The organism is Bacillus sp. RHFS10 (assembly GCF_016757475.1).
GTDB lineage: Bacteria > Bacillota > Bacilli > Bacillales > Bacillaceae > Bacillus > Bacillus subtilis_G.
This window is the reverse complement of the sequence record NZ_JAESPO010000001.1, coordinates 1322210-1379880: the sequence shown is the minus strand read 5'-3', so window position 1 is coordinate 1379880 and position 57671 is coordinate 1322210. Positions and strand designations below refer to the sequence as shown.

Genomic DNA, 57671 nt, shown 5'->3' with positions numbered 1-57671 from the left:
TGGCGATTTATTATTCCAATACTACTTGTCTGTCAGCGGGTGACGTGGAAAAAACATTTACGCTTCAAAGTATATCGAAAGTGCTCTCGCTTGCTTTGGTATTAATGGAATACGGTAAGGAGAAGGTCTTCAGCTATGTCGGACAGGAGCCGACTGGTGATCCGTTTAATTCAATTATCAAGCTTGAAACAGTGAATCCGAGCAAGCCGTTAAACCCTATGATCAATGCCGGGGCATTGGTAGTGACCAGCTTGATTAAAGGGAAAACGGTAAAAGAGAGACTTGATTATTTACTTTCTTTTATCAGAAAGCTGACAAACAACCAACAGATTACATACTGCCGGGAAGTGGCTGAATCCGAATACAGCACGTCGATGATTAATCGGGCAATGTGTTATTATATGAAACAGTACAGGATTTTTGAAGATGATGTAGAAGCGGTAATGGATTTATACACGAAGCAATGTGCGATTGAAATGAACAGTCTGGACTTGGCGAAAATCGGATCTGTATTTGCGCTGAACGGCAGACACCCCGAGACTGGGGAGCAAGTTATCTCAAAAGATGTTGCGAGAATTTGCAAAACATTTATGGTGACGTGCGGAATGTACAATGCAAGCGGCGAATTTGCAATTAAGGTCGGAATTCCTGCGAAAAGCGGCGTATCCGGAGGGATTATGGGCATTTCGCCATACGATTTCGGGATTGGTATTTTTGGCCCGGCATTGGACGAAAAAGGGAACAGCATTGCGGGTGTGAAGCTTTTGGAAATCATGTCTGAAATGTACAAACTGAGTATTTTTTAATTTATGTCATCTGCTTAAATCCTCTTGCATTTTCTGCTGATACCCTTTATGATAAATAGAAGAATTAGGTACTCGCCTGGGGAACGGAGGGATACTTTTGGCTTCAGAGATGATAGTTGACCATCGGCAAAAAGCTTTTGAGCTCTTAAAAGTTGACGCTGAGAAGATTTTGAAGCTGATCCGAGTACAAATGGATAACTTAACGATGCCTCAATGTCCTCTATATGAAGAGGTATTAGATACTCAAATGTTCGGGCTTTCGAGGGAAATCGATTTTGCTGTCCGCCTGGGATTGGTTGATGAAAAAGACGGTAAAGACCTTTTATACACATTGGAGCGCGAATTGTCTGCTTTGCATGACGCGTTTACAGGTAAATAAATGATAAAACTCAAACTTGTTAACAGTTTGGGTTTTTTTATAACCGCACATTTTCTCCTACCTTCTCGGAGACGGTCTTTTTTTACACATTCCTTGCGAATCGTATAGAGATTCTTCATCTCGTTTGATAAATTGTAGTAAAATAAAAAAGATCAATACATAAAAACCATAGATAATGGAAGTTGGAAGCAGGGAAGAGGATGTTATGTTAAAAAAAATGCTGAAATCTTATGATTACTCACTGATATTCGCAATTGTTTTATTATGCGGATTCGGTTTAGTGATGGTATACAGTTCAAGTATGATTACGGCTGTTTCTCGTTATAACGTAAGCAGTAATTTTTTCTTCATGAGGCAGCTGTTTGCTTTATTTGCGGGTGGCGCTCTTTTTATTCTCATGGCTTTGTTTCCTTACAAAGCACTGGCTCACCAAAAGTTTCAGAAGGGAATGCTGCTTGTTTCTGTTTTTGCGCTCATTTCGCTGTTCGTATTCGGACATGTTGCCGGAAACGCGCAAAGCTGGTTTAAAATTGGCGGACTGAGCATGCAGCCGGGCGAATTTGTCAAGCTAGTGGTCATATTGTACCTTGCAGCCGTATACGCCAAAAAACAAAGCTATATTGATCATCTGTTAACGGGAGTTGCGCCTCCGGTGGTGATGACAATCATTCTTTGCGGTTTGATCGCTATGCAGCCTGACTTCGGAACTGCGGCGATTATCGGATTAATTGCGGCTTGCATGATTTTGTGTTCCGGTTTCAGCGGGAAGACTCTGGCAAGGCTTATTTTACTGGGGGGGATTGTTTTACTCTTGGTCAGTCCGATTATTTATTTAAACAAGGATAAAATCCTGTCAGAAAAGCGTTTAGATCGTTTTGAGAGCCTTGAAGATCCGTTTAAATATGCGGATTCATCCGGCCTGCAAGTGATTAATTCCTATTATGCAATCGGATCAGGCGGTATTTTCGGTATGGGACTAGGTGAAAGTATTCAAAAATACGGTTATCTTCCTGAATCGCATACTGACTTTATTATGGCTGTCATTGCCGAAGAACTTGGTATTTTTGGGGTATTGTTTGTGATTATTCTATTGGGGTTTATCGTCATAAAAGGCTTTTATATAGCCAGAAAGTGCGAGGACCCGTTTGGAAGTCTTCTAGCGATCGGTATTTCAAGCATGATCGCCATCCAATCGTTTGTTAACCTTGGCGGTGTCAGCGGATTAATTCCCATTACAGGAGTTACGCTGCCGTTTATCAGTTACGGGGGGTCTTCTTTAGTGCTGCTGCTGGCGAGTATGGGAATATTAGCCAATATCAGTATGTTTGTGAAATATTCAGAGAATAAGAAAAAGAAAGAGCCCGTGGCGTCAAAGGGAATGAAGAAGAAACAGCTTGAAAAAACTGTTTATCTGTAAAAAACAAGTGTGTACATGGGAAGGATATTCCTTTATGATAGATTATATTCCATTTCGGGTAAGGGGGAAAAAGTTTGTCACAGCAATCTATACAAAAAGTGTTAGTAGCAAACAGGGGAGAAATTGCAATCCGTATATTCCGTGCTTGTACAGAATTAAATATTCGTACAGTTGCGGTCTATTCAAAAGAAGATTCCGGTTCCTATCATCGTTATAAAGCAGATGAAGCGTACCTGGTTGGCGAAGGAAAAAAACCGATTGATGCTTACCTGGATATTGAGGGTATCATTGATATTGCGAAAAGAAACAAAGTGGATGCAATCCATCCGGGATACGGTTTCTTATCTGAGAATATACATTTCGCCAAACGCTGTGAAGAAGAAGGCATTGTGTTCATCGGTCCTACTTCTGAACATTTAAATATGTTTGGTGATAAGGTGAAAGCGCGTGAACAGGCAGAAAAAGCCGGAATTCCTGTAATCCCGGGAAGCGATGGTCCTGCAGAAACGCTTGAAGCCGTCGAACAATTCGGACAAACGCACGGTTATCCGATGATTATTAAAGCTTCTCTTGGCGGCGGCGGACGCGGCATGAGAATTGTCAGAAGTGAAAGTGAAGTAAAAGAAGCATATGATCGTGCAAAATCAGAGGCAAAAGCAGCCTTTGGCAATGACGAAGTATATGTAGAGAAACTGATTGAAAACCCTAAGCACATTGAAGTTCAAGTCATTGGAGACAAGCAGGGCAACGTGGTTCATCTTTTTGAAAGGGATTGTTCTGTTCAAAGACGCCATCAAAAAGTAATCGAAGTAGCGCCGAGTGTCTCGCTGTCACCTGAGTTGAGAGATCAAATTTGCGAAGCGGCAGTTGCGCTTGCCAAAAATGTGGATTATATAAACGCCGGCACGGTTGAGTTCCTTGTCGCGAACAACGAGTTCTATTTCATTGAAGTAAACCCGCGCGTTCAAGTTGAACATACAATTACAGAAATGATTACCGGTGTCGATATTGTCCAAACACAGATCCTTGTTGCCCAGGGGCACAGTCTTCACAGCAAAAAAGTAAATATTCCACAGCAAAAGGACATTTCTACAATCGGTTATGCAATTCAGTCACGGGTAACGACTGAAGATCCGCAGAATGATTTCATGCCCGATACAGGAAAAATTATGGCTTACCGCTCTGGCGGCGGCTTTGGTGTCCGGCTAGACACCGGCAACAGCTTCCAAGGCGCCGTAATTACCCCGTATTACGATTCACTTCTCGTTAAGCTTTCAACTTGGGCTTTAACATTTGAACAGGCGGCGGCCAAAATGGTCCGAAACCTTCAGGAGTTTAGAATCAGGGGTATTAAAACAAATATTCCGTTCCTTGAGAACGTTGCAAAACATGATAAATTCCTGACAGGACAATATGATACGTCCTTCATTGATACAACACCTGAGCTATTTATTTTCCCTAAACAGAAAGACCGCGGCACGAAAATGCTCACGTACATCGGCAATGTGACAGTGAACGGGTTCCCTGGAATCGGGAAAAAAGAAAAACCGGCGTTTGACAAGCCAATACACGTAAAAGCGGACGCTGATCTGGAGCCTGCAAGAGGAACAAAGCAAATCCTTGATGAAAAAGGTGCAGAAGGTCTTGCAAAATGGGTGAAGGAACAGAAATCTGTCCTTTTAACTGATACAACATTCAGGGATGCACACCAATCCTTATTGGCAACGAGATTCAGATCACATGATTTGAAAAAAATCGCGAATCCGACGGCTGCTTTATGGCCTGAGCTATTCAGCATGGAAATGTGGGGAGGCGCGACCTTCGATGTAGCCTACCGATTCCTGAAAGAAGATCCGTGGAAGCGTCTGGAGGACCTTCGAAAGGAAGTGCCGAATACCTTATTCCAGATGCTGCTTCGTTCATCAAACGCAGTCGGCTATACGAATTATCCGGACAATGTGATTAAAGAATTTGTGAAGCAATCCGCTCAATCCGGTATTGATGTGTTCCGTATATTCGATAGCTTAAACTGGGTAAAAGGGATGACATTAGCTATTGATGCGGTTCGTGATACCGGCAAAGTGGCAGAAGCCGCGATTTGTTACACGGGAGATATCCTTGATAAGAACCGTACGAAATATGATCTTGCTTATTATACGTCGATGGCGAAGGAGCTTGAGGCGGCCGGAGCCCATATTCTCGGAATTAAAGATATGGCGGGGCTGTTAAAACCGCAGGCTGCATATGAACTCGTTTCTGCATTGAAGGAGACGATCAATATTCCGGTTCACCTGCATACGCATGATACGAGCGGAAACGGTATTTATATGTATGCGAAAGCCGTTGAAGCAGGCGTTGATATCATAGACGTGGCGGTCAGCTCAATGGCGGGTTTAACGTCTCAGCCTAGTGCGAGTGGATTTTATCATGCGATGGAAGGCAACGCCCGTCGCCCGGAAATGAATGTCCAAGGTGTTGAAATGCTGTCCCAATATTGGGAGTCAGTGCGTAAATACTATAGCGAATTTGAAAGCGGAATGAAGTCGCCGCATACTGAAATATATGAACACGAAATGCCTGGAGGCCAATACAGCAACCTGCAGCAGCAGGCGAAGGGAGTAGGCCTGGGTGACCGCTGGAATGAAGTCAAAGAAATGTACAGACGCGTCAACGATATGTTCGGCGATGTCGTGAAGGTCACGCCTTCCTCAAAAGTCGTCGGAGATATGGCGCTCTACATGGTACAAAACAACTTGACTGAAAAGGACGTGTACGAAAAAGGCGAATCATTGGATTTCCCTGATTCAGTTGTTGAGCTATTCAAAGGAAATATCGGCCAGCCTCATGGCGGATTCCCGCAAAAACTCCAAAAACTGATCTTAAAAGGGCAGGAGCCAATTACGGTCAGACCTGGAGAACTGCTTGAGCCGGTATCATTTGAAGCGATCAAACAGGAATTTAAAGAGCAGCATAACTTGGAGATTTCAGATCAAGATGCTATTGCGTATGCCCTTTATCCTAAAGTCTTCTCTGATTATGTGAAAACGGCAGAAAGCTATGGAGACATTTCGGTATTAGATACACCGACATTCTTCTATGGCATGACATTGGGTGAAGAAATAGAAGTGGAAATTGAGCGCGGAAAAACGCTGATCGTTAAGCTGATTTCAATCGGCGAGCCTCAGCCTGATGCCACTCGCGTCCTTTATTTCGAACTGAACGGGCAGCCGCGTGAAGTTGTCATTAAAGATGAAAGCATTAAGTCTTCCGTTCAGGAAAAGCTGAAAGCGGACCGGACAAACCCAACCCACATCGCAGCCTCCATGCCTGGAACGGTTATTAAGGTATTGACTGAGGCAGGTGCAAAAGTCAATAAAGGTGATCACTTAATGATTAATGAAGCGATGAAAATGGAAACAACGGTTCAGGCGCCTTTCTCAGGAACAATCAAGCAGGTTCATGTGAAAAATGGCGAGCCGATCCAAACGGGAGATCTGCTTATCGAAATTGAAAAAGCATAATAAACCGGAGTGTATATCATTTGATATACACTCTTGTTTTTTAGAAAAAAGCGGAGTGAAACAAATGAAAGTTGTCATTGTGTGGTTTAGAAGAGATTTAAGGCTTGAAGACAATACAGCACTGTCAAAAGCTATTTCCTATTCAAAACAAAAACAGGCTGGTCTGCTTCCGATCTTTCAGATCGATCCTCACTTTGTAGATATGAAGTATGATATGAGTCACGAATATTTTTTTAAGACACTCTCTGTTTTTACAAATGAAGCGCGACAAAAGGGACTCTATCTGCACATCTTTTATCTTGAAGCGATACATATGTTTCGCAGGCTGATGGATGCATATGAAATTGATGCGGTTTTTTATAATCAGGATGACGCAGGATACGGAGCGCAGAGGGATCATGAAGTATCAGCGTTTTTAAGAAAAAACGGGATTTATCCTTCGCCGTGGACAGATGCACATATTCACGGTGCGGACGACATCGTGAAACAAGATGGCAGTATGTATAAGGTGTTTACGCCATATTTTAGATCATGGTCAAGGGCTGAAAAGCCGAAAATGATGGAGATCGATCCTCATTTTTTATGTTCAACGCAGATGATTAGAAATCAGTCGTTATCTAATCAGGGCGAACGGGTGCTGGAACATCTTGTGCAGTCCAGCAAAAGACACTGGGTGCATGTTGATGCCTCCATTGCAAAAGAGGCTCTCTTCCGATTTATAGATGAAAAGCTGTCAATGTACCATAAAAATAGAGACATTCCTTTTGCAAATAGCACCAGCAAGCTGTCCCGGTTTCTAAAAACCGGCGTCTTGTCACCGCGTATGGTATATTATGCAGTACTGCAGCATGAGTCGCCGCAAGGAGCGAAGGACGTTTTTATCAAGGAGCTGGCTTGGCGCGACTTTTACAACATGGTATACGCCGCTCATCCGCACATGGCTGAGACGGAAATTGATGAGAGGTTCCGCAACATCAGCTGGAATCATGATCACAAGCTGTTTCAAGCGTGGTGTGAAGGGCGCACTGGTTTTCCGATCGTTGATGCGGGGATGAGGCAGCTTAACAAAGAAGGCTGGATGCATAACCGGCTTCGCATGATCACTGCTTCTTTTCTCGTTAAGGACTTTTTAATCGATTGGCGTCTCGGGGAAGCATATTTTGCTGATAAATTAATTGATTACGATCCTGCATCTAACATTGGCGGGTGGCAGTGGGCTGCTTCTGTCGGGACGGATGCTGTACCGTACTTCAGGATATTTAATCCTGTCATCCAATCTAAGAAGTTTGATCCGGATGGGCTGTTTATTAAGAGATACATTCCCGAATTGAAACATATTCCGGATGAATTTCTTCACGTCCCATGGAAAATGACGCCCCAAATTGAAGGGAGTTCATCCTGCATCATCGGCGAGGATTATCCGAATCCGCTCATTGATCATCAAGTTCAGCGGAGGCTGGCCATTGAAACATATGAAACGGCAAAAAATATGACATAAAAAAGACCAAAGCACTGGAAGCTTTGGTCTAAAATCTTTATGATTGTCTGGATTCATAACGGAACCGTGCAATCAATAATATGAAGTAGCATAGAACGCCAAACAGGCAGGCAATAAAGAACGAGTGGGCAAGAGCAAAGCCCAGAGCCAGTTCAGTATACACGATCATAATACCGGACAGTGCCTGTAATGTAATAAAAATAAGACATGAGATCCAGCCCCAAAAGATCTGCTTTTGATCTTTATAGGAAGTAATAGCATGAACAGCGGCCACAATAATCCATACAAACAAGAGCAATGCTGCTGTTCTGTGGCCCATTTGCACCCATTCAGGGAATTGAGTCGGAAGTCCATTGTTCAGCGGACTGCATAGCGGCACATCAGGACATGCCAGACTTGATTCTGTATGCCTTACATATGCGCCTGTATACACAACGATATAGGTATATATTAATATTCCTATCATGTGAAATTGCATTTTTTTGCCGATTTTAAGCGGTTTAACCAGTTTTCTAACTGATTTGTCAGCTTCAAATATAAGCAACGTCAAAATAAGCACTGAAGCGAAAGATATCAATGAGATGCCGAAGTGAAGCGCCATAATCAGCGCGTTTGAACCGAATACGACAGCCAATGCGCCAAGCAGTGCCTGTAGAAATAAAAAGATAATAGACATGATCGCGAGAAACGTTGTTTCACGGAAAATCGGCGTGATTTTTCTCCATGACCAAAACGCAAGGCTTAACACAAGGATAATAGAAATCCCGCTTGCGAATCTGTGGCTCCATTCAATAATTGAAGCCGGGTTCAATTCAGGGAAAAAACGGCCGTGACACAGCGGCCACTGTCTGCCGCATCCTTGGCCGGAACCTGTTTTTGTAACGAGGGCTCCCCCGATTAAAACAATAAGCATGACAAATGTTGTCAGAACACCGAGAGCTTTTAATGCTTTATTCATTTAATATTCACCTTCTTAACATACTGCTGCGATTTTATATACGTTCCAAGTGTAAGCGAATATGTGTTTTGAGGCAATTCTTAGAGCCTTTTGTTCACAAAAATATAATAGAATGGCGGCTTCCGAAAAATGTACACTTGATTATTCATGCCGGGTCTGATAGAAATAAGGTAAACGCACTGCCAATTTCGCAATTGCCTTTATCTTTGGTAAAATTCATAAAAAGTTCACAAATAAATTCCTGTTTGTCGTTTAATATTTAATAGGATGTTTTTTTACAAGATGTTATCTTGTATGATAGAGTTGCAGGTTTTTTATTGTCCTGCGTTAGGTTTGTAAGGGAGGTTTACGTTATGGCTAACTCCAGAATCATAAATGATACAGCTATAGACGGACAAATTGAAGAAACAACGGCATGGAAAGATTTTCTGTCCCTTATTAAAATAGGGATCGTCAATTCCAATCTCATCACGACTTTTACTGGAATGTGGCTTGCACTGCATATTTCCGGTTTGAGTTTTTTAGGCAATATAAACACCGTTCTTCTTACATTAATCGGGTCATCTTTGATTATTGCGGGCTCTTGCGCGATCAATAACTGGTATGACCGGGATATCGATCATCTGATGGAGCGCACGAAAGTAAGACCGACGGTTACGGGTAAAATTCAGCCGAATCAGGCGTTATGGTCCGGAATTTTGCTGGTTGCTTTAGGATTGATCATGCTGCTGATGACAACTGTCATGGCTGCTGTTATCGGTTTTATCGGAGTCTTTACGTATGTTGTATTGTACACAATGTGGACGAAACGCCGCTATACGATTAACACAGTAGTAGGAAGTGTTTCCGGCGCTGTTCCGCCACTTATTGGATGGACGGCAGTGGAAGGGCATATCGGTGTCGTGGCATGGGTATTATTCATGATTTTATTTATTTGGCAGATCCCTCATTTTTTAGCATTGGCTATTAAGAAAACTGAGGATTACAGAGCTGCAAATATTCCGATGCTTCCTGTCGTATACGGATTTGAAGTGACAAAAAGACAAATTATTGTGTGGGTTGCGTGCCTGATGCCACTTCCGTTTTTCCTTGGAAGCTTGGGCCTGCCGATTGTCATTCTCGGCTTGCTGTTAAATATCGGCTGGCTGATTCTCGGCTTGATGGGCCTCCGCACCAAAAATATCATGAAGTGGGCAACGCAGATGTTCATTTACTCGCTCAATTACATGACAATCTATTTCGTTGCCATGGTTGTCTTGACTCTTTTTTAAAAAATAGATACATTGCTTGTTTTATCGCTTCAAAATAATCGATGACAACTAGTAAATGCCGCCTTGACCTTTTGTTTAATCAGGCGGCTTTACTTTTATACATAGATGGCATTTTGAGTCAAAAAACTCATATTTTAAGAGAAGTGGAAATGTAAGTGCTTTATTGGTGATAGGCTGGATTGCGACGAATTTCGATCTGCTCTCCGCCTTTGTATTGACCAGAAAAGGGGTTGGGTGAAATGGTAAAGCATTGGCGTCTTATTTCATTATTAGCCTTAGTGCCGCTTCTATTAAGCGGATGTGGAAAACCTTTTTTATCCACGCTCAAGCCTGCTGGCGAGGTGGCTGATAAACAGTATGACCTGACAGTGCTCAGTACATTGATTATGGTGGTTGTTGTTGCAGTAGTATCTGTTATCTTCTTTTATGTGATTGTGAGATTCAGAAGATCACGGGTCGGTGAGAATACGATACCGAAACAGGTAGAGGGGAACAAATTTTTAGAAATCACATGGACCGTGATCCCGATTTTGCTGCTCATTATTCTTGTGATCCCTGTCGTACTATATACGCTAGAGCTAGCAGATACATCACCAATGGATAAGAAAAGCCGCAAAGCTGAGGATGCTCTTGTAGTCAATGTCCGGGCAAATTTATATTGGTGGGAGTTTGAATACCCTGATTACGGGATTATCACAAGTCAGGAGCTGATTGTGCCGACAGACCAGCGTGTGTATTTTAATTTAAAAGCCTCAGATGTAAAACATTCCTTCTGGATTCCTTCAGTTGGAGGAAAACTTGATACGAATACGGATAATGAAAATAAGTTTTTCCTGACATTTGATTCAAAACGAAGCAAAGAGGCAGGAGATATGTTTTTTGGAAAGTGTGCAGAGCTTTGCGGCCCTTCACACGCGCTGATGGATTTTAAGGTAAAGACGATGTCTGCAAAAGAATTTCAGGGCTGGACAAAAGAAATGAAAAACTATAAGTCTACAGCAGAGAGTGATTTGGCTAAGCAGGGCGAAGAACTCTTTAAAGAGAAGAACTGCATGAGCTGCCATGCGGTCGAGCCGAATGATAAGCGGGCAGAAGCAGCAAGAACGGCCCCCAACTTAGCGACCTTCGGTGAAAGGGCAAAAGTGGCAGGGGTGAAAGACGCTAACGAAGAAAATGTGAAGGATTGGCTGAAGGATCCTGAGAGCATAAAACCGGGGAACAAAATGACTGGAACATATCCGAAGCTCTCAGACAGTGAAACAGATGCGCTTTATGAATACTTAAAAGGCTTAAAAACGGAAAGCAAGTAGGAAAGAAAGGGAGATATTAGGGGAGGTCGCATATGTTGAACACGCTTACAGAAAAGCGGGCGCGCGGATCTATACTTTGGGATTATTTGACGACGGTGGACCATAAAAAAATCGCGGTTCTTTACTTAATCGCCGGGGGATTCTTCTTTCTTGTCGGCGGAATTGAAGCGATGTTTATCAGAATTCAGCTTGCAAAGCCGGAAAATGCTTTTCTCAGTGCTCAAGCGTACAATGAAGTCATGACAATGCACGGGACGACGATGATCTTTCTGGCTGCGATGCCGCTTTTATTTGCCTTGATGAATGCGGTCGTGCCTTTGCAGATTGGGGCTCGTGACGTTTCGTTTCCATTTTTAAACTCACTCGGTTTTTGGCTCTTCTTTTTCGGGGGCATCTTCTTAAATCTAAGCTGGTTTTTGGGCGGAGCGCCAGATGCGGGCTGGACGTCATATGCCTCACTTTCGCTTCATTCTGAAGGGCACGGCATAGACTTTTTCGTCCTCGGACTGCAAATATCGGGGCTCGGGACGCTGATAGCCGGGATTAACTTTTTGGCCACGATTATTAACATGAGGGCGCCCGGCATGACGTACATGAGGCTGCCTTTGTTTACATGGACGACATTTGTGGCTTCGGCATTGATTTTGTTTGCATTTCCGCCGCTTACAGCCGGATTGGCTCTGATGATGCTGGATCGGCTGTTCGGCACCAATTTTTTTAATCCAGAGCTTGGCGGGAATACGGTCATTTGGGAGCATTTGTTTTGGATCTTTGGCCACCCGGAGGTTTATATCTTGATTTTGCCTGCATTCGGTATTTTTTCAGAGGTCATTCCTGTGTTCGCCAGAAAGCGTTTGTTTGGGTATTCATCAATGGTTTTTGCCATCGTGCTCATTGGCTTTCTAGGTTTTATGGTTTGGGTCCATCACATGTTTACGACAGGTCTCGGACCGATTGCAAATGCGATTTTTGCGGTTGCCACAATGGCTATCGCGATTCCGACCGGGATTAAAATTTTCAACTGGCTTTTGACGATTTGGGGAGGAAATGTAAAGTATACGACCGCTATGCTGTATGCCGTCTCATTTATACCGTCCTTTGTGCTCGGCGGTGTAACTGGAGTCATGCTGGCAGCGGCTGCTGCTGATTATCAGTTCCATGATACGTATTTTGTGGTGGCGCATTTCCACTACGTCATTATTGGCGGTGTGGTATTCGGCCTTTTAGCGGGTGTGCATTTCTGGTGGCCGAAAATGTTCGGTAAAATTCTGCATGAGACGATGGGGAAAATTTCATTTGTATTGTTTTTTATCGGCTTTCACCTTACGTTTTTCATTCAGCATTTTGTCGGTTTAATGGGTATGCCGCGCCGGGTTTATACGTTCTTACCAGGCCAGGGTCTTGAAACCGGCAACTTGATCAGTACAATCGGGGCGTTTTTTATGGCGGCAGCAGTTATTCTTCTGTTGGTCAATGTCATTTGGACATCAGTAAAAGGCGAATATGTCGGAGCCGATCCATGGCAGGACGGACGTACACTTGAGTGGACTGTTTCTTCCCCGCCGCCTGAGTATAATTTTAAACAGCTTCCTTTTGTCAGAGGGCTTGATCCGTTTTGGATTGAGAAGCAGGCAGGACACAGCTCAATGACGCCGGCTGAACCGGTTGATGATATTCATATGCCGAACGGCTCAATCCTGCCGCTCATTATTTCTTTCGGCCTCTTTGTCGCAGCGTTCGGACTGATGTACAGAACCGATCACGCTTGGGGCCTGCCGGTGATTTTTATCGGACTCGGTATCACATTTATTACGATGCTGCTTCGCTCAGTCATTGATGATCACGGCTATCATATTCATAAAGAAGAACTGCCGAACGATGATAAAGGGGTGAAGGCATAATGCAAATCGAAGAAAAATTCACCGCAGAAACCTTTCCAGCTTCTCCCGAAAAAGCAACACTGGACGGGAAAAATAAATTTTTAGGCTTTTGGCTTTTCCTTGGAGGAGAGACAGTTCTGTTCGCGTCTCTCTTCGCCACGTTTCTCGCACTCCGGAATTCAAACGCCGGTGACCCGCCTACGACGGAAATGTTTGATGTGACGCTTGTGTTTATCGCCACAATGCTTTTATTAACAAGCAGTTTAACGAGTGTGTACGCGATGTACCACATGAAGAACTTTTCCTTCGGTAAAATGCAGCTTTGGCTGGGAATTACGATCTTATTGGGGGCGGGATTTTTAGGACTGGAAATCTATGAGTTTAAGCATTACACCCATGAGTTTGGCTTTACCATCACAAGCTCTGCACTCGGTTCCGCGTTTTACACGCTTGTCGGTACACACGGCGCTCACGTGGCATTTGGGCTTATGTGGATCAGCACGCTGATGATACGCAATGCCAAAAGGGGACTGAACCTGTATACGGCGCCTAAGTTTTATGTTGCCAGTCTGTATTGGCACTTTATTGATGTCGTGTGGGTCTTCATCTTTACCGTTGTATATTTAATGGGGATGGTGGGATAAACATGGTCGGTAAAAAAAGCAGGGGGCATATCAACAGCGGCCTTGAATTTAAGAAAAAGAAGCATGCTCAGGAGATGAAATATCAGGTTCTGTCTTTTGGCTTAATGATAGGACTAACGATTGTTGCCTTTCTGACTGTGGCAACGGACGGTGTCGCCAGCTGGTTTACGATTCCTTTCATTATTCTGCTTGCTGCAATTCAAGTCATCTTCCAACTGTATTATTTCATGCATATGAATCAAAAAGGGCATGAGGCGCCGGCACTGTTTTTGTATTCAGGCATGTTTGTCGCGTTTATTACGGTGCTTGCGTTTGTCACAATTATATGGTGGTAATGTGAACAGCCGCCGGAGGTGAAGTAATGAGTCAGTTAGATGTGTTTGGGTTTCGCGCGATGTGGAGCCCTTATCTTTTTTGTATCCTGTTGGGTATTACGGTGCTTTATCTCTATTTTTACTGGCGAATGTTTTCAAAGCCAGAACGGATAACAGGTAAAGAGATGGTGTGCTTTCTATCGGCGATGCTGTTTTTATATGCAGCAGAGGGGAGTCCGGTAGATCTGCTCGGCCATATTATGTTCAGCGCTCATATGGTGCAAATGGCTGTCCTGTATTTGGTCGTCCCGCCGCTATTGATTGCGGGAATTCCTGCATGGCTTTGGGAAAAAATTATTTTCAAGCCCGCCATTAAACCGGTTTTTTCATTCTTTTCGACACCTTTAATTGCTTTGCTTTTGTTTAACGGCATTTTTTCGTTATATCATGTTCCGCTTATATTTGATACTGTCAAAACGGATCCGTTTTATCATACATTAATGACTTGGCTCATCTTTGTACTGGCGTTTTTGATGTGGTGGCCGCTTGTTCATAAGGTAGAGCGTCTCCCGCAGCTCAGCGGCTTGATGAAGCTAGGATATATTATGGCGGACGGTATGCTGCTCACGCCTGCTTGCGCGCTGATCATGTTCAGCGGCGCGCCGTTATACGCGACCTATACAGACCCGTCTGCGTGGGCTGAGGCAATGAAGCTTTGTGTGCCTGCGGATATGATGGGGCAGGTCCCATTAACAGGACCGGAGATGTTCAATACACTCCCTTTGTTGGAGGATCAGCAACTCGGAGCAGTCATGATGAAAATCATTCAGGAAATTGTGTACGGCACTTTTTTGGCGCTTGTTTTTTTTCAATGGGTGAAGAAAGAAAGAGAAAAGGACGGGCAGGAGGAACCGCCGTATATTCACCAGACGATATCATAAAAGGTACAGCTGAAGGTGCTGTACCTTTTCAGCGTGTCGACAAACCCACGCATTCGTTGTCAAGTCTGCGCGTTGGCGCTCACGAATGAAAACATTCGCTCCGCTCCAATGCTCTCCTTTTCTAGACTTCAAGGGTTTTCACGCTGAAAAGATGACAAAATGCTAAAATCAAAACCGTTTTGCATTTTGTCAACCAATCTGAAAGGAACAGCAGAAGATGCTGTTCCTTTTCATTACATTTGAACTGTTTTTAACATGTCGGATATGTCCTGAATCAGTGCCTTGCTTTTTGTTACAACCTGTACGGGAAACTCTTCCGTTTCTCCATATTCTACTCCGTGCGGGTAGTAATGCTTGCCTAAGAGAGGGGGCATTAATTGAATCACGGCGCGGCCGCTTCCAACATCGCCCTCAGCCGCAATGCCTGGTATCCGCAGGTAAAACGTACCCTCAATCGTCGAAAACTTTCTGTCATAGGTGACTCTTTCGTAATCCCATTGACCCGCTCTTATGAGACCTTTGCTTTCCATCAAGTCGTCTAGCCAGCTGAGCTCAGCCTTTACTCCTTCAAGCCCGCTTTCAGTAAACTTCAACACTGACCCCTCCTTATAAAAATTACCTTTCCTGACAATCATAGTATGAAAGCGTTAAACTTTCAATGAATCTTCTTCTTTTGAAAGTATGCAAAAAATAAATTTTGACGAAAATAGCACTAGACTAAAGGAGGGCTATACAGATGACAAAAATAAAAGATCTGATGACAGCCGACTTGCAATATTGCACGGTATTAGATAATGTATATGAAGCTGCAGTAAAGATGAAGGACGCCAATATAGGTGCGGTTCCGGTAGTAGATGAGGATGGAGAAACCCTTGTTGGCATCGTGACCGACCGGGATCTCGTGTTAAGAGGAATCGCTATAAAAAAACCGAATTCGCAAAAAATCACTGACGCGATGACCGAAAAACCTGTCAGTGTGGAGGAAGATGCTTCAGTCGATGAGGTTCTTCATTTGATGGCATCACATCAGCTCAGAAGGATACCCGTTACAAAAAACAAAAAGCTGACTGGAATCGTCACGCTTGGTGATCTTTCTTTATCTGAGCAAACGAATGAACGTGCCGGCAGCGCCTTATCGGATATTTCCGAGGGTGATGACAGAGAAGAAGGCTTTTTTCATTAACACATAAATCTTTGACATGTTAAATAGGCTGTATTGTAATGAGATGTAAGGCAAGACACGTGATCGCACGGGGGTGATAGATTGAAAAATATATTGAGAGCACTGGTTATCCTCTTGATTATTTGCGGAACTTATGTTCTGTTTATTCAATACGGATCTGTTCCTGAAAAAAAATCCAATGACAGCGAGCCTCAAGTGTCTAACGAGGAAGCGCAAAGCGGCAAACGAATACATATGCCGACTTCAGGGTTATTGTCCTTTATGGGCAAGTCCGCCGATGATGTAACAAAAAAGCTTGGGAAACCTGAACGCATTGACCCTTCCGCATATGATTACGATTGGTGGGTTTACAATCAAGGAAAGGACCAATATATCCAAATCGGAGTATTAAATAATAAAGTGGTCACATTATTTGCAGCTGGGAATGATATTAACGCAAAGCCTTTCAAAATTGGCGAATCAACCGGAGAAGTATTCAAGACGACCCAGGTGGCGCCGTTTGTGAATGTAGAGTATAAAGGAAATTCTTATCGATTTGAGTTTTCTGAAGAGGATATCAATACCAGACCGACTGTAAAGGTAGGAAAGATGTATGTCCAGCTGTATATGGACAAATTTGAGGGGAAGCTATCCAGCATCAGGGCGTTTGATGCGCAAACCTTTGTAAAGCAAAGACCTTATGAGGTTGTTTACCGCGGTGAATTAATGAAATCAAAAGATGTTTCAGATGATAAGTGGGAAAAGATCCAAACGACGAGCGAAAAGCAAATATTTGATTTGACGAATGTCATACGTGTCAAGTATGGACTTGCGAAGCTTGAGTGGGACCAGCCGACGGCGGAAGTAGCTTTTGGACATAGCGAGGATATGAAGGACAATAACTATTTCTCCCATGTTTCTAAAAAATACGGGACGCTGAAAGACCGCTTAGAAGAAGGGGATGTTGACTTTCAGCAAGCGGGAGAAAACATCGCATACAATTATGTGGACGGCCCGGCCGCTGTAGAAGGCTGGCTTAATAGTGAAGGCCATCGAAAAGCGCTTTTAAATTCAGATTATACGCATCTAGGTGTCGGAGTAGACCGGAAATATTACACCCAAAATTTTATTAAGCGATGGTAATGAAAAGCCGCGAACGGTTGGTTCCGCGGTTTTTTCATTTCCACATAATCGGCTGGTCTGGATGTGATGGTACAGAGGAGGCCGATACTCTTCCTGCGTTCGATCACCTTTATTGTGTTGGGGCAAATCTAGAAACATTCCATCCTGATAGCAGCCATCTGTGCGATATTTAAAAAACGGAGCAGAACGGCGGTATTCTGACTCTCAAATTGCTTTGCGCTCCCTGTGATAATAAATGAAGATATTGGTGTGAATATAGGCGAACACAATGCCTCACAAAACGATACATTGTAGTAGGTATCATTTTCGGAGGGGGTGAGGATTGTGGCGAACCAACACGCCAATCATTCAATCAATGACTTTAAACAATTCGTCAAAAAGCATCCCAAGCTGATAAAAGAAGTGCGTAAAGAACAAAGAAGCTGGCAGGACGTCTATGAGAATTGGGTCCTCTTCGGGGAGAGCGACCCGATTTGGGATCCGTATCGGGAACCGGAAGAAGGTGCGAATGCTGTGCCAGAAACGGCGGAAAAAAATGATTTTGTCTCTAAAATGGTAACAGCGGTGAAAAAAATGGATGTCAATCAAATGAACGAACAAATCAATAAAATGAGCCAGTCAATTTCATCATTGCAAAGTCTTCTTCATACATTTTCCGGGAGCGGCCAAAAGCAATCTCAGCCAGGCTCTGGACAGCATCCTTTTTCTTTTCGAAAGGATTAAAAAAGGGGAGCTTATATGCGCAAAGAGGTTCAGGAATTTATTTCAGCAAATGAAGAACGGAAACGATTCATCAGAGAACAGCCGATATGGTACCGCAGGCTTTCGAGAAAACCGGATGATCTGTCCTCCTTTCAGCTTGAGATGATGAACTTTTATGAAAAAACCATACCGCACCGGGTGAACCAGTTTACGAACGGGATTCAAATGGCGCAAATGATGATGCAAATGTTTCAAGCGATGCGGACAAAAGATTGAAAGGCCCGAAAGAGGGTCTTTTTTCATGCTGTAAATGCAGGGAGATTGTTTTCAGGCTTCGGCTAAGGATTTTCCAATTGGCTGGTTTCATGGTAAACTAACAACTGGAGGTGCGTGTTATGTATGCGACGATGGAATCCGTGCGGCTTCAAAGTGAAGCTCAGCAGCTTGCCGAGATGATTCTGCAGTCGGAGACGGCTGAGAACTACCGCAATTGTTACAAGCGTCTCCAGGAAGATGAAGAGGCAGAGCGGATTATTCGTTCTTTTATCCAAATAAAAGAGCAGTATGAGGATGTACAGCGTTTTGGCAAATATCATCCTGACTATAGAGAAATATCCCGGAAAATGAGGGAGATCAAGCGGGAGCTGGATCTGAACGATAAGGTGGCTGACTTCAAGAGAGCTGAAAATGAGCTCCAGTCTATTCTTGATGAGGTTAGCGTCGAGATTGGAACAGCTGTTTCAGAGCATGTTAAAGTTCCGACTGGGAACCCTTATTTTGATGGTTTGTCTTCGTGCGGAGGCGGCTGCGGTTCGGGCGGAGGCTGCGGATGCAAAGTGTCCTGACGAGACTGGCCGTCTCGTCTTTTACATATAAGAGAAATCAGGCAGGTGATTGTATTGGAGAATAGGCGCCAGGGTATGGTTGTGTATCTGCATTCCCTAAAACAAAGCAAAATGCTGAGGAAGTTCGGAAATGTGCACTATGTATCAAAACGCTTAAAATATGTCGTGCTGTATTGCGATATGAATCAAATTGAAAAAACAATGGACAAGATCGCTTCTTACTCGTTTGTGAAAAAAGTGGAGCCTTCTTATAAACCGTTTTTAAAATTGGAATTCGAGTCAAAGCTTGATAAAGCAAAAGAATACGATTATAAAATCGGCATATAGCTCTATAAAAAAATCCCCGCAGGCTTCTGCGGGGTCCTTCTATTCCTTAACAAGTTAAGGAGAAGGCAAAGGGAGAGGAGAAACCGGAGGAAGAACTTATGGGGAAACGTAAGTCTTCTCCGCGGTTGGCAACAACATCCTCTAGATGCTGTTGTTTATAGTATGGACAAGGATCAGTCTGGCTATACACCTGTTTAAACAAGATTACGTTCATTGTTTGCAAGAATGCTTTATGTTAAGATAGGATTGATTTTTTTCTATGTACATAGCGGCGTCCGGCCGAACAAAAAAACAAAATAGCTTTTAGAAAAAGTGGTGTGGAATATGAGAGTAATTTCTGGATCAAAAAAAGGCCGTTCACTAAAGGCCGTGCCGGGAACATCAACAAGACCGACAACCGACAAAGTGAAGGAATCCATTTTCAATATGATCGGCCCTTATTTTGACGGGGGCAGGGGACTGGACTTATTCGCGGGGAGCGGAGGACTTGGAATCGAAGCGCTTTCACGCGGGTTTGAGCATTGTATATTCGTTGACCGTGATTTTAAAGCGATTCAAACGGTAAAATCAAATTTAAAAACGCTGGAGCTTACAAAACATGCACAGGTATACCGCAATGATGCGGAACGGGCTTTGCACGCTGCTGCAAAAAGAGAAACTGCCTTTCGCGGCATTTTTCTTGATCCGCCGTATAAGGAACAAAAGCTGAGAGCGCTTTTAACGATGATTGACGAATATCAAATGCTGGAAGAAGACGGATTTATCGTTACTGAGCATGACAGAGAGGTCGAGCTTCCCGAAGCTGTAGGAGATCTTGTGATGGCAAGAAAAGAAACCTATGGACTTACAGGTGTAGCGATTTATAAAAAGAGGGGGTAGTGTTGTGGCGAGTATAGCTGTCTGTCCCGGCAGTTTTGATCCGGTGACCTACGGGCATCTGGACATCATCAGACGCGGGGCGCATATTTTTGAACAAGTGTATGTGTGTGTGTTGAATAATTCTTCAAAAAAACCTTTGTTCAGTGTAGAAGAACGGTGTGAGCTTTTGAGAGAAGTGACAAAAGATATCCCGAACATTACAGTTGAAACTTCGCAAGGGCTATTAATTGATTATGCAAAAAGAAAAAATGCGAAAGCGATTTTAAGAGGCTTAAGAGCGGTGTCTGATTTTGAATACGAGATGCAGGGGACATCTGTAAACCGTGTACTTGATGAATCCATTGAAACGTTTTTTATGATGACAAACAATCAATATTCGTTTTTAAGTTCAAGCATTGTCAAAGAAGTGGCAAGATACAATGGCACTGTATCAGAGTTTGTGCCGCCGGAAGTAGAGCTGGCGCTTCAGCAAAAATTCAGACAAGGATGAGGGGGTTTGACTCATCCTTTTTTTGTGCCGTTTGTCAGTCTGTAAGAACAAATGATAATGTACGTAAACAGTGCGCATAATGTGACAGCAGGTCCAACCTGCACGAGCTGATTCCAGCTGTTTATAAGTGCTGTTGGCATTTCGCCGCTATGAAGAGATTTGAAAACATACTGATATGGATCATTCCATGCCGTGTATAGAGGTTTCCATAAAAGCATGACGAAGACGGCGGCATAAACGCCCTGCAGCAAACGCGCGATAAAGAATGGTTTAAATCTGATATCGGTTTCCGATAAAATACCTGCCACTTGAGCTTGAACAGAAAAACCGCTAAACCCGAGAATAAAGCTGACGATAATGGCTTGTTGCAGAAGAGTAACGTCTGTTTCGCTGACAAGCTTGCTTCCCAGCGTGATTTCAAACATTCCTGATAATAGAGGGATGTCCAATTGAGCTGGAAGCTGAAACAAGGTCAGCGCACCTTTTGTGAATACAGACAGAATATCAGTCAGCTGCACCACGGATAACAGCCTGTTAAAGACAGAAAACAAAATAATAAACCCGCCCACCATGAGAAGCGTTTGAACAGAAGATGTCACGGCGTCGCCTAAAATTTTGCCCAGAGGCCGTTTTTCCGCAAGTCTGGCGGTATGCAGAGCGTGTAAAGCATCTTTGATCGAAGGAAAAGGAATCGTTTTCTTATTTCTGAGATGCTGCTCTTCTTTGCGTCCATAGGAACGCATCGTTAAACCGACAGCCAGATTCCCTAAATAGTGTGCGGTAGCCAATAATATGCCCAATGACGCGTTTTGAAAGAAACCGACGGCAACAGCGCCAAAAATAAAGAGCGGATTTGAAGAATTGGTAAACGACGCAAGCCGTTCTGCTTCTACTCTTGAAATCTGTTTTTCCTGCCGCAGACGGGCAGTGAGTTTTGCTCCCGCTGGGTTTCCTGATGCCATTCCCATAGCAAGAACGAAGCCGCCGACACCCGGCACGCGAAAGATCGGCCGCATAAAAGGCTCAAGCAAAACACCGACAAACCGCACAATGCCAAAACCGATTAAGAGTTCAGACAGAATAAAAAATGGCAGCAATGACGGAAACACAACCTCCCACCACATAGAAAGCCCGGTTTTAGAGGCTTCGAATGAGGCCTGCGGATGTGAGATGACAGTCGCTGTTAAAAATAGAAAAAACGAAGCAATTAAAAGTGTATGAATCTTCGACAAGTTCATTCTTACCTCCCCGATGCTAAAAATGCCCAATCACATGTATATCATGATAAAATATGTATGACACGAAACGGCCAAGCAGTACCTGTCCTTTTGAATCTTTGTACTAATATACGAGCATAGGGGTTCAGTTTAGACCATAGAATTCGGTATACAGGGAATTCAGGCAGGAGGTTAACGCTTTGGTTAAACCTAAAATCGGGTTAGCGTTAGGATCGGGAGGGGCCAGGGGGCTCGCTCATCTCGGTGTGCTCTCCAGTTTACATAAGCATCAAATTGAAGTGGATATGATTGCGGGGAGCAGCATGGGCGCTTTGGTAGGCAGTTTCTATGCCGCCGGCCACGATGTGGCAACGATGGAGAAAGTCGCTAAAGTCTTTAAACGGCGGCTTTATGCTGATTATACGGTTCCGAGGCTCGGTTTTTTAAAAGGTGATCGCGTCAGGCAGCTTGTGCATGCTTATACATTCGGAAAACCGATCGAAGAGCTTCAAATCCCGCTGGGCATTGTAGCGTGTGATTTACAGACAGGAGAAAAGATTGTGTTCCGCAAGGGCTCGGTGTCAGATGCGGTGCGGGCGAGCATCAGCATACCAGGTATCTTTATTCCGCAGAAGCTGGACGGACGGCTTCTTGTAGACGGCGCGGTCGTCGACCGAATCCCGGTTTCTGTTGTCAAAGACATGGGGGCTGATATTATCATCGCTTCGGATGTCTCCAGGGTTCGAAAAACCGAAACGGCGGCGCATATTTTTGATGTGATTATGCAAAGTATGGATATACTGCAAAATGAATTGGTGCGACATCAAACGATTGCCGCGGATATCATGATTCGCCCTTCTCTTGAAACATACAGCTCCAGCTCGTTTGCTAATATTGAAGCAATGATATCGGCAGGCGAGGAAGCGACAGACCGAATGATCAGCAAGATAAAAAAAGAAATAGAGAATTGGGAGGGCTCATAATTTGCTTCGTAAAAAACATTTTAGCTGGATGCTTGTCATCCTCATTCTGATTGCCGTTTTATCATTTATAAAACTTCCATACTATATTACAAAACCGGGAGAAGCGACAGAGCTTGCTTCACTGATAAAAGTGGAGGGAGGCTACCCGGAAACAGGAAGTCTGTCCTTAATGACTGTCAAAGTGGGACCGGCTAATCCGTTTACATATGTGTGGGCGAAGGTTCACTCTTATTATGAAATAGTTCCTGATGAAAGCATCAAGGAAGAAGGCGAATCAGATGAGGAGTATATGAAAAGGCAGCTCCAAATGATGAAAAGCTCGCAAGAAAACGCCGTCATAGCGGCCTATCAAAAGGCAGGAAAAAAAGTCAGTTATTCCTTTAACGGCATATACGCTAGCTCAGTTGTAGAAAACATGCCCGCAAAAGGGAAAATAGAAGTCGGTGATAAAATTATTAAGGCAGACGGCAAAAACTATCAGTCTGCTGAAAAGCTGATTGATTATATCAGCAGCAAAAAAGCGGGAGATAAAGTCCGGTTAAAAATTGAAAGAGAAGAAAAAGAAAAGATGATCACCCTTACATTAAAACAATTTCCCGATGAGCCGGAACGGGCAGGCATCGGAGTTTCGCTCTATACGGACAGGAACGTGAAAGTGGAGCCCGATATTGATTTTGAAATCGAAAATATCGGCGGCCCGTCAGCAGGGTTAATGATGTCTCTGGAAATCTATAATCAGCTGACAAAACCAGACGAAACAAAAGGCTACGAGATTGCGGGAACCGGTACCATTGATGTTGACGGAAAAGTAGGTCCGATCGGCGGCATCGATCAGAAAGTCGTCGCCGCGGACAAAGCTGGAAAAGACATTTTCTTCGCCCCAAATCAAAACGGCGCCAGCAATTCCGATTATAAAAACGCAGTGAAAACAGCAAAAGATATTGATTCAGATATGAAGATTGTGCCTATTGATACGATGCAAGACGCGATTGATTATTTGAATAAGCTGAAAGCGAAAAGCACCTGATACTCAAGTGCTTTCAGTGTGTCGATAAACCCCCGCATTCGTTGTCAGGGCTGCGAGTCGGTGCTCAATACGGAGTGGAACGGCCAGACGTCCTGCCTACATCCTGTGAAATCTGCTCCGATGCTCGGCCTTCCTGGACTTCAACAATTTGAAGCACCTGAACTCAGGTGCTTTTTATATATTTAAAAAGCGTTGTTCATCCTCGTCATATCGAATGGGAGTACGTCCATATTCCTGCAGGGCAAATTCAGTTCTCAGCGGTTCTTCTATCGGCAGACTGTAGATTCTGCTTGCTTTTATGTCCAGATCGAGTGCGGGATGGGAGAAAGAGGACAGTTTGCTGACAAGCGGAACGGACATCGCTTTTTTCTTTTCTGATAAATAAGACTGTCCTTTTTTCGTCATGCCGAGAAGCCTAATATAAGGCACCTCTTCGTCGGCAAGCAGCTTATGCATCTCCTGTTTGTTCGTTCTGGTTAAAATGTGCGTGTTCATCCGCTGGAGCCTTGTCCACGTATAACGTTTTGTTTTCAGAAGCTCCATAAATTCCTGGTAGGAGCTGGCTTTTCTGATCGAACGAAGAATTCTGTGTTCTAAGCCTTCCTCCACCTCGTATACGTGCTGTAATTCCTGTGCTGTGACAGTCGACAGGCTGTATTTTAAGTAAGAAAAATAGCTTTCAGGTGTATGCCACAATCCGAAAGATTTTCGGTAATGTGCTAATTCACTTGCGGATGTACCAGGAAGAAAACGAAGGCAGGCTTCAAGATTCTGTTCAAACATCGCTTTTCTGATACTTGTGGCGCTTGCGATATGGTTTTCGCCTTCAGGAAGGTCGGCATCATGATAGTCCGAGGAAATGCGCGCTGTGGTATAAGGTTTCGTTGGATATCCCCCGGAAAGAATGGAAGTCACATAATGATATCCCAGAATGTTGTTTGGCTTTGATAAATCAAGCGCATTTTCTGTATGTAAAATGGATCTGAAGGCGATAGCTGCCGCGGCTGGGTAGCTGGCCCCCTTTTTAAGTTCTTCTTTGATACACTGATCAAATGTATGCTTATGCTCATCAATAAGCTTTGCTGTTTCTATAAACGGCTTAATATCACCATTTTCACTCCCGAAAAAAAGCGCCTCGCATCCAAGTTTGTTCAGGATGGAAACACTGCCGCGTGCGAAAATCTCCGCTTTTTGCACCGCATAAAGATAAGGCAGTTCAATGACAAGATCGACTCCGCTTTGCAGCGCCATTTTTGTTCGGGCCCATTTTGACACTACAGCCGGTTCTCCGCGCTGTAAAAAATGTCCGCTCATTACAGCAACAGCCGTGTCACATCCGGTTTGCCGCTTTGCTGTTTGGGCATGATAAAGGTGACCGTTATGAAAGGGATTATATTCAACCACCAATCCGACAGCTTTCATATTTTTTCCGCCTTTCTTGCTATGTTTAAAAACGTATGGTACATTTGCAAATGGAAACTCTTACGTCTTATTTTTATTCTAAGTGTATGCATCGCATATACCGCTGTCAATGATACTTGAGTGGCAGCATTATGCTGTAAAGAAAAAATATTGACAAAAACAATCTTAAAAGCTATAATCATGTTTGTTGCTTTCATGAGGTGATACAAATGAAATGGACGATTTATCAGCTGCATCAAATGCCAAACCAAAGTTTTGAGTTTGATGAAACAGTTGAGTTAAATGAGCTGACAAAGCTGAATTCTGACATCCGCCGCATTTCTCCCGTTCGGGTGAAGGGCAGAGCGGATATTAAATCGAAACAGGTTTCGTTTGATTTTGCGATTTCAGGCGAAATGATTTTGCCATGCTCAAGAACACTCGTTGATGTTGCGTATCCATTTGAAATTTCAACAAAAGAACTGTTTATATTTCATCAGACGGATGATATAGAAGATGATGACGTTCACATTGCTGAGGACGATACTATCGACTTAACTCCGATCGTGAAAGAAGAAATTCTTTTAGAAATCCCTATGCAAATCTTTTGTGAATCTGAACAAGAAAAAGGAGCTGCTCCTCAAGAAGGAAAGGACTGGCAAGTCATTTCAGAGGAAGACAAGAAGAATCAAGTCGATCCGAGACTTGCAGCCCTCGAAAAGCTCTTAAAACAAGATGATGAATCTTAACTCTTTAAGGAGGTGGGAATAATGGCTGTACCTTTTAGAAGAACTTCTAAAATGAAGAAAAGATTGCGCCGTACACATTTCAAACTTAATGTACCTGGTATGACAGAATGTCCGTCATGCGGAGAGATGAAATTGTCTCACCGTGTATGCAAAGCATGCGGATCATACAACGGCAAAGACATAAATGTAAAAAGTAACTAATAAGAAAAGCGCAGGGTGAAAGCCCTGCGCTTTTTCTTTTTCTCTTCCTGTCAGCTTGCGGAAAATTTGTAAGTGCAAATAGTCTATCTAATCTATTACCGGCATATGTATGAGATAAATAAGCTGACATGGAGGGAGATTAAATTTGACCATTACAAGACAAGATGCTTGGACTCAGGATGAGGATTTGCTGCTGGCAGAAGTGGTGCTTCGCCATATTCGAGAGGGAGGAACACAGCTATCAGCCTTTGAGGAGGTTGGAAGAGCGCTGACCAGAACCGCAGCAGCCTGTGGGTTCAGGTGGAACTCGTATGTGAGAAAACAATACCAATCAGGCATAGAGCTTGCGAAAAAGCAGAGGAAAGAACTGAGAAAACAAATCGGCGTTCATTCGGTCAATTTGCCGAATTCCGTAAAGCAAACCGCCGCGGCAGCGTCAACAGAAGGAAAACGAGATTTGTCCATTCAGGATGTCATTCAATTTCTCGAACAATTCAAAGAAACGCCGTCTGCACATGAATTTCAGCTCGAAAGGGAAAAATTGAAGAGGCAAATCCAATCGCTGCAAAAGGAGCTTGAGGATTTACGGAGTGAAAATCAAACATTGAGGAACCAGCTAGAGATGACAGAAGAGGATTACAAGGCACTGATCGATATTATGGACCGGGCCAGAAAAATGGTTGTTTCTAAGGAAGACGGAAGAATGAAAAAAAAGGCTCAAGAAACGTAATGAACGCCTGAAATGAACCGGCCGTAGAGTGTGAATAGGCCGGTTGTTTTTATTTCTATGCAGATTCTCCCGGTGTCATTTCTTGATCCATATCAGGGTGCCAGATGAGCGGGTTTTCCCCTTTGTCCCGCGCCATATCATATTTAACAGTTTCAAAGTTCATTTTATTCCAAAATTCCGCTGATTTCATTCGCGGATTTGTCCGAATCGGCATTTTGAATGATTTGGCAAATTCAACCAACGCTTTCCCGTATCCTCTGTTTTGGTAGCCCGGAAGAACCTCAAGCTTCCAAAGCTCCAAATAATCCTGATGATTGTCGAAATAAGGATTCGATTTGCCATTAACTTGATATAGACTCATTCGCGCTACAAGTTTATCCCCAAAATAAATCCCGTAAAAAGGCGAAGTGCTGTCATTTTCAATAATATTATCCTGAAGATCTTCAAGCATTGAAAGCTCCTGAATGCCGTATTCTTTGAACTTCTTGAATTCTTCAAGCGTTTTATAGTTGACGAGCAGACGTTCTACCTTTACCATGCAATCTCCCCCTTTGTTGTTTCTACATATATTGTAAACGCTTTATTTAAAAAATCCAAATATTAAAACTTTAATTTTAAGCACACGGAACCTTTGAGAAGTAATTTGTTCTTACTTCTGCTATGATAATACATAAATGTTAATTGGGTGTGACAACATGAAAATTGGGATTATCGGCGGAGGCTCTGTCGGTCTTTTATGCGCCTATTATTTGTCACTTCATCACGAGGTGACTGTTGTGACGAGGCGGAAAGAGCAGGCTGCGGCCATAAAGTCTGAAGGCGTCCGGCTTGATAAAGGCGGAGAAGAATTCAGCGCTGATTGCAGTGCGGACACGAGTATCAATTCGGATTTTGATCTGCTTGTCGTGACAGTAAAGCAGCATCAGCTCCAGTCTGTTTTTCCGTCGCTTGAACGGATCAGGAAAACGAATATATTATTTTTGCAAAACGGTATGGGGCATATCCACGAATTGAAAGACTGGCGCGTTGGCCATTCCATTTATGTTGGAATTGTTGAGCACGGAGCTGTTAGGAAATCAGATACAGCTGTTGATCATACGGGTTTGGGTGCGATAAAATGGAGCGCGTTCGATGACGCTGAACCAGATCGGCTCAACATTTTGTTTCAGCATAACCATTCGGATTTTCCGATTCGTTATGAGGAGGATTGGTACCGCTTGCTGACGGGCAAGCTGATTGTTAACGCTTGTATCAATCCGTTAACCGCGTTATTGCAGGTGAAAAATGGAGAACTGCTGACAGCGCCGGCTTATCTCGCTTTTATGAAGCTGGTTTTTCAGGAGGCGTCCCGCATTTTAAGGCTTGAAAACGAAGAAGAGGCTTGGGAGAGGGTTCGGGCCGTTTGCGGGCAAACGAAAGAAAACCGCTCTTCTATGCTGGTTGACGTTATCGAAGGCCGGCAGACGGAAGCTGACGCCATTATCGGATATTTATTGAAGGAAGCTAGCGTTCGCGGCCTTGATGCTGCCCACCTCGAGTTTTTATACGGGAGCATTAAAGCTTTGGAGCGAAATACAAACAAAGTCTTTTGAGCTTTTTCTGTAACATGCTATACTCATTTCGGATAACTAACTATTTATTTAGAAAGGAAGTTCTAGAAGATGCAGCTAACTGAACTTTCCATCAAAAATCAGAATGTGTTTGTACAGCACTATATAGATGGCAAAGAAGAAATGTCTTCTTTTTTTGATTACAGCATTCATCATAAGGACATGTGGCGCGACAGACTGAAGGACTTATCCTCCCGGTTTTTCGCAAGAGAGGAGTTGGCGGCATACTTATCCTCTTACCATGATAAATTCGGTTCAAGTGCCATGCAGTCTGCTATTGAGAAGCTGAAGGATCCGTCAAGCGCGGCTGTTGTCGGCGGACAGCAGGCAGGACTTTTAACAGGACCGCTTTATACTATACATAAAATCATTTCAATCATTGTGTTAGCAAAGGAACAAGAAAAGCATCTGCAAGTGCCTGTCATCCCGATTTTCTGGGTGGCCGGAGAAGACCACGATTTGGATGAGATTAATTTTGTCCATACATCTGAAGAGAATGGTCCCGTGAAAACAAAGCTGCCCCAGTCTTATTGGAAGAAATCTTCGGCAGCGAGCACAACTCTTGATCAGGAAAAATGCGCCGCATGGATAGATGGTGTATTTGCCGCTTTTGAAGAAACAGACCATACGAATACACTTCTCGACAATGTGAAGCGATGTTTAAGTGAATCTGTTACATTCACTGATTTCTTTGAACTGCTGATCGCGGATCTGTTCCAAGAGGAGGGGTTAGTTTTATTAAATTCTGGAGATCCGGGGATTAAAAAGATGGAAACGGCCATGTTCCAAAAGATTCTCCGGGAAAATGATGAACTCGCCCGCGCTGTGTCAGAACAGCAGGACTTCATGCGTGAAGCAGGCTACAAGCCGATTATCGAGTCCGGAAAAGAGCAGGCGAATCTGTTTTATGAATATGAAGAAGAGCGTTTTTTAATTGAAAAAGACAACGGCCGTTTTGTCATCAATGAGCTTGATCTCGCATGGACGATGGATGAACTTTATACACATATAGAAGAACATCCTGAGCGCTTCAGCAATAATGTTGTAACGAGACCGTTAATGCAGGAATACCTTATTCCGACTTTAGCCTTTATTGCAGGGCCTGGAGAAATTAACTACTGGGGTGAGCTTAAACAGGCCTTTACGGTGATGGGCTTTAAAATGCCTCCGGTTATGCCGAGGCTGAATATTACGATACTTGAACGGCATATTGAGAAAAAACTGCTTGAACGGGATATCTTATTACAAGATGCGATTGAACGCGGTACGGAGAATCAAAGAGAGATATACTTTGAGCATCAGATTCCGGAAGAGTTTACCGCGGTGATGGATCAGGCGAAAAGACAAATTGAAGCGGTTCACAAAACGGTAAGGCACGAGGCGTTAAAGGTTGATCAAAGCATGGAACCTTTACTCCTGAAGAACGCCGCTTTTATTCAGGATCAGCTTCAATTTTTAGAGCGGACAGTGACGAAACGAATTGAAGAAAAAGAAGGCTGCGTCTTGAAGGATTATGAGAGAATCCAAAATAGCATTAAGCCGTTGCTTGCGCCGCAAGAGCGAATTTGGAATATCATGTATTATTTGAACAGGTACGGTCCAAAATTCTTCACATCATTCAAGAATCTGCCATTTTCTTTTCAAAATCAACATCAAGTTGTCAAACTTTGAAATAAAGTTTTAAAGAACCCTGACTAGTTCAGGGTTTTTTTTTATGGGTAAACAGTGTAAAATGAAGTTGTGGAGAGAAGTGGTGGATAGTGGTGAGTTAAGGAGAGAAAGTGGGGCAAGAGATCATGTTTATGGGTGAATATCAGCATACCATCGATGCGAAGGGCCGCATGATCGTACCCGCTAAATTCAGAGAAGGCCTTGGCGAGCAGTTTGTGCTGACCAGAGGGCTTGACCAATGTCTCTTCGGCTACCCTATGCACGAATGGAAACAAATTGAAGAAAAACTAAAAGCACTTCCTCTCACTAAAAAAGATGCCCGCGCGTTTACCCGTTTCTTCTTTTCAGGGGCGACCGAATGCGAACTGGACAAGCAAGGCAGGGTAAATATCGCATCATCTCTATTGAATTACGCCAAACTGGAAAAAGAATGTGTTGTTATCGGGGTTTCTAATCGAATTGAATTGTGGAGTAAAGTAATTTGGGAACAATACACAGAAGAGCAAGAAGATTCATTTGCTGAAATTGCTGAAAACATGATTGGGTTTGATATATAATGATTCTTCGTGTATAACACTCTAAAAACAATTTCAATTCATCCTGATAAAAGGTGGGACCAACACAATATGTTTCAACACAAAACAGTACTTCTTCGTGAAACCGTAGACGGGCTTAATATTAAACCGGACGGTACATATGTAGACTGCACACTCGGCGGAGCTGGGCACAGTACATACTTATTGCAGCAATTATCCGAGAAGGGGCGTTTAATCGCTTTTGACCAAGACGATACGGCATTAGAGCATGCCAAAGAAGCGTTGTCCGATTATAAAGGACAGCTCATTCTGATCAAAAGCAATTTCAGGTATTTAAAAGAATGTTTGAATGAACAAGGTATTACTGAAGTAGACGGTATTTTATTTGATTTAGGGGTGTCCTCCCCGCAGCTGGATACACCGGAACGGGGATTCAGTTACCATCATGACGCACCGTTGGACATGAGGATGGACCAGTCGGCCTCACTTACGGCGAAGGAAGTCGTTAATGAGTGGCGCTATGAGGATCTCGTCCGTATCTTCTTTAAATACGGCGAAGAGAAGTTCAGCAAACAGATCGCCAGAAAAATTGAAGAGGCACGAATCAAATCTCCTATTCAAACTACGGGCCAACTGGTCGATCTAATAAAAGACGCGATTCCCGCTCCAGCGAGAAGGAGCGGAGGACATCCCGCTAAACGCGTGTTTCAGGCAATCAGAATTGCCGTGAACGATGAACTTAAGGTGTTTGAAGAGGCTTTGGAGCAGGCAATAGAGGTTCTGAAACCAGGGGGAAGGGTATCAGTCATCACCTTCCACTCGCTTGAAGACAGAATTTGTAAATCTACTTTTAAAGAAAAGTCGTCACTTCCGGAACTTCCTCCGGGTCTTCCTGTCATACCGGAAGAGTTTGAACCAGAACTTAAACTCATCACGCGAAAACCGATTACGGCATCTCAGGAAGAGCTTGAAGAAAACAACCGGGCTCGTTCTGCGAAGCTTCGGATTGCCGAAAAAAGAAAATAACGAAACACGAACGCAAAATAAAAAGGAGGTCATCAGCCTATGAGCAATTTAGCTTACCAACCAGAGAAACAGCAGCGGCATACGATCAGTCCTGAGAAAAAAGTAATTGTCAAGAAAAGGGCTTCCATTACTCTCGGAGAAAAAGTGCTTCTTGTCCTCTTTGCTGCGGTGGTGCTCAGCGTATCGCTTTTGATCGTATCAAAGGCGTATGCGGCATATCAAACCAATATTGAGGTGCAAAAGCTTGAGGAGCAAATTTCATCCGAAAATAAGCAAATTGGTGACCTCGAAAAAAGTGTTGCTGATTTAAGCAAACCGCAGCGCATTATGGACATTGCGGAAAAGAACGGCTTGAATTTAAAAGATAAAAAAGTGAAAAACATACAGGAATGATTCAAATGCCAAAAAAGAATAAATTTATGAATAGAGGAGCAGCGATTCTAAGTATTTGTTTCGCTCTCTTTTTCTTTGTTATCCTTGGGAGAATGGCATATATTCAAATAACCGGAAAAGCGAATGGCGAGGTGCTTGCGACAAAAGCGACAGAGCAGCATGAAAAGAAACGGCCCATCGAAGCAAGCCGCGGCTCGATTTTAGACCGAAACGGTAAAGTGATTGCGGAAGATACAGCGACGTATAAGCTGATTGCCGTTCTTGATAAAAAAATGACCACTGATAAAAAGCATCCTCAGCATGTTCAAAACAAAGAAAAAACGGCGGAAGCGCTCTCTAAAGAGATTAAGATGGACAAGGCTGATATCCTTGATATCTTAAACAAGGATTTAAAGCAAGTGGAGTTCGGTTCAGCGGGCCGGGATATTACGTATTCGAAAAAGAAAGAAATCGAAAAGTTGAAACTCCCGGGCATTTCATTTTTACGGGATACCAAACGCTACTATCCAAATGGTGTTTTTGCATCCAATCTAGTAGGGTATGCCGAGGTTGATGAAGACACAAATGAAATTTCCGGCGCGATGGGACTAGAAAAAGTGCTGGATAAGTATTTGAAGGAGCGGGACGGATATGTGACCTATGAAAGCGACAAATCCGGCTGGGAGCTCCCGAACAGCAAAAATAAAATTACAGCGCCAAAAAATGGTGACAATGTTTATTTAACCATTGACCAGAAAATCCAAACCTTTTTGGAAGACAGCATGACAAAAGTGGCGAAAAAATACAATCCGAAAAAAATCATGGCAGCAGTCGTCGATCCGAAAACGGGCAAAGTGCTTGCCATGGGACAGCGCCCAAGTTTTGATCCGAACACCCGCGATGTGACAAATTACTATAATGATTTGATTTCATATGCATATGAACCCGGATCAACGATGAAGATTTTTACACTTGCTGCTGCTATACAGGAAAATGTGTATAACGGCAATGAAGAGTACAAGTCCGGAACATATAAAGTAGGCGGAGGACAAGTAAAAGACCATAATGCCGGGGTAGGCTGGGGAGCAACAACATACCATGATGGTGTAGTGAGGTCTTCTAATGTGGCTTTTGCCAAACTGGCTAATGAAAAGCTGGGCTATTCCCGTCTAAATGAATATCTTCATAAATTCAATTTCTATCAAAAAACAGGTATTGATTTGCCGAATGAAGTATCAAGTAAAATAAATTTCAAATATGAATTTGATAAAGCATCGACTGCATATGGACAAGCTTCTGCTGTTACACCGATTCAGCAGCTTCAGGCCGCAACAGCAATTGCGAATGACGGCAAAATGATGAAACCCTACGTCATAGACCATATTGTAGATCCTGATACGAAGAAAACCATTTATCAAAATAAACCTCAGTCAGCCGGTACGCCAGTCTCTGCTGATACCGCTAAAAAGGTTCGTAATATTTTAGGTGATGTCGTTACATCTGATATCGGTACAGGACGGCCGTATAAAATTGAAGGTTTTGATGTAGCCGTTAAAACCGGAACAGCACAAATTGCCGGACAAAACGGTTATCTATCTGGACGCGATAATTACGTATTTTCTGTAATGGGAATGGCGCCCAAAGATGATCCTGAGCTGTTGATCTATGTTGCGGTGCAGCAGCCGCAATTAGAGAATGATGAAACAGGTTCAGATCCAGTATCAGAAATCTTCAACCCAACAATGAAAAACAGCCTGCACTACCTGAACATCAAACCAACTGAAAAATCTGACTCGGATAAGGAAGAAACAAAAGCGCAGACGATGCCTGATTTAACAGACCAAACGGTAGCCGGTGCTCAAAAGAAAGCAAAAGAAGAAAATCTCACACCGGTTGTCATCGGCAGTGATGTCGCTGTAAAAGAACAGTATCCGAAAGCGGATGAGGAAGTTCTGACCAATCAGAAGGTCTTCCTGAAAACGGGTGGTAAAATCAAAATGCCTGATATGACAGGCTGGTCGAGAAGAGAGGTTCTTCAGTACGCCGAGCTGGCGGGAATTCACATTGAAGTCAGCGGACAGGGCTATGCTGTCAGCCAAAGCGTCAAGAAAGACAAAGAAATAAAAGACAAAACCGTAATCAAGGTGACGTTTAAAAATCCTGATTAAATAGAAAGAAAGCTTGCTGGGGATTTCCCTGCTATGCAGGCTTTCTTTTTTTATACCTTCAGAGGAGCATCGTTCTACTTGTCCAAGTTCAGGCATAAAATGAAACAAGCTTAAATAAGGAGTGAACGGTCTCTTGCGCGTCTCGAATGTAACGGTTAGAAAACGTTTATTATTTGTTTTGCTTTTTGGCGTGATCGTGTTTCTGATCATTGATACAAGGCTGGGGTATGTTCAGTTTGTGATGGGTGAGAAACTGACTTCGCTGGCAAAGGATTCTTGGAGCAGGAATTTGCCGTTCGAGCCGGAGAGAGGCGAGATCCTTGATCGCAACGGTGTGAAGCTCGCAACAAACAAAAGTGCGCCGACCGTATTCGTCGTGCCGCGCCAAGTTCAGAATCCGATGAAAACGAGCAAGCAGCTTGCGGCGGTTTTAAACATGTCAGAAGAAAAAGTATATAAGCACGTGACCAAAAAAACGTCAATCGAAAAGATCACTCCTGAAGGGAGAAAGATTTCAAATGAAAAGGCGAAAGAAATCAAAGCGCTCGATTTAAAAGGTGTGTATGTGGCGGAGGACAGTATCCGCCATTACCCGTTCGGCAGCTTTTTGTCTCATGTGCTTGGATTTGCCGGAATTGACAACCAAGGTCTCCTTGGTCTAGAAGCTTATTACGATGATGATTTAAAAGGGGAAAAGGGCTCTGTTAAGTTTTATACAGATGCCAAAGGAAAGAAGATGCCTGATGAAGCGGACGACTATACACCGCCTAAGGACGGGCTTGATATGAAGCTGACAGTTGATTCAAAGGTTCAAACGATAATGGAAAGAGAGCTTGATAACGCTGAGGCTAAATATCATCCAGACGGTATGATTGCCGTGGCCATGAATCCGAAAAACGGAGAAATATTGGGAATGTCCAGCAGGCCTGACTTTGACCCTGCTGACTATCAATCAGTCGATCCGTCCGTCTACAATCGGAATCTGCCGGTGTGGAGCACGTATGAGCCGGGATCTACCTTTAAAATTATTACACTTGCAGCAGCTCTTGAAGAGCAAAAAGTAAATTTGAAACGTGATCAATTTTATGATAAAGGGCATGTGGAAGTGGACGGAGCGAGACTGCGGTGCTGGAAAAGAGGCGGGCACGGGCTGCAGACGTTTCTAGAAGTTGTACAGAATTCCTGCAACCCGGGGTTTGTTGAATTGGGCGAGCGCCTAGGCAAGGATAAGCTTTTCAAATATATCAAAGACTTTGGTTTCGGCCAAAAAACAGGAATTGATCTGCAAGGTGAGGGAACAGGAATCTTATTCCCGCTTGACAGAGTAGGTCCGGTCGAACAAGCGACTACGGCTTTCGGGCAGGGGGTATCTGTCACGCCGATTCAGCAGGTTGCAGCCGTATCTGCCGCTGTAAACGGAGGAACGCTTTACACACCTTATATTGCAAAGGAATGGATCGACCCTGTAACGAAAAAAACGGTCAAAAAACAATCGCCAATCGCCAAGAAACAAGTCATTTCAGAGGGAACCTCCAAACAAATCCGCTATGCTTTAGAAAGCGTTGTCGCAGAAGGCACCGGCCGCAACGCATTTGTAGAAGGATACCGTGTCGGCGGAAAAACGGGAACTGCACAAAAGGTTAAAGATGGAAAATACCTTGAAAACAACCATGTTGTATCATTTATCGGTTTCGCGCCGGCTGACGATCCGAGTCTTGTCGTCTATGTCGCGGTGGATAACCCGAAAGGCACGATTCAGTTTGGCGGAACGGTTGCAGCGCCTATTGTCGGGAATATTATGAGAGACAGCCTGCCTGAGATTGGTGTCAAGCCTCGGAAAAATCAAATTGAGAAAAAATACAAATGGAACGACACAAAAACAGTAGAAGTTCCGAATGTTGTAGGGATGTCTGTCTCAGAACTTGAGTCACTTTTGGTGAATCTCAATGTCGATGCTTCCGGGAAAGGAAGCAAAATCGTGAAACAATCGCCAGCTGCCGGAACGAAAGTAAAAGAGGGCTCAAAGATACGCGTTTATTTGACTGAAGAGGATGAAAAGGAGGCAGCCGATTGATTCGGGCTGCCTATATTTTATTGCAGAAAAATGATATGATCTTTCAAGATTAGCTGGATGTATCCTTTTATTTACGCTAAAATATGAACTGTATGCTTAAAATCATTATCACATCAATTGACGTGACTTCAATGATAAAAAGAACGAATTAGAATGTTGAGAGGTTTGATACGATGAAACTGACAAAGCTGCTTACATACTTAACAACCGAACCTTCTGTAAACGACTCACAAGACCCTGAAATAACTTCAATTGAGATGGACTCCAGGGAAGTAAAGAAAGGGAGTCTTTTTGTATGTGTAAAAGGGTATACGGTGGATGGCCATGATTTTGCGCAAAAAGCAGCAGAAAGCGGCGCAGCGGCTATTGTGGCAGAAAGAGAGCTTGATGTGGATGTGCCTGTCATTATTGTCCGGCAGTCACTGCGAGCGCTCAGCGTTTTGTCTGATGCGTTTTACGGACAGCCGACAAAGAAGCTTCAGCTGATCGGGATCACAGGCACAAACGGAAAAACATCAACGACCCACATGGTCGATGAGATTCTGAAAAAAGCGGGAAAACGCACAGGCTTAATCGGCACAATGTACATGAAAATCGGCGAAGAAACACTTCCCGTTAAAAACACGACACCTGAAAGCGTCACACTGCAGAAAACGTTTAAGAAAATGAATGACAAGCAAGTTGACACTGCCATCATGGAGGTTTCTTCTCACGCATTGTCTTTAGGTCGTGTTCATGGCTGTGATTATGATATTGCCGTGTTTACGAATTTAACGCAGGACCATCTGGACTATCATAAAACGATGGATGAGTACCGACAGGCAAAAAGCCTGCTCTTTTCTCAGCTTGGCGGGGCTTTCGACCATGAACATCCAAAGCGTGCCGTACTGAACGCTGACGATGAGGCGAGCGCTTATTTTGAAAAGGTGACCGCAGCGCATATTTGTACATACGGAATAAAAAACAACGCTGATGTGATGGCGAAGAACATCAATATCACGGCACAGGGCACAAGATTTGATCTTGTGACAAACAAAGGCACTAAACATATCACAATGTCGCTCGTCGGACAGTTTAACGTGTATAACGTGCTGGCAGCTGTTGCAACATGTATTGCAGCAGGCATACCGTTTGAAACGATCACTGAAGCGGTTGAAGAATTGCATGGCGTAAGAGGCCGTTTTGAATTGGTTAATCAGCAGCAGGAGTTTCCAGTCATTGTTGATTACGCGCATACGCCGGACAGCCTTGAAAATGTACTGAAGACATGCAAAGACATGACAGAAGGTAAGCTTTTTGTCGTTGTCGGCTGCGGGGGAGACAGAGATAAGACAAAACGCCCGAAAATGGCTAAAATCGCTGCGGAGCTGGCTGACGAACCGATTTTCACTTCAGATAACCCGAGAAGCGAAGATCCCCGCGCGATTTTAAGAGATATGGAAGCTGGAGTAGAGAATGCATACTACCATAGCATTGCAAACCGCGAGCAAGCGATCTTTTTCGCGATTGCCAATGCCAAAAAAGGCGATGTTGTTCTCATTGCAGGAAAAGGGCATGAAACCTATCAGCAGATCGGAAACGAAACCTTCGATTTTGACGATGCTGAAGTGGCGGCGAGAGCGATTGTCGAACTCAATAAGAATAAGACAAATTCATAGGAAAGAGATGTTATTGAATAATGGAGCTTCAAAAGATTTTTCATATGGAAAAAGATCATGAATATGATAACTACGTATGTCGTTTGAAAGAAACAGGAGGAGAAAAGGACAATGCTTGAGCAAGTCATTCTGTTTACAATTTTAATGGGGTTTTTAATTAGTGTTCTGCTCTCTCCGATTCTTATTCCGTTTTTAAGAAGATTAAAATTCGGCCAAAGTATTAGAGAAGAAGGACCGAAATCACATCAGAAAAAATCAGGGACGCCGACAATGGGCGGGGTTATGATCATACTTTCTATCATTGTGACAACAATTGTGATGACACAGAAGTTTTCAGAAATAAGCCCGGAAATGGTGCTGCTTCTGTTTGTTACGCTCGGCTACGGTTTGCTTGGCTTTTTAGATGATTACATCAAGGTCGTCATGAAGCGCAACCTTGGATTGACGTCAAAGCAAAAGCTGATCGGACAAATTATCATTGCGGTTGTATTTTATGCCGTGTACCATTACTACAATTTCGCGACGGATATTCGCGTGCCTGGAACTGATTTATCATTTGATCTTGGCTGGGCTTACTTTATCCTGGTGCTCTTTATGCTTGTCGGCGGATCAAATGCGGTTAACCTGACTGACGGTCTTGACGGTTTATTATCCGGTACGGCTGCGATTGCTTTTGGCGCCTTTGCCATCCTGGCATGGAATCAGTCTCAATATGACGTAGCGATTTTCTCAGTTGCCGTTGTCGGTGCGGTGCTGGGCTTCCTTGTATTTAATGCTCATCCGGCCAAAGTCTTTATGGGAGATACGGGATCACTGGCATTGGGAGGAGCCATCGTTACCATTGCTATTTTAACGAAATTAGAGATCCTGCTTGTTATCATCGGCGGTGTATTCGTTATCGAAACATTATCCGTTATTCTGCAGGTCATCAGCTTTAAAACGACAGGTAAACGAATCTTTAAAATGAGTCCGCTGCATCACCATTATGAGCTTGTCGGCTGGTCTGAATGGAGAGTCGTCGTGACGTTTTGGACTGCGGGACTTTTACTTGCCGTTTTAGGAATTTACATCGAGGTGTGGTTATAAGTGGAAAACGATCTTTTTTTACAGAATCAGCATTTTTTAATCCTTGGGCTCGCGAAAAGCGGGTATGCGGCGGCATCTATTCTTCATGAAAAAGGCATGTATGTTGCAGTCAATGACCAAAAACCTTTTGAAGAAAACGAACCAGCGCAAAAGCTTTCTGAAGCAGGCATTGAGGTTGTTTGCGGAGAGCATCCTGTTTCTCTGTTCGATCAGCATCAAATCACGGTTCTGATCAAAAACCCCGGCATTCCATATGAAAATATTATGGTTCAGGAAGCGGAAAAAAGAGGCATCCCGGTTTGGACGGAAATTGAGCTCGCTTACTACCTGACAAACGCCAAGTTTATCGGGATTACCGGATCGAATGGAAAAACAACCACGACAACGCTGATTTATGAAATGCTCAAAGCTGACTCGCAAAAAGCGCTGATTGCCGGAAACATCGGCACTGTCGCAAGCGAAGTGGCTTATCATGCTGATGGGGATGAATGGATCGTTACTGAACTTTCTTCGTTTCAGCTGATGGGAACACACGCTTTCAGACCGGAAATCAGCTTGATTTTAAACATATTTGACGCTCATTTGGATTATCACAATACACGAGAAAACTATGAAAAAGCGAAGCAGAAAGTGTATCTTCATCAGAAAGCTTCAGATAAAGCCATTGTTAATCAGAATGATGAAACTGTCGTGCGTCTGGCTGAAGACGGAAAAGCCGAAGTCATCCCATTCTCAGTCAGCAAAACGCTTGAAAAGGGCGCTTATGTAAAAGACGGTATGATGATGTTCAACGGTGAAGCCATTCTTCCTCTGGAAGAGGTTGTGCTGCCCGGCGCACATAACATGGAGAACATTTTAGCTGCCATTGCAGTTGTGAAAACGGCAGGAGTGTCTAACGAAGCAGTCAAAAAGGTGCTGACAAGCTTTACTGGCGTCAAGCACCGTCTCCAATATGTCACAACAGTGCAAGACCGCAAGTTTTATAATGATAGTAAAGCAACAAACATTTTGGCGACAACCAAGGCGCTTTCAGCTTTTGACAAACCGGTCATTCTGCTTGCGGGCGGACTGGATCGCGGAAATGGTTTTGACGATTTAAAACCGTATATGAAGCATGTCAAAGCAGTGCTAACATTTGGCCAGACAGCGCCGAAACTCGAGAAGCTCGGCAATGAGATGGGAATACAACATGTCAAACGTGTCGATAATGTTGAACAAGCAGTATCTGCGGCGTTTGCGCTCTCAAATGAAGGCGATGTCATCCTGCTGTCACCTGCGTGTGCGAGCTGGGATCAATTCAAAACATTTGAAGAACGCGGTGACATGTTTATAGATGCCGTGCATATGCTTAAGTAAGGGCTTGTCTTGAAGTAAATCGGCAGCCCTAATGACTTTAAGCTTGGGGTGTCGGTTGCTTTGACTACTAAAAAAACATCGCCTGATTTGTTATTGGTCATCATTACGCTATTATTATTAACAATCGGATTAATTATGGTGTACAGTGCGAGTGCCGTATGGGCGGATTATAAATTTGACGACTCTTTCTTTTTCGCGAAACGGCAGATGCTGTTTGCGGGAATCGGCGTTATTGCCATGTTTTTTATCATGAATGTTGATTATTGGACGTGGAGGACATGGTCCAAATTATTGATGGTTATTTGCTTTTTCCTCCTTGTGCTTGTTTTGATACCAGGCGTCGGCATGGTGCGGAACGGCTCAAGAAGCTGGATCGGGGTCGGGGCATTCAGCATACAGCCTTCAGAGTTTATGAAGCTTGCGATGATTGCATTCCTTGCTAAATTTCTCTCTGAAAAGCAAAAAAACATAACATCATTCAGACGGGGATTTATCCCGGCACTTGGCATCGTGTTTTCAGCGTTTTTGATTATCATGTGCCAGCCTGACCTTGGAACAGGGACAGTAATGGTTGGGACTTGTATTGTCATGATTTTTGTAGCCGGCGCGCGCATCGCCCATTTCGTTTTTCTCGGGCTGATCGGACTCAGCGGATTTGTTGGACTGGTACTATCGGCTCCATACCGAATTAAGCGGATTACCTCCTACTTAAATCCGTGGGAAGATCCGCTCGGCAGCGGTTTTCAAATCATTCAATCGCTTTATGCGGTGGGGCCCGGCGGATTGTTCGGAATGGGGCTAGGACAAAGCAGACAGAAGTTCTTTTATCTGCCTGAGCCGCAAACAGACTTTATTTTCGCCATATTGTCAGAGGAACTTGGCTTTATCGGGGGGACCCTTATTTTGCTCCTCTTCAGCGTCCTGCTGTGGAGAGGGATCAGAATTGCCCTCGGCGCACCTGATCTGTACGGAAGCTTTGTCGCAGTCGGCATTATTTCAATGATTGCCATTCAAGTCATGATTAATATTGGTGTAGTAACGGGCCTTATTCCGGTAACAGGCATCACGCTGCCGTTTTTGAGCTACGGAGGCTCTTCATTGACCCTGATGCTGATGGCCGTCGGCGTTCTGCTGAATGTGAGCCGATACTCGAGGTATTAATGAATGTATTGCCGAGCGTCCTGTGAACAGGAAGCCTGAGAAACAATTGATGCGATAACCCTGTCCAACAAAACAGGGTTATCGCTATGTTATAGAGAAACTTAGACTGGGGGAAGAGATATGCGAATTGCAATAAGCGGAGGCGGTACAGGAGGACACATTTATCCTGCTCTTGCCTTTATTAAAGAAGTGCAGCGCCGTCATCCTGAAGTGGAATTTTTATATATCGGAACAGAAAACGGGCTGGAGAAAAAAATTGTTGAACGGGAGAATATACCGTTTCGTTCAATTGAAATTACAGGCTTTAAAAGAAAGCTGTCATTTGAAAACGTCAAAACTGTGATGCGTTTTCTGAAGGGCGTAAAAAAGAGCAAATCGTATTTAGCGGAATTTAAGCCTGATGCCGTGATCGGAACGGGCGGTTACGTATGCGGGCCGGTTGTCTATGCCGCTGCGAAAATGGGAATTCCGACTATTGTCCATGAACAAAACAGCCTGCCGGGCATCACGAATAAGTTTCTTTCAAAATATGTTAATAAAGTAGCGATCTGTTTTGAAGAAGCAAAATCACACTTTCCTAGCGAGAAAGTGGTATTTACGGGAAACCCGAGAGCCTCTGAAGTCGTCTCAATAAAGACGGGCCGATCGATGGCGGAATTTGGGCTTTCTGAAGAGAAAAAAACGGTCTTAATCTTCGGCGGAAGCCGAGGCGCCGCACCGATTAACCGTGCTGTTATCGACATGCAGAATGCGCTGAAAACTAGAGACTACCAAGTGCTGTATATCACCGGTGAAGTTCACTATGAAAAAGTGATGAATGAGCTGAAAAGCAAGGGTGCCGCTGATAATATGGTCACCAAGCCGTTTCTTCATCAAATGCCGGAGTATTTAAAGGCCATAGATGTCATTGTGGCCAGAGCCGGGGCGACAACGATTGCCGAAATTACGGCTCTCGGAATCCCAAGTGTTCTGATCCCAAGCCCATATGTAACAGCGAATCACCAGGAGGTCAATGCGAGATCTCTCGGCCAGCATGATGCGGCGATTGTTCTGAAAGAAACAGAGCTAAGCGGGGAAAAGCTGATTGCTGCGCTTGACCGGATTGTACTGAATGAGCAAACGTTAACGGAAATGAGCGAACGGACAAAGTCACTCGGTGTTCCTGACGCGGCTGCCCGTTTATACAGCGTACTCGAAGAATTGAAAAAGTAATAGAAAAGCAAATGGAATGCGGAGGTTTACGATGGAGAAAGTGATACAGGAATTAAAAGAACGCGAAGTCGGCAAGGTTCTTGCAAATGAACCGCTCGCGAATCATACAACGATGAAAATCGGCGGCCCTGCGGATGTATTGGTCATTCCAAGCAGTGTAGATGCTGTCAAAAATATCATGGACGTTATTAAGAAATATGATGTGGAGTGGACAGTCATCGGCCGCGGGTCAAACCTTCTTGTTTTAGATGAGGGGATCAGAGGCGTAGTGATTAAGCTGGGGGCAGGCCTTGACCATTTGGAGCTTGACGGGGAACAAGTAACGGTCGGAGGCGGTTATTCAGTGGTCCGTCTTGCTACATCATTGAGTAAAAAAGGCCTGTCCGGTTTGGAATTTGCTGCGGGTATTCCAGGATCAATCGGCGGAGCGGTTTATATGAATGCCGGCGCTCACGGTTCTGATATGAGCGAAATCCTCGTCAAAGCGCATATTTTATTTGAAGACGGCACGATTGAGTGGCTGACAAATGAGCAGATGGATTTCAGCTACAGAACGTCTGTATTGCAACAGAAACGTCCGGGCGTTTGCCTTGAAGCGGTTCTGCAGCTGGAGCAGAAGGATAAGGAATCAATCGTTCAGCAAATGCAAAGCAATAAAGACTACAGAAAAAATACACAGCCGTATTCAAGCCCTTGTGCGGGAAGCATATTCAGAAATCCGCTTCCAAATCATGCCGGAAACCTTGTAGAAAAAGCAGGCTTGAAAGGATATCAAATCGGCGGTGCAAAGATTTCGGAGATGCACGGAAACTTCATCGTCAATGCGGGCGGAGCATCAGCAAAAGATGTGCTTGATCTCATTGACCATGTGAAAAAGACAATTCGTGAAAAATACGAGATTGATATGCATACAGAGGTTGAAATCATCGGCGAAAATCGCTGATTCAAGTTCTGACTGAAGCTGTTCATATGATATACTGTAAGCAAACGACAAACGGCATCATAGTATGCCGTTTGTTTTGGAATAGACAGACTTTTAACAGCTGTTTCATTTGAATGAGGTGAACAGGCAATGAACCCGGGGCATGACCGAGAAAAAATCGTAAACATTGAAGAACGGATTCCTAAAATTAAAGAGCAGCGGAAACAGAAGGCAAACCGCCGTCTCATTTCATTTATTATGCTCTTTTTTATGATGGTGTTGGTCATTGTGTATCTGCAGACGCCAATCAGTAAAGTATCGACAATCTCTGTAACAGGGAATGAGAATGTATCCAAAAAGGAAATTATTGACCTTTCCGATATCAACAGCGGAGATACCGAGTTTTGGAGTTTGGACAAGAAAAAAACAGAAAAGAAGATTCAGCAAAATAAATTAGTGAAAAAAGCGGAGATCAGCAAATCGCTTCCTAATAAAATCAACATTGCGATCGAAGAATATAAAGCGATTGCTTATTTAGAAAAAGACAATGTGTACTATGAAGTGCTTGAAAATGGTTCCGTTCTGCCAAACGAAGTAACGCCGGATGATGCCGGACCGATTTTGGTGAATTGGACTAACGCAAAAAAACGCTCTCAAATGGCTAAGCAGCTTAATGCTTTGTCAAATTCGTTAAAACAGTCAATATCAGAAATCTACTATACACCTGTAAAAATGGATGAAAACCGTATTAAATTGTACATGAACGACGGTTATGTTGTCACTGCGTCTATAAAAACCTTTGCAGACCGAATGAAAACGTATCCTTCTATCATTTCACAGCTTAGCAGCAGTAAAAAGGGAATTATTCATTTAGAAGTTGCCACCTATTTTGAAGAGTTTGGAAAAAACGATAAATCTGCTAAAAAGGAAGATGAAAATTGAGGGGCAAATCAGCAGTCCTTCTTTCTTTGATCATGCTTATCGCAGGCTTTTTGATTTCATTTTCTTTTCAAATAACTAAAGAAAATGAAAAAGGAGCGGCTGAGTCAGAAGAGTGGAAAAAAGAATATGCGCTGAGAGATGAACTGTTGAAACAGGAGAAAGAAAATAAGACTCTTGAAAAAGAATTGTATCAAAAGCAAAACAAAGTCCGTCAGGCAGAAAATAAGCTGAAAAAAGAAAAGACGGAATACTATAACGTCCTTGAAGATACAGAAAAATACAGAATGTATATTGGGGAAGTCGGTGTGCAGGGAGAGGGCGTTGAGGTGACCTTGGAAGATGCGTCGTACATACCGGAAGGGGAGAATGTGAACAGTTACATCGTTCACGAAAGCCATATCTTTCAAGTGGTAAACGAACTGTATATTTCGGGTGCGGCGGCTGTTGCCGTTAATGGCCAGCGTTTGACACATGATTCCTATATCAAGTGCAACGGTCCCGTTGTAACGGTAGACGGAGTGCAGCATCCCGCTCCGTTTACGATATCAGCTATTGGAGATCCTGATGTTCTGCTGCCTTCGTTAAATATAGCAGGAGGCCTGATCGATCAGCTGTCAATGGATCATATTTCTGTTTCCGCAGAAAAAGAGAAAAACGTTCAAATGAAACCGATTCTGAAAACGAAGGAATGACTGAAAAAGCGGGTGAAACAGATTGAAAATAAAGCGTTCCTTCATAAGCATCAGTGTGCTTATGATCATCTTCGGCATCATGATAGCTGTTCAGTTTAACTCATTAAAGCACCCCAAAGTCCGAGACACAAGAGATATGTGGGATATAAGGGAAGAGCTGACTTCAGAGCAGAAGAAGCAGGAAAAGCTGCTGGATGAAATAAACAAATATGATAAATTGCTGAATAGCTATTCGCAAACGAAAGAAATGACAAAAGAAACCGCGCTCAATAATACCTTGCAAACCTTAAAAAAAACAGCCGGCATGACCGATATAACAGGTAGCGGAATTGTCATCACCATATCCCCGCTTTTTTCTGAAAGTTTAACAGGAGAGCCGATCAAAAATCCGCCTCCGGATTTGCTGAAGAAGCTGATCAATGAACTCAACTCCTTCGGTGCAGAACAAATCTCTATTAATGAGCGAAGAGTTGTGAATCATACAGTCATAAGGGATATAAACGGCACAACGAAAATAGACGGATACGGCCTTGACGATTATCCTTTAACAGTAAATGTGCTTGCCAAAGATCCGGACATGCTGTACAGCAGAGTGAAGGGATCAGGCCTTGAGGATCTCTTTGCATCTGAAAATTTAGCATTTAAAGCCGGTAAATCTGAAAGCGAACTGACATTAAAAGCATATGACAGGCCATTGGATGTACAACGGCTAAAACCGCTTAAAGACTGAAAAGGAGGAGAACCGTCATGTGGCTGCCCGTATTGGGGCTGGTGCTCGGAATTGCGCTTGGACTGATGACAAACTTAACGATACCGAGTGAATACTCAAACTATTTATCGCTTGCGGTGCTTGCCGCACTTGATACATTAATCGGCGGAATCAGGGCGCATTTACAAGGTACATATGATGAAATGGTATTTGTTTCCGGTTTCTTTTTTAATATTATATTGGCAATAAGTTTAGCTTTTCTGGGAGTCCATCTTGGTGTAGACTTGTATTTAGCAGGTATATTCGCATTTGGAGTCAGATTATTTCAGAATATTGCCGTGATCAGAAGAAATCTACTAACAAAGTGGACTCTTTCTAAAAAAAATAAAAAAAATGTGATATAAAAGAGGATATACATAGGATATAACGAATATTTTCAATAAACATAAAATGTGAAGAGCACATAAAGAATATTCCGTTGTTATTTTTTGTTACACACTTGTAAAGCCACATTCATTGTATTGTTGTTCCGCAAATAATAGAATAGAAATGATTGAAATGTGAGGAGGTGCCATAGAATGAACAACAATGAACTTTACGTCAGTCTTGACATCGGTACGTCCAATACAAAAGTGATCGTCGGAGAAATGACAGATGATTCCCTAAATATTATCGGTGTGGGAAATGTACCGTCTGAAGGGTTGAAAAAAGGCTCAATCGTTGATATAGATGAAACTGTTCATTCTATAAGAAAAGCGTTTGACCAAGCTGAAAGAATGGTAGGTTTTCCGCTTAGAAAAGCTATTGTCGGCGTTAATGGAAATTATATCAATATTCAAGATACAAACGGTGTTGTAGCAGTTTCCAGTGAAAATAAAGAAATTCAGGTTGAAGATGTGCGCCGAGTCATGGAGGCGGCACAGGTTGTGTCAGTACCGCACGAACAGCTGATTGTGGATGTCATTCCTAAACAGTTTATCGTAGATGGAAGAGATGAAATCACCGACCCGAAAAAAATGCTTGGTGTGCGTTTAGAAGTAGAGGGCACCTTGATCACCGGTTCAAAAACAATTTTACATAACTTGCTTCGCTGTGTTGAAAGAGCCGGTATTGAAATAACTGATATTTGTCTTCAGCCGCTGGCAGCCGGTTCTGCTGCATTGTCAAAGGACGAGAAAAATCTTGGAGTGGCTCTCATTGATATAGGGGGAGGGTCAACAACCATTGCCGTATTCGAGAACGGACATCTGACTTCTACCCGTGTTATTCCACTCGGAGGCGAAAATATCACCAAAGATATCTCCATCGGATTGAGAACGTCAACAGAAGAAGCAGAACGCGTGAAAAAGCAATTTGGACATGCCTACTATGACGAAGCCTCGGAAGATGAAGTATTTGAGGTAACCGTTATCGGCACCAATCAAAAACAAACATTTACACAGCAGGAAGCAGCGAACATCATTGAAGCAAGAGTAGAAGAAATTCTTGAAATTGTTTCAGAAGAGATTAGCAGTATGGGAATTACCGATCTGCCGGGAGGCTTCGTGCTGACAGGGGGACAAGCAGCAATGCCGGGTGTCATGTCATTGGCACAGGATGTGCTGCAAAACAATGTCAGAGTGGCAAGCCCGAATTATATCGGTGTAAGAGATCCTCAATATATGACGGGAGTGGGCATGATCCAATTCGCCTGCCGAAATGCAAGAATCCAAGGCAGAAAAATAGGCTTCAAGATGCCTGAAGAAGCGATACAGGAAATCGCAGTCTCATCATCAGAGGAACAAGAGCAGCATCATTACCAAAATGAGGTGCAGCAGCGGCCAAAAGGAAAACAAAAAACACAAGCCGAACATCATAAACAGAGCAAAATGAAAAAACTATTAAGCATGTTTTGGGAATAGATAGATAGTCATTCGGCAGATTAGGAGGATTTAGCATGTTGGAGTTCGAAACAAACATAGACGGCTTAGCATCAATTAAAGTAATCGGAGTAGGAGGCGGCGGTAACAACGCCGTTAACCGAATGATTGAAAATGAAGTGCAAGGAGTAGAGTACATCGCGGTAAATACGGACGCTCAAGCTCTTAACCTGTCAAAAGCAGAAGTAAAAATGCAAATCGGCGCAAAACTGACTAGAGGATTGGGAGCAGGTGCGAATCCTGAAGTCGGAAAAAAAGCCGCTGAAGAAAGCAAAGAGCAGATTGAAGAAGCATTAAAAGGCGCTGACATGGTATTCGTGACAGCTGGTATGGGGGGCGGAACAGGAACAGGTGCCGCACCGGTTATCGCACAAATCGCGAAAGACTTAGGCGCATTAACAGTCGGAGTCGTTACAAGACCGTTTACATTTGAAGGGCGCAAAAGACAGCTTCAGGCTGCAGGCGGAATCACAGCAATGAAAGAAGCGGTGGATACACTGATCGTGATCCCGAACGACCGAATCCTTGAAATTGTTGATAAAAACACGCCGATGCTTGAAGCATTCCGTGAAGCGGATAACGTACTCCGCCAAGGGGTTCAAGGTATTTCAGACTTGATTGCGACACCTGGTCTTATCAACCTTGACTTTGCTGATGTGAAAACAATCATGTCAAACAAAGGATCTGCTTTGATGGGTATCGGTATTGCAACTGGAGAAAACCGCGCGGCAGAGGCAGCGAAAAAGGCAATCTCCAGCCCGCTTCTTGAAGCGGCCATTGACGGTGCGCAAGGCGTTCTCATGAACATCACTGGGGGCACAAATCTCAGCCTGTATGAAGTTCAGGAAGCAGCAGACATTGTCGCTTCTGCGTCTGACCAAGACGTAAATATGATATTCGGTTCTGTTATCAATGAAAATCTAAAAGACGAGATTGTGGTGACAGTGATTGCGACTGGTTTCATTGAACAAGAGAAGGACGTGACGAAATCTCAGCGTCCAAGCTTAAACCAAAGCATCAAAACAAATAATCAAAGTGCTCCAAAGCGTGAGCCAAAACGTGAGGAGCCTCAGCAACAAAACACAGTAAGCCGTCATACCTCACAGCCGGCTGATGATACGCTTGACATCCCGACATTCTTAAGAAACCGAAATAAACGCGGCTAATGTAAAGGACAAAATCGTTTTCGATTTTGTCCTTTTTGTTTTCTCCAAAACATTTCTTCTATATAAAGTCTTTTTCCTTATGCCTTCCTTCACATAAAAATAAATCAGGCCATTAGACTCATTTAAATCCCGTGACAATTTTATCGTTTTCATAATTATGGAAATAAGGTGACATAAAACGACAATATCTGTAATAGAGATTGTCTACAGTTAACGTACAGCGATGTTCTGACAAACCATTCATTTTTATAAGGAGGGATGACATTTTTTTTCAAAGCATGTTGAAAAAGGGGGATAAAAATGAGGAAAAAAACGAAAAACAGACTCATCAGCTCTGTTTTAAGTACGGTTGTCATTGGTTCAATGCTTTTTCCGGGTGTAGCCGGAGCAAGCAGCAAAAGCGCCTCAGCTTCTGTTAAAAAGGAGCTTCAATCTGCTGAATCCATTCAAAACAAGATCTCGAGTTCATTAAAGAAAAGCTTTAAAAAGAAAGAAAAAACGACCTTTCTGATTAAATTTAAAGATCAAGCTGACACAAAAAAAGCGGCAAAAGCGGCTGTTAAAAAAGCGAAATCGAAGAAGCTGACTGCCGCTAAGACGGAATATCAAAAGCGTTCGGCCGTGGTGTCATCTTTAAAAGTCACAGCCGATGAATCCCAGCGAGATGTCTTAACATACTTGAACAGCCAGAAAAACAAGGGGAATGCAGACCAAATTCACTCTTATTATGTAGTGAATGGGATCGCTGTTCATGCTTCAAAAGAAGTGATGGAAAAAGTGGCGCAGTTCTCCGAAGTGGAAAAGGTGCTTCCAAATGAGAAACGGCAGCTGTTTAAATCATCCTCTCCATTTAATATGAAAAAAGCGCAAAAAGCTGTCAAAGCAACTGACGGTGTGGAATGGAATGTAGACCAAATCGACGCCCCGAAAGCTTGGGCACTTGGATATGACGGAACTGGCACGGTTGTCGCGTCCATTGATACAGGTGTGGAATGGAACCACCCGGCTTTAAAAGAGAAATATCGTGGATATAATCCGGAAAGTCCTGATGAGCCGGATCATGAAATGAACTGGTATGATGCCGTAGCAGGCGAAGCAAGTCCTTATGATGATTTGGCTCATGGAACCCACGTGACAGGTACGATGGTGGGATCAGAACCCGATGGAACAAATCAAATCGGTGTAGCGCCAGGCGCAAAATGGATTGCTGTTAAAGCGTTCTCCGAAGATGGCGGCACTGATGCTGACATTTTGGAAGCCGGTGAATGGGTTTTAGCTCCAAAGGACGCAGATGGAAATCCTCACCCGGAAATGGCTCCTGATGTTGTCAATAACTCATGGGGTGGAGGCTCAGGACTTGATGAGTGGTACAGAGACATGGTCAATGCCTGGCGTGCGGCCGATATTTTCCCTGAGTTTTCAGCGGGAAATACAGATATCTTTATTCCGGGCGGGCCTGGTTCTATCGCAAACCCAGCAAACTATCCGGAATCGTTTGCAACTGGAGCGACTGATATTAACAAAAAGCTTGCTGACTTTTCTCTCCAAGGGCCATCTCCATATGATGAAATAAAGCCGGAAATTTCTGCACCTGGCGTTAATATTCGCTCTTCCGTTCCCGGCCAGACATATGAGGACGGATGGGACGGCACATCAATGGCAGGACCGCATGTGTCCGCTGTTGCTGCATTGCTGAAACAGGCGGATGCCTCACTTTCTGTTGATGAGATGGAGGATATTTTAACCAGCACGGCTGAACCGCTGACGGATTCAACATTTCCCGATTCTCCGAATAACGGATACGGCCATGGTTTGGTGAACGCTTTTGACGCTGTATCAGCTGTTACAGATGGTTTAGGAAAAGCAGAAGGACAGGTCTCTGTAGAGGGAGATGATCAAGAGCCTCCTGTCTATCAGCATGAGAAAGTAACAGAAGCCTATGAAGGCGCGAACCTGCCGCTGACTTTGACAGCTGAAGACAATGTAAGTGTGACATCTGTCAAACTGTCCTATAAGCTGGATCAAGGCGAGTGGACTGAAGTAACGGCTAAACGAATCAGCGGAGATCACTTGAAAGGAACGTATCAGGCGGAGATCCCAAACGTAAAAGGAGCTGCACTAAGCTATAAGTGGATGATTCAGGATTTTGGCGGCCATGTCGTTGAGTCTGACACATATGATATAACAGTGAAACCAAGCATCACGGCGGGCTATAAGCAGGACTTTGAAACTGAACCCGGCGGCTGGATTGCGAGTGGCACAAATAATAGCTGGGAGTGGGGAGTTCCGTCAGCAGGCCCAAATACAGCAGCTTCCGGAGAAAAAGTATACGGAACAGACCTGGCAGGAAACTATGGCAACTCAGCAAACATGAATCTCGTGATGCCTCCTGTTAAAGTGCCGGATTCAGGAAACCTGTTTCTCCAATTTAAAAGCTGGCACAATTTAGAGAATGATTTTGATTATGGCTATGTTTTTGTTTTGCCTGAAGGTGAGAAGAATTGGGAGCAGGCTGGCGTCTATAATGGAAAGACATCAAGCTGGATGGACGAAGAAATTGATTTATCCGCTTATAAAGGTCAAAACATTCAAGTCATGTTTAATCTTCAATCCGATGATAGCATTGCAAAAGAGGGCTGGTACATTGATGATGTAGTGCTTTCTGACAAATCGGCCGGAAAAACAGCCAAAAAGAATAAGCTGGGTGTTGAAAAGCCGTCTGGAAAGCAAAAGAAAAAGCCAGTGAATCCGAAAAAAGCTAAGCCATCTGCAAACACAGCGGTAAAAAACCAGAGTAAAGAGATACAGCCTCAAATTTTGCCGCTCAGGGCGCAAGTCAGTGTTATGGAAACAGGGAAATCAACATATTCAGATCAATCCACAGGGCAGTACACGCTGACGCACAAAGCGGGAGACTATACGCTTATGGCAGAAGCATACGGTTATCAATCGAAAACACAAAAGGTTTCTCTGCAGGCAGATCAGACGACACCAGCTAATTTTACGTTAGAAGAAATGAAGAAGGGCACATTAAAAGGCACGGTCATCAATAAAACGACAGGAGAGCCGGTAAAAGGAGCCTCTGTTTATGTTGTGGAGGATGCTGCGGTTGAACCGGCTACAACAAATGACAAAGGTGAATATACGCTTGAGGCCTATGAAGGCGCCTATACGATTAAAGTCGCTGCACCAGGTTATTACAGCGATGAATTTTCCGTTAATTTAAAAGGTAATGTTGTGAAGGAAACTGTACTGAAGCCTTTCGTCGGTTATCCGGGTGAGATTGCATATGATGATGGAACGGCGGAGAATGCCAATTCCTATTTTGCAGCCGGTAACGGATGGGCTGTCAAAATGACATTGGCTGACGGCAAAGACAAAGGCATGCTTACAGGAGGACTGTTTAGATTCTGGGATACAGAGTTCCCTGATCCTGGCGGCACAGAGTTTAAGGTTGAGGTATACGATGCTACAGGAGAAGATGGCGCACCGGGCAAGAAAATTGCCGGGCCATTTAACGCTGAAGCCCTTCGCAATGGCGAATGGACCAAGGTAGATCTCAGTTCAAAAGGGATTATGGTCGATAAAGATTTTTATCTCGTATATATCCAGTCGAAACCAGATCCATATTCACCAGGTCTGGCAATGGATGAAACCGGTCAGAATTCCGGCCGCAACTGGCAGTATATAGACGGAGAATGGCAGCCGGGTGACGAAGCTGACGGCAACTATATGATCCGCGCATTAGTTGATTATGAAGCGGCTGTACCTGAGATCACTTCACCGGCAGACAAATCATACACAAATAAGGAGAACGTCACCGTAAAAGGAAAAGCTTCTCCGGGAACAACGGTACACATTTATAATGGAAAGAAAGAAGCAGGAGAGGCGAGAGCTGCGGCGGATGGCACGTTTCAGGCAGGCGTATCACTCAGCGAGGGTGAAAATGAGCTGACGGCCACGGCATCAACAGACAATGGGACTACGGATGCTTCCAGCCCTGTCATGGTCACGCTTGATCAAGACAAGCCAGAATTGACGCTGGACAATCCAAAGGATGGCGAGAAAATAAATAAAGAAGCGCTGACTGTCAAAGGGTCTGTATCCGATGACAATCTAAAAGAAGTCAAAGTGAATGGCAAAAAAGCAACAGTATCTGAAGGTTCATACTCAGCCCGTATTCTTTTGGAGAACGGAAGCAATGAAATCAAGGTGACGGCAACAGACTTAGCAGGCAACAAAACGAAGAAAAAGGCTGTCATTGATGTCAACTATGACCAGCCTGTCATCTCCGGATTGATCCCGGGAGAGGACAAAATCTTAAAAGCCGGTGAATCTGTGAAAATCGCTTTCTCAAGCGCTAAAGACTTGGATGCAACGTTTGTCATTCGTATGCCGCTGACAAATGCAAGAGCGAGTGTGCAAAACGCCACCGAGCTCCCGTTAAGAGAAATTTCTCCGGGGCGATATGAAGGCTATTGGACAGCCACTTCTTCTATTAAAGCAAACGGAGCAAAAGTAGAAGTGATTGTACGTGATGATTATGGAAATGAAACAAGAAAAACAGCGAACGGAAAACTCTATATCAATACTGGAAATTAAGTGTAAAAAAGCTGCCGTCAAGGGCAGCTTTTTTTATGTATACTCTCATTTATTCCCTCGACAAATTAAGCAGTAATCCCTGAAAAATTGTATTTTCCTCTCAACATTAATTGACAGACTTTCCCACAGAGCTTGATTTATACTTATGAAACAAGAAGGGGAACAGCGTGATGCAAGAAAGAAAGGAGTCAGATGTGAAAATCTATTTAGATGTCATTTGGCTATTGAACTTTTGCTTTGATGCACTTTTGCTTTTGCTCACGGCATTTATTTTAAAACGGCATGTGAAAAAAAGAAGACTGCTAGGCGGAGCGTTCATCGGTTCAAGTATTGTTCTATTGATGTTTACTCCTTTTTCGCCGATCGTTGAACATCCGGCTGGTAAGCTGGCTTTTTCAGTTGTTATTGTGATGGTGACATTTGGCTTTAAAAGATTTCGTTATTTCTTTCAAAATTTGTTTTCCTTTTATTTTGCGACTTTTTTAATGGGGGGAGGAATGATTGGAGCCCATTCTTTGCTGCAGACCAATTCCGTTGTTCGAAACGGTGTCATGATGACGAATCAAACAGGGTTTGGAGACCCGATCAGCTGGTTGTTTATTGTTGCTGGCTTTCCAGTGTTATGGTTTTTTTCTAAGAGAAGAATTGAAGAGATTGAAACAAAAAACATTCAATATGAGGAACGAGTCAGCGTACAGGCTGATTTGGGCGGCCAAACGCTTCATGTCAGAGGGCTGGTTGATTCCGGTAATCAGCTGTACGATCCGCTTACTAAAACGCCTGTCATGATTATTCACCTTGATAAACTGGAACCGATTTTCGGAGCAGCCGAAACGATGATCATTCGAAACACAGATCCATTGGAAGCCACTCAGCAGCTCGATGATTCATTTCGCTTTTTGGATAAAATGAGGCTGATTCCATACAGAGGAGTAGGTCAGCAAAATCAATTTTTACTATGCGTTAAACCGGATCACGTAACGATTATGACAAAACAAGAAATGATTTCTGCGGATAAATGCTTAATCGGCATCAGCACAACAAAGCTATCTGCAGATGGCGAGTTTGACGCCATTATTCATCCTAAAATGCTCTCGGGCAAGGCCATCAAACACGTCTCATAATGTTCGCAAATGTCCGTTACTTATCATACTCAAACGACGTGACATTTAGAAGGGAGAGGAAGATGAAAAAACTGAAATTGCGATTGACGCACCTCTGGTATAAGCTGCTGATGAAACTTGGGCTGAAAAGTGATGAAGTCTATTACATAGGCGGGAGTGAAGCCCTGCCTCCTCCATTATCTAAAGATGAGGAGCAGGTTCTGTTAATGAAGCTTCCAAACGGCGATCAGGCGGCTCGCGCCATTTTGATTGAACGCAATTTGCGTCTGGTCGTCTATATCGCCCGTAAATTCGAAAATACAGGAATTAATATAGAGGATTTAATCAGCATCGGCACCATCGGATTAATCAAAGCTGTGAATACGTTTAATCCAGAAAAGAAAATCAAGCTGGCGACCTATGCCTCACGCTGTATAGAAAATGAAATCCTGATGTATTTAAGAAGAAACAACAAAATCCGGTCAGAGGTTTCCTTTGATGAGCCGCTTAATATTGATTGGGACGGCAATGAGCTTTTGCTTTCTGATGTGCTCGGCACGGACGATGACATTATCACAAAAGACATAGAAGCTAACGTAGATAAAAAGCTTTTGAAAAAAGCGCTTGAACAGCTTAATGAGAGGGAAAAGCAAATCATGGAGCTGCGGTTTGGGCTTGTCGGCGAAGAAGAAAAGACCCAAAAGGATGTAGCGGATATGATGGGAATTTCCCAGTCTTATATTTCACGTCTGGAGAAAAGAATAATAAAAAGATTGAGAAAAGAGTTCAACAAAATGGTGTAAAATTTTTTATAGTATAGAACCCTTGATTTTACAGGGATTTCCTGAATTCGACTGTTTTTCGATCTGAGTGCAGTGCATATTTTTCCCACCCAAGGAGATACTTAACGTTGTACAGCAGCTCCTGTAGGGAGGGAAAAAAGTGTCGAGAAATAAAGTCGAAATCTGCGGGGTGGATACCTCCAAATTACCAGTACTCAAGAATGAAGAGATGAGAAAGCTGTTTAGGCAGCTGCAGGATGAAGGCGATGATTCAGCGAGAGAAAAGCTTGTAAACGGGAACTTGCGTCTTGTCTTAAGTGTCATTCAAAGATTTAATAACAGAGGAGAGTATGTTGATGACTTATTTCAGGTCGGCTGCATCGGACTAATGAAATCCATTGATAATTTTGACCTAAGCCACAATGTTAAGTTTTCAACATACGCTGTACCTATGATAATCGGAGAGATCCGCAGGTATTTACGCGATAATAACCCGATTCGTGTCTCAAGATCACTCCGGGACATCGCTTACAAGGCACTTCAAGTAAGAGAGCGGTTAATCAGTGAGACAAGCAAGGAGCCGACTGCAGAAGACATCGCAAAAGTTCTTGAAGTACCGCATGAAGAAATTGTATTTGCGCTTGATGCCATTCAGGATCCGGTTTCTCTATTTGAACCGATTTATAACGACGGCGGAGACCCGATTTATGTGATGGACCAAATTAGTGATGAGCGCAATAAAGATTCACAATGGATTGAAGAGCTGGCTTTAAAAGAGGGCATGAGAAGACTGAATGATAGGGAAAAAATGATTTTGCGAAAGCGGTTCTTCCAAGGGAAAACACAAATGGAAGTAGCCGAGGAAATCGGGATTTCCCAAGCGCAGGTGTCCAGGCTTGAAAAAGCGGCTATCAAACAAATGAATAAGAATATCCATCAATAATGTAAAGCCTTTAAAACAATTTTTGTTTTAAAGGCTTTCTATTGATTTCGGACGGTTTACGTTTTGGAAAAAATAAGGTATCCTAGTTCGTACGAAGTTTTATGAAAATTTAAATAATTATAGAAGGCAGTAAAGAGGAGGACCACGATGATTTTGCAGCTTGACAATGTCTCATTAAAACGAAATGGGAAATGGATACTGAGGGATATCCATTGGAGGGTGGAAGAAAAGGAAAATTGGGTGCTTTACGGACTGAATGGCGCCGGAAAGACCGCACTGTTAAATATGCTTTGCTCATATTATTTCCCAACATCGGGCAAGATGCAGGTGCTTGGCCATGAATTTGGCAAAACAGAGCTTGGGGAGAAGCTCAGACGGAAAATTGGCCTCGTCTCAGCGGCTCTTCAGCAAAAATTTTATCCGGCAGATTCAGCATTTGAAATTGCTTTGAGCGGCGCTTACGCTTCAATTGGATTATATGAAACACCAAGTGCGGAAATCAGGGAAAAAGCGATTGGTTTGTTAGAGGACTTGGGAGCGATTGAATATGCCGACCGCCGCTATGAAACCCTTTCTCAAGGAGAAAAACAAAGAGCTTTGATTGCAAGAGCGCTAATGGCGGATCCGGAGCTGCTGATACTGGACGAACCGGTCACAGGGCTGGATTTTATTGCCCGGGAAAAGCTGTTAGACACGATTACATACATTGCAAACAAAGAAAATGCGCCATCGATCCTTTATGTGACTCATCATGCGGAAGAAATTTTGCCGGTCTTTGACAAAGCCCTTTTGTTAAAACAGGGAGAGGTCTTTAAATCCGGAGAAATAAAAGAAATGCTTACTGATCACATACTCTCGGCTTTTTTTGATACGCCAATCCATGTATTATGGAATCAGGGTCGGCCGTTTTTAACAAGAGCCGAGCCGATAACAAATGCCTGACAAACACATACAGACTCATCCTAGGGGTGCTTTTCGAAGCTGAGAGAGACATTGTCTCAACCCTTTTGACCTGATCTGGATCATGCCAGCGGAGGGAAGCGGTGAAAAAGCGGAGTACATAGGACTCTGTCTGTTTTTATCGAGCCGTTTCATAACATATGAAACGGCTTTTTGATTTTTAAGAAAGGAGCGGATCACATTGAATCAACAAATAGACTCTCTGA

General features: G+C 43.5%; 55 protein-coding genes and 1 riboswitch (2 of these 56 running past the window's edge). Of the genes, 49 read left to right on the top strand and 6 right to left on the bottom strand.

Going from position 1 to position 57671, the window contains the following annotated elements; translation table 11 throughout:
• From glsA to JMN17_RS06560, 5 genes are all read left to right on the top strand, one after another.
• Positions 1-806: the 3' portion of a glutaminase A gene (gene glsA, locus JMN17_RS06580; protein WP_087992175.1), read on the top strand. It extends 124 nt beyond the left edge of the window; the window shows 806 of its 930 coding nt (coding positions 125-930); the start codon falls outside the window, past its left edge; its stop codon occupies positions 804-806.
• A gap of 97 nt (positions 807-903) precedes the next feature.
• Positions 904-1185, top strand: coding sequence for a YlaN family protein (locus JMN17_RS06575; protein ID WP_003221339.1), 282 nt, complete (start codon positions 904-906; stop codon positions 1183-1185).
• A gap of 205 nt (positions 1186-1390) precedes the next feature.
• A complete protein-coding gene (locus JMN17_RS06570; protein ID WP_087992173.1) occupies positions 1391-2602 on the top strand; it encodes an FtsW/RodA/SpoVE family cell cycle protein in 1212 nt (403 codons plus the stop codon).
• A 74-nt stretch (positions 2603-2676) separates the two neighbouring features.
• Positions 2677-6123, top strand: a complete 3447-nt coding sequence (gene pyc / locus JMN17_RS06565) for a pyruvate carboxylase (RefSeq protein WP_087992172.1) — start codon at positions 2677-2679, stop codon at positions 6121-6123.
• A 64-nt stretch (positions 6124-6187) separates the two neighbouring features.
• Positions 6188-7621: a cryptochrome/photolyase family protein gene (locus JMN17_RS06560; RefSeq protein WP_202327712.1), complete on the top strand. Its 1434-nt coding sequence runs from the start codon at positions 6188-6190 to the stop codon at positions 7619-7621.
• Positions 7622-7658: 37 nt separating this feature from the next.
• On the opposite strand, the gene ctaA is transcribed toward JMN17_RS06560, so the two are convergent.
• On the bottom strand, positions 7659-8579 hold the full coding sequence (ctaA, locus tag JMN17_RS06555; protein WP_202327711.1) for a heme A synthase CtaA: 921 nt from the start codon (positions 8577-8579) through the stop codon (positions 7659-7661).
• Between the two features lie 353 nt (positions 8580-8932).
• Between ctaA and cyoE the strand changes: the two genes are divergently transcribed.
• The 6 genes from cyoE to ctaG all read left to right on the top strand — a co-directional run bounded on the left by cyoE (position 8933) and on the right by ctaG (position 14939).
• On the top strand, positions 8933-9850 hold the full coding sequence (cyoE, locus tag JMN17_RS06550; protein WP_039073848.1) for a heme o synthase: 918 nt from the start codon (positions 8933-8935) through the stop codon (positions 9848-9850).
• A gap of 239 nt (positions 9851-10089) precedes the next feature.
• Positions 10090-11160, top strand: coding sequence for a cytochrome c oxidase subunit II (gene coxB / locus JMN17_RS06545; protein WP_202327710.1), 1071 nt, complete (start codon positions 10090-10092; stop codon positions 11158-11160).
• Between the two features lie 32 nt (positions 11161-11192).
• Complete coding sequence (gene ctaD, locus JMN17_RS06540; protein ID WP_202327709.1) at positions 11193-13061, top strand: cytochrome c oxidase subunit I; 1869 nt, start codon at positions 11193-11195, stop codon at positions 13059-13061.
• The gene (gene ctaE, locus JMN17_RS06535) at positions 13061-13684 is read left to right on the top strand and encodes a cytochrome c oxidase subunit III (RefSeq protein ID WP_202327708.1); all 624 of its coding nucleotides are present in this window, start codon (positions 13061-13063) and stop codon (positions 13682-13684) included. The genes ctaD and ctaE overlap by 1 nt, the downstream gene beginning before the upstream one ends.
• 2 nt (positions 13685-13686) lie before the next feature.
• On the top strand, positions 13687-14019 hold the full coding sequence (gene ctaF / locus JMN17_RS06530; RefSeq protein WP_202327707.1) for a cytochrome c oxidase subunit IVB: 333 nt from the start codon (positions 13687-13689) through the stop codon (positions 14017-14019).
• A gap of 26 nt (positions 14020-14045) precedes the next feature.
• Positions 14046-14939: a cytochrome c oxidase assembly factor CtaG gene (ctaG, locus tag JMN17_RS06525; protein ID WP_202327706.1), complete on the top strand. Its 894-nt coding sequence runs from the start codon at positions 14046-14048 to the stop codon at positions 14937-14939.
• A gap of 233 nt (positions 14940-15172) precedes the next feature.
• Here ctaG and JMN17_RS06520 read toward each other — a convergent pair whose 3' ends face one another.
• On the bottom strand, positions 15173-15535 hold the full coding sequence (locus JMN17_RS06520) for a YugN family protein (protein WP_087992166.1): 363 nt from the start codon (positions 15533-15535) through the stop codon (positions 15173-15175).
• 140 nt (positions 15536-15675) lie between these two features.
• Here JMN17_RS06520 and JMN17_RS06515 point away from each other — a divergent pair, with 140 nt between their 5' ends.
• From JMN17_RS06515 to coaD, 8 genes are all read left to right on the top strand, one after another.
• Positions 15676-16122 (top strand): CBS domain-containing protein, encoded by a 447-nt coding sequence (locus JMN17_RS06515; RefSeq protein WP_087992165.1) that lies wholly within the window; start codon positions 15676-15678, stop codon positions 16120-16122.
• 81 nt (positions 16123-16203) lie between these two features.
• A complete protein-coding gene (locus JMN17_RS06510; RefSeq protein ID WP_202327705.1) occupies positions 16204-17244 on the top strand; it encodes a CAP domain-containing protein in 1041 nt (346 codons plus the stop codon).
• A gap of 324 nt (positions 17245-17568) precedes the next feature.
• Complete coding sequence (locus tag JMN17_RS06505; RefSeq protein ID WP_087992163.1) at positions 17569-17967, top strand: YlbD family protein; 399 nt, start codon at positions 17569-17571, stop codon at positions 17965-17967.
• Between the two features lie 15 nt (positions 17968-17982).
• On the top strand, positions 17983-18222 hold the full coding sequence (locus tag JMN17_RS06500) for a YlbE-like family protein (protein ID WP_003221368.1): 240 nt from the start codon (positions 17983-17985) through the stop codon (positions 18220-18222).
• 119 nt (positions 18223-18341) lie between these two features.
• Complete coding sequence (gene ricF / locus JMN17_RS06495; protein ID WP_087992162.1) at positions 18342-18791, top strand: regulatory iron-sulfur-containing complex subunit RicF; 450 nt, start codon at positions 18342-18344, stop codon at positions 18789-18791.
• A 54-nt stretch (positions 18792-18845) separates the two neighbouring features.
• Positions 18846-19118, top strand: a complete 273-nt coding sequence (locus JMN17_RS06490; RefSeq protein ID WP_015715839.1) for a YlbG family protein — start codon at positions 18846-18848, stop codon at positions 19116-19118.
• Positions 19119-19442: 324 nt separating this feature from the next.
• Complete coding sequence (rsmD, locus tag JMN17_RS06485) at positions 19443-19997, top strand: 16S rRNA (guanine(966)-N(2))-methyltransferase RsmD (RefSeq protein ID WP_087992161.1); 555 nt, start codon at positions 19443-19445, stop codon at positions 19995-19997.
• 4 nt (positions 19998-20001) lie between these two features.
• The gene (gene coaD / locus JMN17_RS06480) at positions 20002-20487 is read left to right on the top strand and encodes a pantetheine-phosphate adenylyltransferase (protein WP_087992160.1); all 486 of its coding nucleotides are present in this window, start codon (positions 20002-20004) and stop codon (positions 20485-20487) included.
• 11 nt (positions 20488-20498) lie between these two features.
• Here the strand turns inward: coaD and spoVV are convergent, their stop codons facing one another.
• Positions 20499-21725, bottom strand: coding sequence for a dipicolinic acid transporter SpoVV (gene spoVV, locus JMN17_RS06475; RefSeq protein ID WP_087992159.1), 1227 nt, complete (start codon positions 21723-21725; stop codon positions 20499-20501).
• Positions 21726-21904: 179 nt separating this feature from the next.
• Between spoVV and JMN17_RS06470 the strand changes: the two genes are divergently transcribed.
• Both JMN17_RS06470 and ddcP read left to right on the top strand, forming a co-directional pair.
• On the top strand, positions 21905-22687 hold the full coding sequence (locus tag JMN17_RS06470) for a patatin family protein (RefSeq protein WP_087992158.1): 783 nt from the start codon (positions 21905-21907) through the stop codon (positions 22685-22687).
• 1 nt (position 22688) lies between these two features.
• A complete protein-coding gene (gene ddcP, locus JMN17_RS06465; RefSeq protein ID WP_087992157.1) occupies positions 22689-23714 on the top strand; it encodes a protease DdcP in 1026 nt (341 codons plus the stop codon).
• A gap of 174 nt (positions 23715-23888) precedes the next feature.
• On the opposite strand, the gene JMN17_RS06460 is transcribed toward ddcP, so the two are convergent.
• Positions 23889-25136, bottom strand: a complete 1248-nt coding sequence (locus tag JMN17_RS06460) for a nucleotidyltransferase (RefSeq protein WP_087992156.1) — start codon at positions 25134-25136, stop codon at positions 23889-23891.
• A complete protein-coding gene (locus tag JMN17_RS06455; protein ID WP_087992155.1) occupies positions 25133-25318 on the bottom strand; it encodes a hypothetical protein in 186 nt (61 codons plus the stop codon). Before JMN17_RS06455 ends, JMN17_RS06460 begins: the two co-directional genes overlap by 4 nt.
• Positions 25319-25345: 27 nt before the next feature.
• On the opposite strand from JMN17_RS06455, the gene JMN17_RS06450 reads away from it, so the two are divergent.
• The 3 genes from JMN17_RS06450 to gerR all read left to right on the top strand — a co-directional run bounded on the left by JMN17_RS06450 (position 25346) and on the right by gerR (position 26795).
• Positions 25346-25864, top strand: coding sequence for a YceD family protein (locus JMN17_RS06450; protein WP_087992154.1), 519 nt, complete (start codon positions 25346-25348; stop codon positions 25862-25864).
• A 21-nt stretch (positions 25865-25885) separates the two neighbouring features.
• Positions 25886-26065, top strand: coding sequence for a 50S ribosomal protein L32 (gene rpmF / locus JMN17_RS06445; protein WP_003154457.1), 180 nt, complete (start codon positions 25886-25888; stop codon positions 26063-26065).
• 145 nt (positions 26066-26210) lie between these two features.
• Positions 26211-26795: a sporulation specific transcriptional regulator GerR gene (gerR, locus tag JMN17_RS06440; RefSeq protein ID WP_087992153.1), complete on the top strand. Its 585-nt coding sequence runs from the start codon at positions 26211-26213 to the stop codon at positions 26793-26795.
• Between the two features lie 55 nt (positions 26796-26850).
• Here gerR and JMN17_RS06435 read toward each other — a convergent pair whose 3' ends face one another.
• Positions 26851-27333 carry an N-acetyltransferase gene (locus JMN17_RS06435; protein WP_087992152.1) on the bottom strand — a complete coding sequence of 161 codons (483 nt, stop codon included), beginning with the start codon at positions 27331-27333 and terminating at the stop codon, positions 26851-26853.
• A 157-nt stretch (positions 27334-27490) separates the two neighbouring features.
• On the opposite strand from JMN17_RS06435, the gene JMN17_RS06430 reads away from it, so the two are divergent.
• The 25 genes from JMN17_RS06430 to JMN17_RS06310 form a co-directional block, all read left to right on the top strand.
• Entirely contained in the window at positions 27491-28387 is an 897-nt protein-coding gene (locus JMN17_RS06430; RefSeq protein ID WP_202327704.1) for a 2-dehydropantoate 2-reductase, read from the top strand.
• Between the two features lie 69 nt (positions 28388-28456).
• A complete protein-coding gene (bshC, locus tag JMN17_RS06425; RefSeq protein ID WP_202327703.1) occupies positions 28457-30076 on the top strand; it encodes a bacillithiol biosynthesis cysteine-adding enzyme BshC in 1620 nt (539 codons plus the stop codon).
• Positions 30077-30201: 125 nt separating this feature from the next.
• Complete coding sequence (mraZ, locus tag JMN17_RS06420; RefSeq protein WP_003221402.1) at positions 30202-30633, top strand: division/cell wall cluster transcriptional repressor MraZ; 432 nt, start codon at positions 30202-30204, stop codon at positions 30631-30633.
• A gap of 69 nt (positions 30634-30702) precedes the next feature.
• A complete protein-coding gene (rsmH, locus tag JMN17_RS06415) occupies positions 30703-31638 on the top strand; it encodes a 16S rRNA (cytosine(1402)-N(4))-methyltransferase RsmH (protein ID WP_087992149.1) in 936 nt (311 codons plus the stop codon).
• A gap of 39 nt (positions 31639-31677) precedes the next feature.
• Complete coding sequence (gene ftsL, locus JMN17_RS06410; RefSeq protein WP_087992148.1) at positions 31678-32031, top strand: cell division protein FtsL; 354 nt, start codon at positions 31678-31680, stop codon at positions 32029-32031.
• Positions 32032-32036: 5 nt separating this feature from the next.
• Entirely contained in the window at positions 32037-34178 is a 2142-nt protein-coding gene (gene pbpB / locus JMN17_RS06405; protein WP_437124953.1) for a penicillin-binding protein 2B, read from the top strand.
• A 133-nt stretch (positions 34179-34311) separates the two neighbouring features.
• Entirely contained in the window at positions 34312-36252 is a 1941-nt protein-coding gene (locus JMN17_RS06400; protein ID WP_087992146.1) for a stage V sporulation protein D, read from the top strand.
• 173 nt (positions 36253-36425) lie between these two features.
• Positions 36426-37910: a UDP-N-acetylmuramoyl-L-alanyl-D-glutamate--2,6-diaminopimelate ligase gene (locus tag JMN17_RS06395; protein ID WP_087992145.1), complete on the top strand. Its 1485-nt coding sequence runs from the start codon at positions 36426-36428 to the stop codon at positions 37908-37910.
• A gap of 111 nt (positions 37911-38021) precedes the next feature.
• Positions 38022-38996 carry a phospho-N-acetylmuramoyl-pentapeptide-transferase gene (mraY, locus tag JMN17_RS06390; protein ID WP_087992144.1) on the top strand — a complete coding sequence of 325 codons (975 nt, stop codon included), beginning with the start codon at positions 38022-38024 and terminating at the stop codon, positions 38994-38996.
• Positions 38997-40352 carry a UDP-N-acetylmuramoyl-L-alanine--D-glutamate ligase gene (murD, locus tag JMN17_RS06385; RefSeq protein ID WP_202327702.1) on the top strand — a complete coding sequence of 452 codons (1356 nt, stop codon included), beginning with the start codon at positions 38997-38999 and terminating at the stop codon, positions 40350-40352.
• Positions 40353-40412: 60 nt separating this feature from the next.
• Positions 40413-41513 (top strand): stage V sporulation protein E, encoded by a 1101-nt coding sequence (spoVE, locus tag JMN17_RS06380; RefSeq protein ID WP_087992142.1) that lies wholly within the window; start codon positions 40413-40415, stop codon positions 41511-41513.
• A gap of 120 nt (positions 41514-41633) precedes the next feature.
• Entirely contained in the window at positions 41634-42725 is a 1092-nt protein-coding gene (murG, locus tag JMN17_RS06375; RefSeq protein WP_202327701.1) for an undecaprenyldiphospho-muramoylpentapeptide beta-N-acetylglucosaminyltransferase, read from the top strand.
• Between the two features lie 31 nt (positions 42726-42756).
• A complete protein-coding gene (gene murB / locus JMN17_RS06370; RefSeq protein WP_202327700.1) occupies positions 42757-43668 on the top strand; it encodes a UDP-N-acetylmuramate dehydrogenase in 912 nt (303 codons plus the stop codon).
• 129 nt (positions 43669-43797) lie between these two features.
• Complete coding sequence (gene divIB / locus JMN17_RS06365; protein WP_087992139.1) at positions 43798-44589, top strand: cell division protein DivIB; 792 nt, start codon at positions 43798-43800, stop codon at positions 44587-44589.
• Positions 44586-45281, top strand: a complete 696-nt coding sequence (locus JMN17_RS06360) for a DUF881 domain-containing protein (RefSeq protein WP_087992138.1) — start codon at positions 44586-44588, stop codon at positions 45279-45281. The genes divIB and JMN17_RS06360 overlap by 4 nt, the downstream gene beginning before the upstream one ends.
• 22 nt (positions 45282-45303) lie before the next feature.
• Positions 45304-46011 (top strand): DUF881 domain-containing protein, encoded by a 708-nt coding sequence (locus JMN17_RS06355; RefSeq protein WP_087992137.1) that lies wholly within the window; start codon positions 45304-45306, stop codon positions 46009-46011.
• Between the two features lie 17 nt (positions 46012-46028).
• Positions 46029-46394, top strand: a complete 366-nt coding sequence (locus tag JMN17_RS06350; protein ID WP_087992136.1) for a small basic family protein — start codon at positions 46029-46031, stop codon at positions 46392-46394.
• A 174-nt stretch (positions 46395-46568) separates the two neighbouring features.
• A complete protein-coding gene (ftsA, locus tag JMN17_RS06345; protein ID WP_087992135.1) occupies positions 46569-47891 on the top strand; it encodes a cell division protein FtsA in 1323 nt (440 codons plus the stop codon).
• A 35-nt stretch (positions 47892-47926) separates the two neighbouring features.
• Positions 47927-49075, top strand: coding sequence for a cell division protein FtsZ (gene ftsZ, locus JMN17_RS06340; RefSeq protein WP_087992134.1), 1149 nt, complete (start codon positions 47927-47929; stop codon positions 49073-49075).
• A gap of 300 nt (positions 49076-49375) precedes the next feature.
• Positions 49376-53677, top strand: coding sequence for a S8 family peptidase (locus JMN17_RS06335; protein ID WP_087992133.1), 4302 nt, complete (start codon positions 49376-49378; stop codon positions 53675-53677).
• 194 nt (positions 53678-53871) lie between these two features.
• On the top strand, positions 53872-54801 hold the full coding sequence (gene spoIIGA, locus JMN17_RS06330; RefSeq protein WP_202327736.1) for a sigma-E processing peptidase SpoIIGA: 930 nt from the start codon (positions 53872-53874) through the stop codon (positions 54799-54801).
• 62 nt (positions 54802-54863) lie between these two features.
• Entirely contained in the window at positions 54864-55583 is a 720-nt protein-coding gene (gene sigE / locus JMN17_RS06325) for an RNA polymerase sporulation sigma factor SigE (RefSeq protein ID WP_003221446.1), read from the top strand.
• Positions 55584-55722: 139 nt separating this feature from the next.
• The gene (sigG, locus tag JMN17_RS06320) at positions 55723-56505 is read left to right on the top strand and encodes an RNA polymerase sporulation sigma factor SigG (protein ID WP_003221449.1); all 783 of its coding nucleotides are present in this window, start codon (positions 55723-55725) and stop codon (positions 56503-56505) included.
• A gap of 147 nt (positions 56506-56652) precedes the next feature.
• Positions 56653-57447 carry an ABC transporter ATP-binding protein gene (locus tag JMN17_RS06315; protein WP_087992132.1) on the top strand — a complete coding sequence of 265 codons (795 nt, stop codon included), beginning with the start codon at positions 56653-56655 and terminating at the stop codon, positions 57445-57447.
• 12 nt (positions 57448-57459) lie between these two features.
• A riboswitch (TPP riboswitch) is annotated at positions 57460-57561 on the top strand.
• 85 nt (positions 57562-57646) lie between these two features.
• Positions 57647-57671 carry the beginning of an acetylornithine deacetylase gene (locus JMN17_RS06310; protein ID WP_087992131.1) on the top strand. It continues 1256 nt past the right edge of the window, so only the first 25 of its 1281 coding nucleotides appear in the window; the start codon lies at positions 57647-57649; the stop codon falls past the right edge of the window.

What these genes read in the sequence shown, in the direction of transcription:
- JMN17_RS06570 (WP_087992173.1), top strand. Translation starts at nt 1,391, where the DNA reads ATGTTAAAAAAAATGCTGAAATCTTATGATTACTCACTGATATTCGCA.
- JMN17_RS06560 (WP_202327712.1), top strand. Translation starts at nt 6,188, where the DNA reads ATGAAAGTTGTCATTGTGTGGTTTAGAAGAGATTTAAGGCTTGAAGAC.
- ctaA (WP_202327711.1), bottom strand. Translation starts at nt 8,579, where the DNA reads ATGAATAAAGCATTAAAAGCTCTCGGTGTTCTGACAACATTTGTCATG.
- cyoE (WP_039073848.1), top strand. Translation starts at nt 8,933, where the DNA reads ATGGCTAACTCCAGAATCATAAATGATACAGCTATAGACGGACAAATT.
- coxB (WP_202327710.1), top strand. Translation starts at nt 10,090, where the DNA reads ATGGTAAAGCATTGGCGTCTTATTTCATTATTAGCCTTAGTGCCGCTT.
- ctaD (WP_202327709.1), top strand. Translation starts at nt 11,193, where the DNA reads ATGTTGAACACGCTTACAGAAAAGCGGGCGCGCGGATCTATACTTTGG.
- ctaE (WP_202327708.1), top strand. Translation starts at nt 13,061, where the DNA reads ATGCAAATCGAAGAAAAATTCACCGCAGAAACCTTTCCAGCTTCTCCC.
- ctaF (WP_202327707.1), top strand. Translation starts at nt 13,687, where the DNA reads ATGGTCGGTAAAAAAAGCAGGGGGCATATCAACAGCGGCCTTGAATTT.
- ctaG (WP_202327706.1), top strand. Translation starts at nt 14,046, where the DNA reads ATGAGTCAGTTAGATGTGTTTGGGTTTCGCGCGATGTGGAGCCCTTAT.
- JMN17_RS06515 (WP_087992165.1), top strand. Translation starts at nt 15,676, where the DNA reads ATGACAAAAATAAAAGATCTGATGACAGCCGACTTGCAATATTGCACG.
- JMN17_RS06500 (WP_003221368.1), top strand. Translation starts at nt 17,983, where the DNA reads ATGCGCAAAGAGGTTCAGGAATTTATTTCAGCAAATGAAGAACGGAAA.
- ricF (WP_087992162.1), top strand. Translation starts at nt 18,342, where the DNA reads ATGTATGCGACGATGGAATCCGTGCGGCTTCAAAGTGAAGCTCAGCAG.
- rsmD (WP_087992161.1), top strand. Translation starts at nt 19,443, where the DNA reads ATGAGAGTAATTTCTGGATCAAAAAAAGGCCGTTCACTAAAGGCCGTG.
- spoVV (WP_087992159.1), bottom strand. Translation starts at nt 21,725, where the DNA reads ATGAACTTGTCGAAGATTCATACACTTTTAATTGCTTCGTTTTTTCTA.
- JMN17_RS06460 (WP_087992156.1), bottom strand. Translation starts at nt 25,136, where the DNA reads ATGAAAGCTGTCGGATTGGTGGTTGAATATAATCCCTTTCATAACGGT.
- JMN17_RS06455 (WP_087992155.1), bottom strand. Translation starts at nt 25,318, where the DNA reads ATGATTATAGCTTTTAAGATTGTTTTTGTCAATATTTTTTCTTTACAG.
- JMN17_RS06450 (WP_087992154.1), top strand. Translation starts at nt 25,346, where the DNA reads ATGAAATGGACGATTTATCAGCTGCATCAAATGCCAAACCAAAGTTTT.
- rpmF (WP_003154457.1), top strand. Translation starts at nt 25,886, where the DNA reads ATGGCTGTACCTTTTAGAAGAACTTCTAAAATGAAGAAAAGATTGCGC.
- JMN17_RS06435 (WP_087992152.1), bottom strand. Translation starts at nt 27,333, where the DNA reads ATGGTAAAGGTAGAACGTCTGCTCGTCAACTATAAAACGCTTGAAGAA.
- JMN17_RS06430 (WP_202327704.1), top strand. Translation starts at nt 27,491, where the DNA reads ATGAAAATTGGGATTATCGGCGGAGGCTCTGTCGGTCTTTTATGCGCC.
- bshC (WP_202327703.1), top strand. Translation starts at nt 28,457, where the DNA reads ATGCAGCTAACTGAACTTTCCATCAAAAATCAGAATGTGTTTGTACAG.
- mraZ (WP_003221402.1), top strand. Translation starts at nt 30,202, where the DNA reads ATGTTTATGGGTGAATATCAGCATACCATCGATGCGAAGGGCCGCATG.
- rsmH (WP_087992149.1), top strand. Translation starts at nt 30,703, where the DNA reads ATGTTTCAACACAAAACAGTACTTCTTCGTGAAACCGTAGACGGGCTT.
- ftsL (WP_087992148.1), top strand. Translation starts at nt 31,678, where the DNA reads ATGAGCAATTTAGCTTACCAACCAGAGAAACAGCAGCGGCATACGATC.
- pbpB (WP_437124953.1), top strand. Translation starts at nt 32,037, where the DNA reads ATGCCAAAAAAGAATAAATTTATGAATAGAGGAGCAGCGATTCTAAGT.
- JMN17_RS06395 (WP_087992145.1), top strand. Translation starts at nt 36,426, where the DNA reads ATGAAACTGACAAAGCTGCTTACATACTTAACAACCGAACCTTCTGTA.
- mraY (WP_087992144.1), top strand. Translation starts at nt 38,022, where the DNA reads ATGCTTGAGCAAGTCATTCTGTTTACAATTTTAATGGGGTTTTTAATT.
- murG (WP_202327701.1), top strand. Translation starts at nt 41,634, where the DNA reads ATGCGAATTGCAATAAGCGGAGGCGGTACAGGAGGACACATTTATCCT.
- murB (WP_202327700.1), top strand. Translation starts at nt 42,757, where the DNA reads ATGGAGAAAGTGATACAGGAATTAAAAGAACGCGAAGTCGGCAAGGTT.
- divIB (WP_087992139.1), top strand. Translation starts at nt 43,798, where the DNA reads ATGAACCCGGGGCATGACCGAGAAAAAATCGTAAACATTGAAGAACGG.
- JMN17_RS06350 (WP_087992136.1), top strand. Translation starts at nt 46,029, where the DNA reads ATGTGGCTGCCCGTATTGGGGCTGGTGCTCGGAATTGCGCTTGGACTG.
- ftsA (WP_087992135.1), top strand. Translation starts at nt 46,569, where the DNA reads ATGAACAACAATGAACTTTACGTCAGTCTTGACATCGGTACGTCCAAT.
- ftsZ (WP_087992134.1), top strand. Translation starts at nt 47,927, where the DNA reads ATGTTGGAGTTCGAAACAAACATAGACGGCTTAGCATCAATTAAAGTA.
- JMN17_RS06335 (WP_087992133.1), top strand. Translation starts at nt 49,376, where the DNA reads ATGAGGAAAAAAACGAAAAACAGACTCATCAGCTCTGTTTTAAGTACG.
- sigE (WP_003221446.1), top strand. Translation starts at nt 54,864, where the DNA reads ATGAAAAAACTGAAATTGCGATTGACGCACCTCTGGTATAAGCTGCTG.
- JMN17_RS06315 (WP_087992132.1), top strand. Translation starts at nt 56,653, where the DNA reads ATGATTTTGCAGCTTGACAATGTCTCATTAAAACGAAATGGGAAATGG.